This is a genomic window from Shewanella sp. KJ2020 (genome assembly GCF_024197625.1).
GTDB lineage: Bacteria > Pseudomonadota > Gammaproteobacteria > Enterobacterales > Shewanellaceae > Shewanella.
The window spans coordinates 1-57,671 of record NZ_JAKUKD010000004.1 but is presented as its reverse complement, the minus strand read 5'-3'; the positions used below and the strand labels follow the sequence as shown (position 1 = coordinate 57,671).

Sequence of the window (57,671 nt, the reverse complement as noted above, 5' to 3'; positions counted from 1 at the left end):
GTGGATGAGATGAAAGCGACGGGCTTGCCTGTGCATCTGATTGGCGGTGTGGATGTGGCAGCAGAGCTTGATGCTAAGCGTGCCATTCGCCAAGGAGCCGAACTGGCGATGCGTTTATAGTCATTTTCAAAAGCCCATATAGCATCGAAAGCCTGAATCCTAATCAGGCTTTTTTATTGCATTTTCAACATAGTTGTCGCAAATACGCTAAGGTTTAAATGCTTAAATTAAGCAACATAACTCACCCATAACCCACGTAGAGGGAGCCGCTATGCAGCTTAACACTGTCTTTAACGCTAAGATCACCATCAGCCTTATCACTTGCCTATTATGTGTATTAATGGTGAGTTTTTCGGCCCACAGTACTCCACAGTTTGACGAGCAGCGTGCTAAAAATGCCGGTGCCGATGAATACGGTATGAAGCACTATGTCATGGCCTTTTTAAAGCGGGGCCCTAATCGGGATAGAACACAGGCACAGGCCGAGCAATTGCAAAGGGCGCATTTGGACAATATCACCCGCCTTGCCAATGAGGGCAAATTAGTGCTGGCGGGGCCCTTTTTACACGATGGCGAATTGCGCGGTATTTATGTCTTTGACGTTACTACGGTTGAAGAGGCAAAGGCCTTAACGGAAACCGATCCTGCAATTCAAGCGGGCAGCCTAGTATTGGAATTATTACCTTGGTATGGCAGTGCGGCGCTGACAGAGGTCAATGAGCTGCATAGGGTGATGGCGAAAAAAGACATTTAAACCGCTAGGCTCAATTAGCCCCTATCAGGCTCAGAGGTTATTCTTCGCACACTTCGACGAATGTTGGCGAGACTTGCGGCTTTGAACCGTGGGATATAGTGCTCTGTGTTGGTGAATGGCCATTGCGGCCCATGTGTTGTGACCCTTTGGCTGCATAGGTGACGACTGCGGCCCCTTCGGGGGATAAATCGAGTTCTAAATCTTCGGTGGGGATACAGCAGCAGGGCAGACATTCGTCTGCCTTAAGTTCGGCCAGTGGTTCGGTTAAATAAGTCACGCGGCCGCTGAGGACGCGGGTTTTGCAGGCGCCACAAAAACCACTGCGACACTCTGAGAAAATCCTGACTTTTTTGGCTTCGAGGGCTTGCAATAAAGAACCGTGCTGCTCGGTAAAGAGCAGCACAGGTTGCCCTTGCAGGCGCACAATGGGCGCCTTGGTAAAGGGGCTGTTCAAGGGATGGTGCGCGAGCAGGTTCGACTTAGCCATTAGCAATCAAAAGCCATTAGAGATCGAAGTCGAGGAATTCATCACCATCGACCGCCGAGTCAATTTGCCCAACCAGATAGGAAGATACCTCCACTTCCTGGGGCGCCACTTGCACCGCATCACTCTCTAACCAGTTTTTCATCCAAGGTAATGGATTAGTGAGTTCTGGATAAGGTTGTGGCAGATTCACTGACTTCATGCGCTGATTGGTAATGTATTCAACGTATTGACATAGAATTTGCTCATTCAAACCAATCATAGAGCCATCTTTGAATAGGTATTTTGCCCATTCTTTTTCTTGCTCTGCGGCCTTAAGGAACAGATCGTAGGCTTCCTGTTGGCACTGGGCGGCAATTTCGCCCATTTCTGGATCGTCTTTACCGCCCTGCATTATGTTTAAAATATGTTGGGTGCTGTTTAAGTGTAAGGCTTCATCACGGGCGATTAAGCGAATAATTTTTGCGTTACCTTCCATGAGCTTACGTTCAGCAAAGGCAAATGAGCAGGCAAAACTAACATAGAAACGAATCGCTTCTAGGGCATTGACCGACATCATGCACAGGTAAAGGGCTTTTTTCAGTGTCCGGCTATTAACGACTAATTCTTCGCCATCGATAACATGGGTGCCGGCACCGAATAGGTTGAAGACTTGCGTCAGCTTAATCAAGTGATCGTAGTATTCGGCAATGTCCGTTGCACGCCGTAAAATTTCTTTGTTTACGACGATATCGTCAAAAATGACCGAAGGGTCGTTAACGATATTGCGGATAATATGGGTATAAGAGCGCGAGTGAATGGTCTCAGAGAAAGACCAGGTTTCAATCCAAGTTTCTAACTCTGGCAGCGACACCAATGGCAAAAAGGCCACATTGGGTGAGCGACCTTGGATCGAGTCGAGCAGGGTTTGGTATTTCAGGTTAGAAATAAAAATATGTTTTTCGTGATCCGGTAGGGCGTTGTAGTCGATTTTATCGCGACTAACGTCCACTTCTTCTGGGCGCCAAAAGAAAGATAACTGCTTTTCTATCAGTTTTTCGAACACTTCATATTTTTGTTGATCGTAGCGAGCCACATTGACCGATTGACCTAAAAACATAGGTTCACGGGTGGCGTCGTTGGGTGTTTGACAGAATGTAGAGTAGGCCATGGTGCTATTTTTCCAATGGACAGGGACCCCAAAGGGATCCCTGCAAAACCGTTAACGTTAAAGACTAGATCTTACAGGCGCCGCCGGCACAACCGTCGTCTTCTTTCTCTAGGTTGGTGATGTCATCGTGTTGATCCGACGCACCATCGCGAGTGTTATGGTAGTAAAGCGTTTTTACACCTAACTTATAGGCATTAAGCAAATCTTTCAGTAGCGTCTGCATCGGAACTTTACGACCTTCGAAACGTGAAGGATCGTAGTTAGTGTTGGCCGAAATCGCTTGGTCAACAAACTTCTGCATAATACCGACTAATTGCAGGTAACCATCATTGCTTGGCATTTTCCACAGCAATTCATAGCTATCTTTTAGGGTATCAAAATCAGGTACAACTTGTTTCAGTTGACCATCTTTACTGGCTTTTACGCTGATAAGTCCGCGTGGTGGCTCAATACCGTTCGTCGCATTAGAAATTTGTGACGAGGTTTCCGACGGCATTAATGCCGACAAGGTCGAGTTACGCAAACCGTACTGCTTAATGTCGCTGCGCAGTGATTCCCAGTCTAAATGCAATGGTTCATGACAAATCTTATCTAAGTCACGCTTATAGGTATCGATAGGTAAAATACCTTGGGAGTAGGTGGTCTCGTGGAATAACGGACAGGCACCTTGCTCCTTTGCCAGATTCATTGATGCTTTGAGTAGATAATATTGAATCGCCTCAAAGGTCTTGTGGGTCAGATTGTTAGCACTGCCATCGGAATACTTCATACCATTTTTGGCTAAGTAGTTGGCAAAGTTAATGACCCCAATACCCAATGTACGGCGATTCATCGAGGCAATTTGTGCCGCCTTAATCGGATAATCTTGATAATCCAATAGGTTATCTAACGCTCGAACGGCGAGATCCGCTAATGGCTCGAGTTCTGACAGGTTTTTGATCGCACCTAAGTTTAGGGCTGACAAGGTACAAAGTGCGATTTCACCATTAGGATCATCAATATTGTTCAATGGCTTAGTCGGCAGCGCGATTTCAAGACACAGGTTAGATTGTCTGATCGGCGCGACTTTTGAATCGAACGGACTGTGGGTGTTGCAGTGATCCACGTTCTGAATGTAGATACGGCCCGTTGAGGCGCGCTCTTGCATCATCAGTGAAAACAGCTCCACCGCCTTGAGGGTTTTCTTACGAATGCTGCTGTCCTGCTCGTATTGCAGATAGAGGCGCTCGAATTCGCTTTGATCTTCGAAGAAGGCATCGTACAGGCCTGGCACATCCGATGGGCTGAATAGGCTGATATTTTCGCCTTTAATCAGGCGCTGATACATAAGTTTATTCAGCTGCACACCGTAGTCTAAATGACGGATACGGTTATCTTCCACGCCGCGGTTATTTTTCAATACCAGCAGAGATTCGACTTCTAAATGCCAAATAGGGTAGAACAGGGTCGCAGCACCGCCACGCACGCCGCCTTGGGAACAAGACTTCACCGCGGTTTGGAAATACTTATAGAAAGGTAAACAACCGGTGTGGAAGGCTTCACCACCACGGATTGGGCTACCTAGGGCGCGAATACGACCGGCGTTGATACCAATGCCCGCACGTTGGCTGACGTATTTCACGATAGATGATGCGGTTGCGTTGATGGAATCTAAGCTGTCACCGCATTCGATCAGTACGCAAGAGCTGAACTGACGTGTTGGGGTACGTACCCCCGCCATGATCGGCGTGGGTAAAGATATCTTAAAGGTCGATACCGCATCATAGAAATCTTTGACGTATTTCAGGCGCGTTTCTTTGGGATAACGGGCAAACAAACAGGCCGCCACCAGAATATAGAGGAACTGGGCGCTTTCGTAGATCTCGTGGGTCACACGGTTTTGAACTAAATACTTGCCTTCGAGCTGTTTAACGGCCGCATAGGAGAAGTCCATATCGCGCCAATGGTCGATATAGGTATCCATGATATCGAGTTCTTCACGGGTGTAATCCTGCAGAATGTGCATATCATACTTGCCCAATTCCACCAGTTTAGTCACATGATCATACAGTGCTGGCGGCGCGAACTGACCAAAGGCCTTCTTACGTAAATGAAACACGGCTAAACGCGCCGCGAGGAACTGATAGTCCGGTGATTCTGGTGAAATTAAATCCGCTGCGGCTTTGATAATGGTTTCGTGGATGGCTTCGGTGTGAATGCCATCGAAAAATTGCAGGTGCGAGCGAAGTTCAACTTCAGAAACAGAAACGTTTTTTAATCCCTTGGCTGCCCAAGTAATTACGCGGTGAATTTTGTCGAGATCGATGTTCTCACGTTCACCACAGCGTTTTGTGACTGTCATAGTGCTATTCATTGAAGAGAGGCCTTGGTTTTTTGATATCTATTGCGGTGAACGGATCACCGTACGTTTCCTTGTAAAACAATCAACAAACGTCCCTTAAATACAGCTAGCTCGTTAATACTGAGCCAATTAAGCGGGGAGTTTCTAGTGTGTCTGATTGCTACCGATACACAAGATATGGTGTTTAAAATAATCTGAGATACAAGATAGTGAGGTTTGAGCGCTTTTGCAAGTTAGAATTCAGGGGGTATCTTGTGGATATCTTGAGGATAAGCTTCAGTGTTAGTAATAGCTAACCCTGAAGCTCAATTTCGCACTAGTGTAAAAGATCTATGTGGACTTTTTGTGCGATCTCACCAAAGATCGCGATCGCTAAAATAAACAGCAGTCTCCATAGGCACAGATTCGCACCATGCAATCATCGCGCGGCAATCAAGGCATCGAGTACGGCCAGCGGTGAAGCAAATTGCGCTAAGGCGGGCCAGTTCTGCGGATTATCCTCTTCATGCAGATAACCCCATAATGCGACCCCACCCAGCATGGCGGCGGCTTGGGCGGCGAGTAAATCCCGCTCGGCATCCCCTAAATACAAAATATGTTCAGGGGCACAGTTAAGCTGCTGCGCGCCAAGGAGCATAGGCGCACTATGGGGCTTAGCATAACGGGTGGAATCGCCGCTGATCATCACCGCCATTCGTCGGTGCAAATTCAGTTTTTGCAATAAAGGCCGAGTAAAGCGGGCGGGTTTATTGGTGATCACACCAAATGGCAGCCCCTGTAAATCGAGCCAATCGAGTAGAGCAGCAATGCCAGTGAATAACTGGCATTGATCACCATTAATGCGTTGATAGTGGGCGAGTAGGCCCTGCTGCAGTTGCTGACGCAGGGCATCACTGGCATGGGGAATCGCTGCATCCACAAGGGCAAAGCTGCCGTGGGATGCGGCGCTGCGAAGTGACTCAAAGGGTTTGGCTTCAATCCCCGCGTCCAGCAGACTTAAGTTAAGTGCCTGCACAAGATCCGGCGCGGTATCGGCAAGCGTGCCATCAAGGTCAAATAATACGCCTTTTACCTGTGCAAGACTCATCTTAATCAGCCCTTTGGGTGGCGATCATATAATTCACATCCACATTAGGAGTGTACTTAAAGATCCCCGTCAGTGGGTTATAGCTGATACCTAGGGCATCTTTGCAGATCAAATCGGTATTATCCACCAGGGCAATCAACTCCGATGGTTTAATGAATTTATTGTGATTATGGGTGCCAATCGGCAGCATTTTCAGCAAATATTCGGCGCCGATAATGGTTTCAACGAAGGATTTGAGGTTGCGATTAATGGTTGAGAAAAACACAAACCCGCCGGGTTTCACCATATCACAGCAGGCTTGGATCACTGATTGCGGATCGGGTACATGCTCTAGCATTTCCATGCAGGTCACCACATCGTAATAACCTTGATGGTCCTGACGATGGGCTTCGGCGGTGTTTTTCACATAATTAATGTTCACGCCGGTTTCTAGTGCATGTAAGCGTGCAACTTCTAAGGGATCATCACCCATATCGAGGCCATCGACCACGGCACCGATACGCGCCATGCTTTCGGATAAAATGCCACCGCCACAACCCACATCGAGCACTTTTTTACCAAAAATACCGCCAGCGGTTTGGTCGATATAATTTAAACGCAGCGGATTTAAAAGATGCAGTGGCTTAAACTCGCCATTGAGATCCCACCAAGTTTCGGCCATACGTTCAAACTTTGCGATTTCCTGCGGGTCAACATTGGTATTGTGTTGCATGGGATTACCTAAAGCGGACTGGATTGTGCGGCTATTATAACGACTAAGTTTGATAAACAAAGTATTGGGCGGATCTAAGTCTTTGTGGTTGAGTGAAATTTCAGCGATTTTCGTCTTTAAATGCCATTATTGTGCGCTACGTTGGCGTATCCGCTTACAGTTTAATCAAGGCTTTGGGGTAAATAACCCCTAAAGGGCACTTTTTAGCATACACAATCCCTCAAATTGACAGTGTTTTCATCTATTAACTTGCTTCCCTCTCAATTCAAGCAGGATAGGTCTGGCGACATTAAATAACTGTGATAGAATGCCAAATCACGTTTTTGGGCCGCTCAATGATACGGATTATGCGTTGTCGGCTATTTTTCAGGGGAACGAGCAGTTTATGACTGATCTGGCATCATCTATTTCGCCAATTAATATCGAAGACGAACTAAAGAATTCGTACCTTGATTACGCCATGAGCGTCATCGTGGGACGTGCATTACCAGACGTGCGCGACGGCTTAAAGCCTGTACATCGCCGCGTTTTGTTTGCCATGAGTGAATTGAAGAACGATTGGAACAAGCCGTACAAAAAATCTGCCCGTGTGGTCGGTGACGTAATCGGTAAATATCACCCCCACGGTGACTCTGCTGTTTATGACACTATCGTCCGTATGGCACAGCCATTCTCACTGCGTTACACCTTAGTTGACGGTCAAGGAAACTTCGGTTCGGTTGACGGTGACTCCGCAGCGGCAATGCGTTATACCGAAATCCGCATGGATAAGTTAGCGCACCAGCTACTGGCCGATCTTGAAAAAGAAACTGTCGATTTCGTCCCTAACTACGACGGCACCGAACAAATTCCCGCCGTATTACCTACACGCGTTCCTAACCTGTTAATTAACGGTTCATCGGGCATTGCCGTGGGTATGGCGACTAACATTCCACCCCACAACTTAACGGAAGTGGTGAAGGGCTGTTTGGCCTTGATTGCCGATCCTGCGCTGTCGATTGAACAGTTAATGGAATACATTCCAGGCCCTGATTTCCCGACTGCGGCAATTATTAATGGTCGCAAGGGCATTATCGATGCCTACAAAACCGGCCGTGGCCGTGCTGTGATGCGCGCCCTTGCCGATGTTGAAACGGAAGATAACGGTCGCGAGCGCATTATCGTGACTGAAATTCCCTATCAAGTGAACAAAGCCAAACTTATCGAGAAAATCGCCGAGTTGGTGAAAGATAAGAAAATTGAAGGCATTAGCGGTCTGCGCGACGAGTCTGATAAAGACGGTATGCGCATCGTTATCGAAATTAAGCGCGGCGAAGTGGGCGAGGTGGTATTAAACAACCTTTATGCTCAAACGCAAATGCAGTGTTCTTTCGGGATTAACATGGTGGCACTGACCAATGGTCAGCCTAAGTTATTCAACCTTAAAGAAATGCTCGAATGCTTTATCCTTCACCGCCGTGAAGTGGTGACCCGTCGTACCGTATTTGAATTACGTAAAGCCCGCGAGCGCGCCCATATTTTGGAAGCCTTAGCAGTTGCGCTCGCCAACATCGACCCGATTATTGCACTGATCAAAGCCTCACCAACGCCAGCTGACGCCAAGGTAAAATTGGTTGAGCAAGGTTGGGAATTAGGCCACGTTCAAGGCATGTTGGAAAAAGCCGGTGATGATGCTGCGCGCCCTGAGTGGTTAGAGCCACAATACGGTATTCGTGACGGTCAATATTTCCTGACTGAGCAACAGGCTCAGGCTATTTTGGAGCTGCGTTTACACCGTTTGACGGGTCTTGAACACGATAAGATCATCGCCGAATACGAAGAGCTACTCGAATTTATCGCAGGCTTGTTGTTCATTCTGCGTAGCCCTGAGCGTTTGATGGAAGTGATCAAAGAAGAGTTAGAAGAAATTCTGACCGAATACGGTGATGCCCGCCGCACTGTGATCAATGCCAACGAAATTGATATGAGTCTTGAAGACTTAATCAACGAAGAAGATGTAGTAGTGACACTGTCACACTTAGGTTATGCCAAGTATCAACCTTTAAGTGACTACCAAGCCCAGCGCCGTGGTGGTAAGGGTAAAGCGGCGACTAAAGTTAAAGACGAAGATTTCGTTGAAAAACTGCTGGTTGCCAATACCCACGATACCATTTTGTGCTTCTCTGACTTTGGTAAGATGTACTGGCTCAAAGTGTATCAATTGCCATTGGCGAGCCGCACGGCCCGCGGTCGTCCAATTGTTAACTTGCTGCCGTTATCCGATGGTGAGCGCATTACTGCGATTCTGCCGGTACGTGAATATGCCGCAGATAAATACATCATCATGGCGACCTCACACGGTACTGTGAAGAAAACCGCATTAACCGCCTACAGTAACCCACGTGCAAACGGCATTATTGCCGTTAACCTCAAGGACGGAGATCAACTGATTGGCGTCGATATCACCAATGGTGACGACGAAATCATGCTGTTCTCCAACGAAGGTAAAGTGGTTCGCTTTGGCGAGAAGGTACGTGATTCTGAAACTGGCGAAGTAAAACTCGATCCAGAAACCGGTGAAGAAGTGTTGTCACTGCGTCCTATGGGCCGCACAGCCACTGGTGTTCGCGGTATTAAGCTCGAAGAAGGTCAAAAGGTTGTTTCGCTCATCGTGCCTAAGGGCGATGGCGCTATCTTGACTGTGACTGAAAACGGCTATGGTAAACGCACGCAACTTTCTGAATATCCAGCGAAGAGCCGCGCGACTAAGGGCGTGGTATCAATCAAGGTGAGCGAACGTAATGGCGCCGTTGTCGGTGCTGTTCAAGTGGGCGCTAACGATGAAATCATGCTGATCAGCGATAAAGGTACGCTCGTTCGTACACCAGCGAAGGGCGTGTCTATCATAGGTCGTAATACCCAAGGCGTGACCATTATTCGTACCGCAAGTGACGAGAAAGTGGTTGGCCTACAGCGTATCGATGAAATCCAAAGTGATGAGGATGAAGTCGAGCTGGATGAAAATGGGTTACCTATCATTCCCGTCGTGATGGAAGGTGAGTTAGCCGATGAGCCTCTGGATGACCAACTTGATGAAGAGTTGGACGATGAGGAAGAGCTAGACGAAGATGACGACGAGCTTGCCGATGAGCAAGACGACGAATAACTCAGTGTCATAATAACGAGCGTCCAATTGGACGCTCGTTTTTTTGATGCCATTGTTTTGTAAAACGAATACATAAATCATGGTTGGAATTAAGGAGAGTGTCAGTGAGCGCGATTTATAATTTCTGTGCAGGTCCTGCAATGTTACCGACGGCGGTAATGAAAAAAGCACAACAGGAATTACTCGATTGGAATGGGCAAGGGGTCTCCGTGATGGAGATAAGCCACCGCAGTAAAGAGTTCATCGCGCTAACCAAGCAAGCCGAGGCCGATTTACGCGAGCTAATGCATATTCCGGCAAATTATCATGTGTTATTTATGCATGGTGGTGGCCGAGGACAGTTCTCCGCTGTGGTGAATAATTTTCTAGGTGATAATGGCAGAGCCCTGTATTTGGTCAGTGGGCAATGGTCATCAGCCGCCTTAGCCGAAGCGCAAAAGCTGGTGGGTGAAGCCCAAATTGATAGCCTGAATATTGTTGAAAAACACAATGGACTCAACGCAGTTGTCTTACCTGAGCTACATAAAATCGATGCCGATTATCGCTATGTTCACTATTGTCCTAATGAGACAGTTGATGGTATCGAAATTTTTGATGAGTTAGAGTCACCTTGGCCGATTGTTGCCGATTTATCATCTACCATTATGTCTCGCGAAATCGATGTCAGCCGTTACGGCTTGATTTATGCGGGTGCACAAAAAAATATTGGTCCATCGGGATTATCAATTGTCATTGTCCGGGATGACATGCTTAAACTGCCGAGTTTAGTGCAATCGTCCATTATGGATTACCGTTTAGCCGTAGAACATGATTCTATGTTCAACACACCGCCAACCTTTGCTTGGTATCTCGCCGCTGAAGTCTTTGCTTGGCTTAAGTCCATTGGTGGCATTGCGAGTATTGCAAAAATTAATCAACAGAAAGCACATATGCTGTACCAGTGTATCGACAATAACCGTTTTTATCGCAATGGTGTTGTCGCTTCAAATCGTTCGCAAATGAACGTTACCTTCCAACTTGCCGATGAAGCGCTCGATAGCGAATTCTTAAAGCAAGCACAGGCTGCCGGGCTAGTGGCCTTAAAAGGTCACCGCATTGTCGGTGGTATGCGCGCCAGTCTCTACAATGCCATGCCACTCGAAGGGGTAAAGGCATTAGTTAAGTTTATGAATGAGTTTGCCGCCCAGCATAGCTAGGTTGAGGCATTTATGCTTGTTAAGGTGACTTACTGGTAACAGGTTCGGATAAGAAACCTGCGGCTAGAGCACGGCTAGTAGATTGTTAGCCGCAAACGGCTGATCAATAGCAAGAGGACGCGAATGCTGTAATGGCATTCGCTTTTTTAATGGCCGTTGCATAGCTAATGGCTGCTACATAGTTAAAATAGTTAATAACAGCCCAATAAAAAACGCGCCGAAGCGCGTTTTAGAGACTTAACTGCCATTAAAGCAGCATTATCAATATCAATTAGAAGTTTGCCGTGCGTGGTGCACGTGGGAATGGGATCACATCACGGATATTCGATACGCCAGTCACATAGGACACTAAACGCTCAAAACCTAGACCGAAACCTGCGTGTGGCACTGTGCCGTAACGGCGCAGATCACGGTACCACCAGTAATCTTCTTGGTTCAGATCCATTTCGGCTAAACGCATATCCAACACATCTAAACGCTCTTCACGCTGCGAACCCCCGATGATTTCACCGATACCGGGCGCTAATACGTCCATGGCGGCAACGGTCTTACCGTCATCGTTTAAGCGCATGTAGAAGGCTTTAATGTCTTTTGGATAGTTCTTCACCACCACTGGGGCTTTAAAGTGTTCTTCGGCCAGATAACGCTCGTGTTCAGAGGATAAGTCGATACCCCAAGACACGGGGAACTCGAACTCACGGCCACATTTTTGCAGGATTTCAACCGCATCTGTGTAATCTACTTGGGCAAAATCGCTAGAAACGAAGGATTGCAGACGCTCGATTACCGTTTTATCCACGTGTTGGGCGAAGAACTGTAAATCGTCCATACGCTCAGTCAATACGGCATTGAAGGCGTATTTCAACATGGCTTCCGCAAGACCTGCGATATCGCTTAAGCTCGCGAAGGCTACTTCGGGCTCAACCATCCAGAATTCCGCTAAGTGACGGCTGGTGTTTGAGTTTTCGGCACGGAAAGTCGGGCCAAAGGTATACACTTTTGACAGTGCACAGGCATAGGTTTCGGCGTTTAACTGGCCAGATACGGTTAAGAAAGCCTCTTTACCGAAGAAATCCTTATCGTAATCGACTTTGCCAACATCAGTACGTGGCAGGTTTTCCATATCTAAGGTCGATACGCGGAACATTTCGCCAGCACCTTCGCAATCAGATGCGGTGATGAGTGGCGTCGATACCCAAATAAAGCCTTCTTCGTGGTAGAAGCGGTGAATGGCTTGGGATAAACAGTTACGTATACGGGCAACGGCACCAATGATGTTAGTGCGTGGGCGTAAGTGGGCTAATTCGCGTAAATGTTCAATTGAATGACGCTTAGCGGCCATTGGGTAAGTGTCTGGATCATCGACCCAACCAGCGACTTCAAGTTCAGTGACTTGCAGTTCAAATGCTTGGCCAGCTCCAGGGGATTCAACCACATCGCCCGTCATCACGACGGAGCAACCCGCAGTCAGCTTTAACACTTCGTTGTCGTAATTTTCTAAGCTATTTGGCACGACACCTTGAATAGGATTAAAGCAGGAACCGTCATAGACAGCCAAAAAAGAGATGCCGGCTTTAGAATCACGACGGGTTCTTACCCAGCCACGCACTGTGACCTTAGAACCGACCGCGTGCTCACCTTTAAATACAGAAGCGACAGATGCAATGCTCATTGTTGCTTAGTTCTCCAACGAAACGTTTTATATGAAAATTTTGGAGGTTTATATTACCTTGCTGGTAGCTTTTCTCAAGCTGAAAAAGGTATCCTGAGGTCAATATTGCTAATATTTAACGATATAGCGTGTGAAACGTAGGGAGGCGATATGAGTAAAGTCAGAACATTTCAAATTATCCTCGCAACTTTATCCATTTTGGGTTGGGCCTTGGCCGTTTATGCGTTGTTAGTCTTTGGTGAGGCAAGGCCCGATCGCGAGGTTGGCGCCTATTTGAGCCGTGGCGCGACCTTCAGGATTTATTGGGATCCGCATCGAACCCAATTATTGCAATATTTAATTTGGGTCTGTGGGGGGATTAGCTTGGTCAGTTTGGCGTTTAATTACTATGTTGCCCACCACAGCAAACTCGGTTACTGGTTTAATATTCCCTTGCTATTCTTAACATCACTGGTTGCGGGTTTATATGTACACTTTGTGATTTAGCGAGCATCACGGCGTTACACTGCAGTAAAACTAGGCTAAATAAACGCTTCGGGAATGCTTAAGTGCCGACAGAGGTAATCGATAATTGCAGCCGTTGCGCCCCAGATAAAGCGCTGTTGGTAGGGGATAAAATGCACTCGGTAGTAGCGGCCCTGGCGTAAAAAGCGCTTCTGATGGCGATTGCCCGGCGCAATAAAGAAACTTAAGGGCACAGTAAAACAATCGGCCACCTCACCGGGATCGAGTTTAAGTTCAAATGCCTGCTTAATAATGCCAACCACGGGGGTAATTTCAAATCCAGTAAAAGTATTGTGGGCCGGAAAAGTGCCAATCACCTCCACATTCTGCCTTAATAAGCCAATTTCCTCTTCTGCCTCCCGCAGGGCCGCCGCGATAGCATCTGGATCACTGGGCTCAATTTTACCGCCGGGAAAACTGATTTGCCCCGGATGGGCCCTGAGATGCAGGGGTCTTTGGGTCAAAATTAAATGCAGCTCACCGTTAATGTCCTGCAGGGGGAGCAGCACTGCAGCCTTACGCAAACCAAGGTGAGGTAAGGCCGCCGGATCCTGCGCGGCTAAAGGATGCAGATTAAATCTGAGTCTAAATTCAGCTTGATCCATTGGTGTTCCGCTGTGTGATTGCCTCTAATACTGGACGGGGGACTCGGCGCCAAGTAAAGGTAGAATTCGGCTGACTTTATCGAAGCTTTCCTGATACTCGGCATTCACCTCGGAATCCGCCACTATGCCACCGCCAGCCCAGCAATAGAGTTTACCCCGTTCGGCAACGATAGTGCGAATGGTAATGCTGGTGTCCATCTGGCCGTCTTGGCTGATATAGCCCATGGAACCACAGTACAAACTTCTGCGGGACGGTTCCAATTCTTCAATAATTTCCATGGCACTAATTTTGGGCGCCCCCGTAATCGAGCCACCGGGAAAGGCGGCGCGCAATAGATCGCAGGCGCTGTATTTGGGATCGAGCGTTGCCGTCACTGTGCTGACTAAATGGTGAACCGCGGGAAAACTTTCAATCTCAAACAGATGTGGCACCTGTACAGAGCCTGCAGTGGCGACCTTGCCGATATCGTTTCGCAGTAAATCGACAATCATGACATTTTCGGCGCGATCCTTTGGCGAATTTGCCAAGCTATTGGCGGCCTGAGCATCGAGCAGGGGATCGGCATGGCGCGGCAATGTGCCCTTAATGGGTTTGGTTTGAATCTTATCCCCGCGAAGCTGGATAAAGCGCTCGGGTGAAATGGACAATATCGCGTTATCTGGCAGACGCATAAAAGCCGAGAAGGGGGCTTTATTGGCGTTGCGAAGTTTGCAATAGGCACTCCATTCATCGCCCTGATAATTCGCTTCGAATCTTTGCGTTAAGTTTATTTGATAGCAATCGCCGCTGTGTAAATAAGCTTGGACTTTGTTGAATTTGTCTATGTATTGGGCTTTGTTGATTTGCGCAGTCCATTGGCTTGTGAGATTAAATGGGCTGGCAATAGACGTGTGATTGATTTTTGAGTGAATTTTTTTCAATTCAACATCGAGTGCTTCTTCCCCTCGATAATGCACTAAATACCAATGCTGGCTCTGGTAATCAAAGATCAGTGCCCAGTCATAGAAGCCGATATTCATCTCTGGCAATTGAATATCCTGTTTGGCGCTTGCGGCTATGGCTTCGATACGGCGACCTAAATCGTAGCTAAAACTGCCCATGGCACCGCCACTAAAAGGGAATTCGCTGGCAAAAGATTGTGGATACCAATGGGTTAATAGGGCATTGACTAAGGCAAAAGGATCATCGGTCGCATCTATCCCCACAGGTAAATCCAGATGGGGTAGCACTCGCTGGATATCAGTTCGTTCACCTTGGGTCACTAAGGTTGCGATGGGATTGGCGCAAATAATATCGAATCTAGCGTCTTGATGCGGTGCATTTGCCGAGTCTAATAGGATGGCCCAATTGTCAGCAGCGAAGTGTTGAAAGACTGCCGCTGTGCTTAATGTCCAGTCAAGTTGGCGTGATGCAAGCTGTTTTGACGCCCTAATTGCCATCGATTAACCCTATCTAAAATGTGATGTAGCCCAAAAAGATGGGAAAGAGTATCATATTGGCCCAGAAAGAATTAACAAAAAAACAAGTAAGGCCACATAGGCTGCTGGAGCGCTCCTACTATGTCATCTCACGATAAAACCTCTGAAAACACTGTGATTAAACAAGCCGACTTTATTGAAAGTGTGGCCGATGCCCTGCAATACATCTCCTATTACCACCCTAAGGATTTTGTTGATGCCATGAGCCAAGCTTATGAGCGTGAGCAAAGTGCGGCGGCGAAGGATGCGATTGCACAAATTCTGATTAACTCGCGCATGTCTGCCGAAGGTAAACGTCCACTGTGCCAAGATACTGGTATCGTGACCACTTTCGTGAAAGTGGGTATGGGGGTTCAGTGGGACAAAACCGATATGACCATTCAGCAAATGGTCGATGAGGGTGTGCGTCGCGCTTATACCAATCCATATAACCCGCTGCGCGCATCGATTGTTGCCGATCCAGCGGGCAGTCGTAAAAATACCAAAGATAACACCCCGTCTGTGGTGCATATCGACATGGTGCCAGGTAACCACGTTGAAGTCGCCATTGCCGCCAAGGGCGGCGGCAGTGAAAACAAAGCCAAGATGGTGATGTTAAACCCATCGGATGATATCGCCGCTTGGGTAGAAAAAACGCTGCCAACCATGGGGGCGGGCTGGTGCCCTCCAGGTATGTTAGGCATTGGCATTGGCGGCACGGCAGAAAAAGCGGCAGTGCTTGCTAAAGAAGCCCTGATGGAAAGCGTGGATATCCATGAATTAATGGCGCGCGGCGCAGAAACCACCGAAGAAAAGCTGCGTTTAGATATTTTTGAACGTGCTAATAACCTAGGGATAGGCGCACAAGGTCTTGGCGGTTTAACCACAGTATTAGATGTGAAAATCAAAACAGCACCAACCCACGCAGCATCAAAGCCCGTGGTGATGATCCCGAACTGCGCGGCCACTCGCCACGTACACTTCCATTTAGATGGCACAGGTCCTGCTGATCTTACTCCTCCATCACTCAGCGACTGGCCAGAAATTACCCGCGAAGTGGGCGATGATGTGCGCCGCGTCAACTTAGATACTGTGACGCAAGCGGATATTGAACAGTGGAAGAGCGGTGAAACCATTCTGCTGAGCGGTAAAATGCTCACCGGCCGTGATGCGGCCCATAAGCGTATTCAAAGCCTGATTGAAAGCGGTGAAGGCTTGCCAGAAGGTGTGGACTTTACTGGTAAGTTTATCTATTACGTTGGCCCAGTTGACCCAGTGGGTAACGAAGTTGTCGGTCCTGCGGGTCCAACCACTGCAACTCGTATGGATAAGTTCACTGACTTGATGCTCGATAAAACTGGCCTGATGGGCATGATAGGTAAAGCCGAGCGCGGCCCTGCGACGGTTGAGTCCATCAAGAAGCACAAAGCTGTGTATCTGATGGCAGTGGGCGGCGCGGCTTACTTAGTGTCGAAAGCCATTAAGAAATCCCGCGTGGTGGCCTTTGCCGATTTAGGCATGGAAGCGATTTACGAGTTTGACGTACAGGATATGCCCGTCACTGTGGCGGTGGATTCAAACGGCGTAAATGCCCATGAAACTGGCCCCGCAATTTGGAAAGTGAATATCGCTAACGCCAAAGCCTAATGGATTTAGGCGATGTTGTTAGATTGAACCAGAGGCTTGGTCGTCTCTACATTGTCTTTGGTTCACGTGACAATTGGTTGGTAAAGGGTTAGGCAGCGAGCCACAGACAATTTGTCACAAAAAAATACGCTCAGGTGTGCCTTTTGGCTTGCTTGAGCGTTTTTGTTTCGCTAGTGTGGCAACCTTATCTTCGAAGATACGACCGTGTTTAACAATTCGTTCGGTGGTAAGTACCGAATGTTTTTAACAAAAGATGGACATAACAATGAAAATAGCTCCTCTCCTATTGGCGCTTAGCGCCGCAGGTTTGGCGTATTCAGCCCATGGGGCCGAACCCACGCCTTTTACTGTGCAACAGCTGGTTAAACTCAACAAATTGCATTCAACAACCGTGTCCCACGATGGCACTAAGCTGGTCTACGGCCTGAAAACCGTTAACGATAAGGGAGAGGCGAGTTCCGATTTATATTTATTAGATCTGACTCAAGCGGACGCTAAACCAATGCAGCTCACATTGGCTGCGGGCACTGAGCATGATGTTAGCTTTGCCAGCGACGATAAATCGATTTACTTCCTTGCCAGTCGCACTGGCTCAAGCCAACTTTTCCAACTGCCATTAACGGGCGGTGAAGCGCAGCAAGTTTCTGAGCTGCCACTCGATATTGATGGTTACAAACTCTCAAACGATGGTCAGCAAATCGTGCTCAGTATGCGCGTCTTCCCTGAGTGCAAGGATTTAGCCTGCTCAAAGGATAAATTTGCCGCCGAGTCTGAGCGTAAATCGACGGGCCGTGAATACAAACAGTTGATGGTGCGCCACTGGGATACCTGGGAAGATCACGCCCGTAACCACTTATTTGTGGGCACTTTAAACGGTGAGAAACTGACCAAAGTCGTGGATATCACCCAAGGACTCGACACCGAAACGCCGCCAAAACCTTTCTCTGGTATGGAAGAAGTCACCTTCACCCCAGATGGCAAATTTGTGGTTTATAGCGCAAAGGCGCCAAGCAAAGACCAAGCTTGGACCACAAACTACGATTTGTGGCAAGTGCCTGTCACGGGCGGCACTGCGACTAACTTAACCGCCGACAATATCGCCTGGGATGCGCAGCCAACATTCTCGAGTGATGGCCGTTATCTAGCCTATTTGGCGATGACTAAACCCGGTTTTGAGGCCGACCGTTATCGCATCATGCTGCGCGATACTAGCACAGGTCAGTCAAAGGAAGTGGCGCCGCTGTGGGATAGAAGCCCAAGCTCGCTGATGTTTGCACCTGACAACCGTACTCTGTACGTGACGGCGCAGGACATTGGCCAAGTATCTATTTTCAAAGTAAATACCCAATTTGGTGATGTGCAATCGGTTTACAGCGACGGCAGCAATAGCCTGATCGCCATTGCCGACGATCAACTGATCTTCGACAATAAAACCTTAGTTGAGCCGGGCGATCTGTATCGCATCAACACCGACGGTCAAGGCCTTAAACGCTTGACAGAAGTGAACAAAGACAAACTCGCAAAAATCAAATTCGGTGAATTCCAACAATTTAGCTTTAAAGGCTGGAACAACGAAGACGTTTACGGTTACTGGATCAAACCTGCCAACTACCAAGAAGGCAAAAAGTATCCTATTGCCTACTTAGTCCACGGTGGTCCGCAAGGTTCATTTGGAAACGGTTTCAGTGGTCGTTGGAATGCCCAGTTATGGGCGGGCGCGGGTTATGGCGTTGTTATGGTCGACTTCCACGGTTCTACCGGTTACGGCCAAGCCTTTACCGACTCTATCAGCCAAGATTGGGGTGGTAAGCCATTAGAAGACTTACAAAAAGGTCTTGCGGCTGTGAGTCAGCAACAAAAATGGCTCGATCCACAGAAAGCCTGTGCACTCGGTGGTTCCTACGGCGGCTATATGATGAACTGGATCCAAGGCAACTGGAACGATGGCTTTAAGTGCCTAGTCAACCACGCGGGTCTGTTCGATATGCGCTCTATGTACTATGTGACCGAAGAAGTGTGGTTCCCTGAGCATGAATTTGGTGGCACTTACTCAGATAACAAAGCCTTATATGAGAAGTTTAACCCAGTGAACTATGTAGAAAACTGGAAGACGCCTATGCTGGTTATCCACGGCGAGAAGGACTTCCGTGTGCCTTATGGCCAAGGTTTAGCCTCATTCAGTTATATGCAGCGCAAGGGTATTCCATCAGAACTGCTGATTTTCCCCGATGAAAACCACTGGATCTTAAAACCAGAAAATCTAGAACAATGGTACGCAAATGTGTTCCGTTGGATGGACAGCTGGACCAAAAAGTAATCGAGGATGATGGACTTAAATCCACTGTGTATTAAGTCCCTTTAACTTGTTGCCAAAGCCAGAACCCTGTTCTGGCTTTTTAATAATAGGATTGTTAATAGTAGCCAGTTAAACACTGGTGGCTATAGCAGTTAACAAGGAGTGAAGATGCTTATTAGGGCGGCGAGTACAGCAGAGGGAAACCCTGGTACTTTTACCGTCAACTCGGCGGTGAATGCGCTGCCTGTCTATCAGCGCTTTGGCTTTATTGCGCAAAGTGATATTCGCGAGCGCGGTGGGATCCGCGATATTCCAATGCAACTCGTGCTTTGAGCTATAACAATCTTTAACCATAAGACCAAAACATAAAATCAGAAGAAGAGAATATATGGCGAATGTGAGTTTTTACCCAATCGGGACAGTCGGTGAAAAATGGGGCGATGCAGAAAAGGCCGCATGGTTTGCTAGCACCCAAATTAAGCGTTCTTACCAAGACAATGTTGTGACACCCCTTAAGACGATGGAGCCTAAATTAACTGCATTAGGGCTGAACTTAGTGCAATATGGCGCTTTATCGATTGATCCTGCGCGTTACCCTTTATTTGCGGTCAAATCTGCGGCTTTCGATCCACAAAAGATCACCGTATTAGTCACAGGTGGCGTACACGGCTATGAAACCAGTGGCGTGCATGGCGCCTTGGCGTTTTTAGCGGATAAGGCGGCCGATTATGTTGATCGCGTCAATCTGGTGGTCGCCGTATGTGTGAGCCCTTGGGGCTATGAGACCATCAATCGCTGGAACCCAAAGGCTATCGATCCAAACCGTTCTTTTTATGCCAATAGTCCCGCAGAAGAGTCGGCAGCCCTGATGGCACTGGTGGCAAGCGTCCCGCAAGGTTTTGATGTGCATGTCGATTTGCACGAAACCACCGACTCGGATGAAGATGAATTTCGTCCAGCCTTGGCTGCGCGCGATGGCAAAGACTTTATCCCTGGCACTATCCCAGATGGTTTTTATGCCGTAGGTGATACCGAAAATCTGCAGGATGCGTTCCAAAAGGCGATTATTGATGGCGTCAGTAAAGTCACTCACATTGCGCCTGCCGATGACAAAGGCGAGATTATCGGCTCAACGGTAGTGCAACACGGGGTGATTAACTATCCACTGAAGTCATTAGGGCTTTGCAGCAGTGTGACGGGTTGTATTTATAACACCACCACTGAAGTGTATCCCGATAGCCCGTCGGCCACGCCAGCGGAATGTAATTTAGCGCAGGTAGCGGCGATCACCAGCGCCATAGATTATGTGCTTGCACTGCGCTAGTCGTTGTGTGGGCTGCTATATTAATCGCAGTTAATCACTCAGTAAGTTATGGTTCACGCCAGAAAAAGCCCTCATTCGAGGGCTTTTTAATTTAGGTCGCGCGAGTCGCTTTGTTAGGCGATAGCTTAGTTGTTGTCACTATAGGCTCTGCCATAGTAGCTATCGAGCAGCAGTTGTTTTAACTCGTTAATCAAGGGGTAACGTGGATTTGCCCCAGTGCATTGATCATCGAAGGCATCTTCTGCTACTTCATCTAACTTGGCGAGGAAGTCGGCTTCGTTGACGCCGGCTTCTTGGATAGAAGCAGGAATGCCCAACGTCTTCTTGAGTTGCTCGATTTTTTCCAGCAATTTTTCGACTTTTTCCTCATCGGATGTTCCGCCTAACTGTAAATGATCTGCGATAGCAGCGTAGCGGCACAGGGCTTTTGGCCTGTCATATTGGCTAAAGGCCGCTTGTTTTGTGGGTAGATCCGTTGCATTAAAACGGATCACATTACTGATCAGTAGTGCATTTGCTAACCCATGGGCAAGGTGGAACTCGGCCCCCAGTTTATGGGCCATAGAGTGGCAGATCCCGAGGAAAGCGTTGGCAAAGGCGATACCCGCAATGGTGGCGCCATTGTGGACTTTCTCGCGGGCGATGGGGGACTGTGAGCCCAGATTATAGGCATCGGGCAAATACTTGCACAGTAAATCGAGGGCCTGCAGTGCTTGACCATCGCTGTATTCATTCGCCATCACGCTGACATAGGCTTCCAATGCATGGGTTACTGCATCAATGCCGCCAAAAGCGGTTAAGGATTTGGGCATATGCATCACCAGATTTGGGTCAACAATCGCCATATTGGGCGTGAGTTGATAATCGGCAATGGGGTATTTCTTGCCCGTTTGTTCATCGGTCACTACGGCAAAAGGAGTGACTTCAGAGCCCGTGCCCGAGGTTGTCGGAATCGCCACCATCATGGCTTTAGCACCCATTTTAGGGAACTTATAGATACGTTTACGGATATCCATAAAACGCAGTGCCAAATCGGCAAAATCGACATCGGGATGCTCGTACATCACCCAAATAATCTTAGCCGCATCCATGGGGGAGCCACCGCCGAGGGCAATGATCACGTCGGGTTTGAAGCTTTGGGCGACTTTAGCGCCTTGACGAACAATGGCTAAGGTGGGGTCGGCTTCAACGTCATAGAAAATTTCGGTTTCAAGGCCTTGGGCCTTCAAAATGCGAATGGTTTCATCGCAATAACCTTGGTTGAATAAAAATCTATCTGTGACAATAAGCGCTCGTTTTTTATCGCTTAATTCCTCTAGTGCTATGGGGAGGCTGCCGCGGCGGAAGTAAATGGATGATGGAAGTTTATGCCACAGCATATTTTCAGCCCTCTTAGCGACGGTTTTTTTGTTGATCAAATGACTCGGCCCGACGTTTTCTGAAATCGAGTTTCCGCCCCAAGAACCGCAACCTAAGGTGAGCGAGGGTGCCAATTTAAAGTTATAGAGATCGCCAATCCCCCCTTGGGAAGCGGGAGTGTTAATTAAAATCCGCGCAGTTTTCATTCTAAAACCGAAGGTCTTCACCCGCTCGGTTTGGGTATCTTGGTCGGTATATAAGCCTGATGTGTGGCCAATCCCGCCTAAGGCGACCAAGGCTTCAGCCTTATCGACAGCCTCATTAAAATCTGCGGCTCGGTACATGCCAAGTAACGGTGAGAGTTTTTCGTGGGCAAAGGCTTCTGCTTCGGTGATTTCTGTGACTTCACCAATCAATACTTTGGTCCAATGGGGGACCTCAAATCCCGCCATTTGGGCGATCGTTGCCGCGCTTTGGCCAACGATATCGGCATTTAAGCCACCATTTTTTAAGATCACTTGCTGCATTGCTGCCGTTTGATCGGCTGACAGTATATAGCCGCCGTGGCTGGCAAAACGCTCTTTGACTTGCTCATAGATACTGTCGACCACGATTACCGCTTGTTCAGAGGCACACACCACGCCGTTATCAAAGGTCTTTGACATCAATATTGAGCTGACTGCGCGCTTAATATCGGCGGTTTCATCAATCACAATGGGGGTATTTCCCGCGCCCACACCAATGGCTGGTTTACCCGAAGAATAAGCGGCTTTCACCATACCAGGGCCACCGGTGGCGAGGATAAGATTCACTTTAGGGTGAGTCATTAACTGGTTCGACAGTGCAACACTGGGCTCATCAATCCAGCCGATAATATCCTTTGGCGCCCCCGCAGCAACGGCGGCATCGAGCACTAATTTAGCTGCCGTTGTGGTAGAGGTTTTTGCCCTTGGGTGGGGTGAGAAAATAATCGCATTGCGGGTTTTTAGGCTGATCAGCGCCTTAAAAATGGCGGTCGATGTGGGATTTGTGGTGGGGACTATGCCACAAATAATGCCTACGGGTTCGGCGATAGTGATAGTGCCGAAGGTGAGATCCTCCGATAAAATACCGCAGGTTTTCTCATCTTTATATTTGTTATAAATATATTCCGAGGCAAAGTGGTTTTTGATGACCTTGTCTTCGATAATTCCCATGCGGGTTTCACTGGCAGCCATTTTGGCTAGCGAGATCCGCGCATCGGCAGCGGCGAGGGCGGCCGCACGGAATATGGCATCGACTTGTGCCTGGCTAAAGGTTGCATATTCGGCCTGTGCTTTGGCGACACGCTCGACCATCAGGTCCAGTTCTTGTGCATTGGTCACTAACATGGTTAACACTCCTAAAAAGATTTAGAGAATGATTCGATTCGCTAAATATTCTTTATGGTAGAAAATTACACTTAATGCCGGGATTAAAGTGTGATAATCCCATCAAATTTGGGCTTTTATGTAATAAAACTACAGCAAAAAGGATCTGTTTTTATTGCTTAGACTCAAGAGCGGACTCGTTGCGGGATGGAAATATTATTTAAACTTGTGATAAAACCTTAAAAATCTCATTTTTCAGTCATCTGTGCTTGAGATACTATACTTGCCCTTAAGCTTACTTTGATGAAATTGGCGTGACACGCACATAAGGATCGCAACTTGGAGTTAACACTTTACGTTAAATTTTTTCTCGGCCTCGTTGCCATTATCAATCCCATTGGGTTATTGCCCGTTTTTGTGAGCTTAACGAGTCATCAAACCGAGGCTGAGCGGAACCATACCGGGAAAGTGGCTAACTTTGCGGTGGTCGTGATCTTGTTGGTGACCATAGTGGCGGGGCAACATATTTTGAATATGTTTAGCATTTCCCTGTCTGCTTTTAGGATCGCCGGTGGTAGTTTGATTGCGATTATTGCCATGTCGATGTTGCAGGGTAAATTGGGCGAAGTGAAACGCAACCAAGAGGAAGACCGCGAGTCATCGGCGATGGAATCCGTTGCCGTGGTACCGCTTGCGCTGCCTTTAATGGCGGGCCCTGGTGCAATCAGTTCGGTGATAGTGTTTGCCGCAGAACACAATACCTTGTCTAACATCATCGCGATGTTTATCACTGTGATCGTGTTTGGTTTAGTGAGTTTTGGCCTCTTTAGAATGGCCTCCATAATTTATAAAATCCTCGGTAAAACAGGGATTAACGTCATTACCCGTCTGATGGGGCTACTGATGTTATCCATAGGTATTGAAGTCATAGCCGCGGGTGTGAAGGGATTATTTCCGCAACTTTTTGGCTAACCGAAACACAGTTTAAGAAGCGCATTGGATTGACTCTAATGCGCTTTTTTCTTTTTTATTGGCGGATTTTTGATGAGAAACAATATCTGTACTGCTTTTTACTTCCGATGAAGAATGAATGGCAGAACTCTCGCCTCAGCAAAAGATTAAAATGCTGTTTTTGAAATAGATTTAAATTTTATATCTCTAAAGTAGCAACATCGTCCTTAGGTGGATCTTATGCTATATATAGAGCATCTTAATTTTTGTGTAGAAGGATATCTCTATGAAATGGCAATGGATTGGCAATCTTAGTTTGAAGCAGAAGTTACTTATGGTCGTGCTGCCTCCGCTATTTGCGTGTTTCTTATATGGAGCACTCTTCCTGATTGAAAAGTATGAATACCGTCAAGATTTACAGCTGGTCGTACAGCTAAGTGAACTGGCTGTCACAAACAGTAACTTAGTCCATGAATTGCAAAAAGAACGCGGTATGAGTGCTGGTTTTATTAGCTCAGCGGGCAAAGCCTTTGCGGGTAAAATACCCAGCCAAAGACAATTGACGGACACACAGCTAAAACTTTATCAATCCTTCATCGATAACAGTAGCTTACCCGAAACGTTTGCGCCCAAACTACGGGATATTAGCACTCAACTTGCGCAACTCCAGCAGATCCGCGCTAAGGTCGATAGTCTATCCATCAGCGCGGTTGATGAGGTGGCCTACTATACCGGGCTTAACAAGTCACTATTAGCCGTAGTCGATGAAACCGCCAAAACGGGGGCCAATCAAGAAATTGCGATTAAAGCCGCGGCCTTTAGTGCCTACTTGCAGATGAAGGAACGGGCGGGGCTTGAGCGGGCGGTACTCAGCTCCACCTTTGGCCAAGCGGGATTCAAACCCAAAATTTACGCCAAATTTATTACCTTAGTCTCTGAGCAAAACAGCTACTTAGAGCGCTTTCATGCCTTAGCAGCCCCAGCATTAGTCGAAGCGAACGAACGCATCCAAAACTCTAACGAAGTCAGGGATGTAGAAGCACTTCGCGAAATTGCCCTCGATCAGGACGTTCAAAAAATTCTGCAGCAAAACCCCGAAGATTGGTTTGCTAAGTCAACGGCCCGAATTGATCGCTTAAGGGATTTTGAGCAGCAAATATCCACGGATTTACTGAATGTGACCCACGAGCGGCTGACCGTAGCTAATGAACATATGTTCTTTGTCCTGGTGACACTCTGCGTTGTACTCGCCGTGGTATTGATGCTCAGCCTATCGGTGATCCGCTATTTACATGACAGTGTTCACCATATTTATTCGACAGTGATTCAGGCTCGCAAGCACTATGATCTGAGTGTTCGCCTAAGCCAAACCAGTTCCGATGAATTTGGTGAACTTGCCAATGCTTTTAATGGCATGATGACTGATTTTGAAAACGTTATCCTACAGGTTCGGGCCAGTGGCGCTAAATTGCAGCAGGCGGTCGAGCAAATGGACCTCTGTACCCATGCCATGGAGCAGGACGTGATGGAAGGGCACAGCGAAGCGGAGCAGGTTGCCTCGGCGATGACCGAAATGAGCGCAACCGTCGCCGAAATCGCCGCTAACGCGGTCCAAGCTTCAGAAGCCTCAAATACCGCAAACAACGAGGCTAAGGCGGGTAATCTGGAGGTTGGCCGCACCAGCAAAGCGATTAAGGAATTGGCCGATGATATTAACGGCGCATCCCAGGCGATAAATGAACTGGATAAAGAAATACACGGCATTGTGGTGGTGCTCGATGTGATCAGCAGTATTGCCGAACAAACCAATCTACTGGCGCTCAATGCCGCTATTGAAGCGGCTCGCGCCGGGGAAATGGGGCGGGGGTTTGCCGTTGTCGCAGATGAAGTTAGGAGTTTGGCCCAGCGTTCACAAACCTCAACTGCCGATATTAAAAGCATGACCGACAGATTAAAATTGGGGGCGAGCATAGCCGTAAAAGCGATGGAGCGCGGATTGGCACAAGCCAAGATCAGCGTGCAAGAAGCCGAACAAGCTGGGGTAGAACTGCAGCGTGTTGTTGAACAGGTTGATATTATTGACCGCATGAATGAACAAATTGCTACGGCAACCCATGAGCAATCCGCCGTTTCCGAAGATGTTAACCGTAATGCGTTGAAGATCAGTGAAATTTATCTGAATACCCAAAGGATTTCCGATGAATTACGCGAGCTTACTAAAGCGCTAACATTTGATGCTGAGCTTATGTCTAAAGAGGTGCATAAATTTACGGTGAATTAAGGCAAAGGTGATATGCCTTGTCTATTTTATCCGCGGATAAGGCCTATCGAGAGGGCGGTTTGATTAGCAATTGCGCAACCGCCTGAAATCGATTCTTTTTTACTTGACCACCTAAATGCTTTTGCGTACAGTACCGCTCCGTTAACGACAAAAGCCTCTCGGCAAGGCGATTATTTGACGTTAATGGATTAAAGGTAAAATTCACGTGAAAGATTAACCACGTAAACATAAATCAACAATCTGGTGAGATGTCCGAGTGGCCGAAGGAGCACGCCTGGAAAGTGTGTATACGGAAACGTATCGAGGGTTCGACTCCCTCTCTCACCGCCAAATTCAAGTTTAAAGACGTCCTAGGACGTCTTTTTTTTATCTGTATTTTATAAAAATCAATCACTTATAATCCTATATTGTTTGATGACATCCTACAGCATCCTAAATTTTTAGTAATGCCAAAAGTAATGCCAAGGAAATTTGATAAATTTTGGCATTACTTTCGGCTTCAAAAATATCCTTTTTTTATGCCGATTTTTTACTTGATTTTCTCGATTTTATGGCCCAGATTTAACTTGGCAATATCCTGATTTATCTGAATTTATTCAGTGATAAGTAATGCTTGATTTTCGAGTGAAAAATGATGCCAAAATCAAGCATTACTTTTGGGTTTAATTTTAGGGGGTAGAAATGGGAAGGAGTACAAATAAGCTGACTGCAAAAGCGGTGCTCAATGCTAAAGCGGAAGCAAAGCCCTATCGATTGTCAGATGGTGGCAATCTCTATCTCTATGTGCGCACTGCAGGGAAAACGTGGGAATTTAGATATATACGTCCCTCCACCAGCAAACCCACCTATTTTGGTTTAGGCTCATATCCTGACGTATCCTTAGCTGAGGCGCGAGATAAAGCGCTAGAAGCGCGGAAAAACTTGGCCGAAGGCATCGACCCTCAATTACTTAAAGTTGAAAACAAATTAAAAGCGGCAACAGAGAACGCTCAAACTCTCAAGCATATTGCGCAAATGTGGATGGACTCTAAGCAGGGAAGCATTAAGCCTAAAACCATCGAAGGCAATTGGCGTAAGCTTGAGCTGTATGCCTTCCCTAAACTGGGGAGTATTGCGATTAGCAGACTCACGGCTCCCATAGCCATTGCCGCGCTAAAGCCCCTAGAGCAGAAGGGGCATCTTGAAACGGTTAAGCGTACCGCTCAATTGCTGAATGAAATCATGAACTTTTCAGTTAACTCTGGTTACATTCATGCTAATCCGTTGTCAGGTATTCGAGAAGTATTTAGAAAGAGCAAAGTAGAACATCTGAAAGCATTAAAACCAGCAGAGCTAGCTGAGTTGCTGCAGACTATTGCAAACGCCAATTTATTGTTAACGACCCGGTGTTTGATTGAATGGCAATTGCACACAATGTCCAGGCCAAATGAAGCGGCCGGAGCCCGTTGGGAAGAAATAGATATTGATGCCAAACTTTGGACTATTCCTGAATCACGCATGAAAATGAATCGTGAGCATATTATCCCGCTTACAGCGCATACTCTCGCGATACTCGAAACTGTTAAGCCAATTAGTGAGCAGAGCCAATTTGTCTTTCCATCATCTAAAGATCCAAAAAAACACACAGATCCTGAAACCATCAACAAAGCATTAGGGCGAATGGGATTAAAGGGAAGAACAACGGGGCATGGTTTACGCTCACTGGCGAGCACAACCTTAAATGAACAAGGCTTTGATGGTGATGTTATTGAGGCAGCGTTAGCCCATGTTGATAAAAACCAAATCCGCAGTGCCTATAATCGCACTACCTACCTAGAGCGACGGACCAAGTTAATGGAGTGGTGGAGCAACCATATTGCCGCTGCAGCAGTGGGCTCTTTGTCAGTAACAGCGGGTTCAAGAAAATTAGGGGCATGACCTGTAAGGCCGAATAGAGATTATCTCCCTGAGTCAAAAGGTTAGGGGACGTGACACACGAATCTAACCTGTTAACTCCGACTCAGGGTTGTTACTCTTACATCATGACCAACTTAAAGCCAAGCCAATGACTATTGTCCAGAGCCAGCATTTGCACCGACTAAACGCTTTAGCTGCAAGCCATTCTGAGGTAGCAGTATTATGGCTTTATGGTTCGCAGGCGAAAGGAAATGCTAGCGAGCATAGCGATTGGGATTTAGCCGTCGCATTCGACCCGGTAAAGGCGGACAGTGTGCTTGATACTCGTATTAGAGCTGAACTGCTTGCTATGGATTGGCAACGAGCATTGGGGCTAGCCGAAGGAAAGCTATCCATTGTCGATATCAATCTAGCATCTATCCCTCTGGCTTTCGGAATCATTAATGCCAACAAACTTATCTTTAGTCGAGATGAAGGTCGAGGAATGCAAGAAGAGTCTCGCATTATGTCGCAATTGGAACTCGATTATTCCGCCCAAAACCACTTTATTATTTTGGATAATGCCTATATCACGTCATTGCGCTTAAGCCTTAGCCGGTATCAAGCCGAGCTTGGAGAATTGCGCCAATTACTCAGTCAGCGTCCCCTATCTAATCTTGAAGATCGCGCAGCAGAGCGAACACTACAGGTCTCTATTGAAGCTTGCATTGGTATTGCCAAACATTGGGCTAAAGCACAGGCAGGGCATAGTCCGCAGGATGCCTACCAAGCATTTGAGATCCTGTGTCAACGAGGTACACAACCAGCCGATGAATTAAATGACTGGCGTAAAGTGATAGGCCTGCGTAATGCATTGGTGCATGATCATTTGAATATTGACCCTGAGATCATCCGTAGTGTGATCTCTCAAGGTTATAGCGATAGATTATTTGCCTTTGCAGAGCAGGGATTGGAATGGTTATCTTTGAAGAATAACTAAAGTCTGATTGACTTTCACTGGCTCTCCTAAAGATTGAATTGATGAGTCGACTAGAGTCAACCTGTTCATTCTAAGAAAACAGCTAATTGCCAAATGTTAACTTCGATAAAGAAAAGTATTTAGTGGTCCATATCGAGGTCGTTTAATAGATCTTGCTAACTGTCATTTCTTGGCTATAATTTACTGTATATATTAACAGTGGTTTATTGCTATGCGTGTTATCCCTATTCCTGCCCGTGCTGGCATTACAGGTTTTGAGTCACCTGCGGCTGAATACACTCAGCTAGGTCTAAGCTTGGATGAGCTATTGGTCGACCACCCAAGCTCAACTTTTATGGCTTATGCCCTAGGGGACTCGATGCAAGATGTCGGAATCTTTGATGGTGATATTCTCATTGTTGACCGCCACGAGATGGTGCGAAATGGCGATGTCATTGTAGCCAATTTAAATAGGGAGTTTGTTTGCAAAATCATTGATATCCCCCGCCGTTTACTGCTTTCTTCTAATCAACAACACCAGCCTGTCATTATTCACGAATACGATGAGTTCAGTATTTAAGGCGTTATCACTCGTTCTATTCGTTGCCACCGTAAAAGTCCTGTATTGAGTAAAAAATTGAGTAAAAAGTAGATGTTTGCGCTAGTCGATGCCAACAGCTTTTACTGTAGCGCGGAACAAGTATTCCGGCCTGATTGGCGTGGTAAGCCTGTTATTGTGCTCAGTAACAACGATGGGATGATTGTTGCAGCCAACAGACAGGCTAAAGAAGCGGGTATTCAGAAATTTGTGCCCTACTTTCAAGTCAAAACTCTCTGTGCGGAGCGTGGTGTTATTGCCTGTTCGTCTAACTATGAGCTGTATGCTGACTTGTCTGGCAAAATGATGAATATCATTGGCCGCTTTGCGCCCGAGCAACATGTCTACAGCATCGATGAAACGTTCCTGTCGTTTAAGAACTGCTATCCAGCAATAAAATGCCTTCATACTCAAGGTCAATTAATAAGACGGGCAGTATGGAAAGAAGCTCGCTTACCTGTTTGTGTGGGGATAGCGGAAACCCTGACCCTAGCAAAACTGGCTAACCATGCTGCTAAGAAGATTGAGGGTTATAAAGGCGTTTGTGTTATCGACAATGACCAAGACCGAACTGCTATTCTAAAGCAGCTAGCGGTAGGTGATGTTTGGGGAATAGGACGCAGGATTAGTGCCAAGCTCGAACTGATGAATATCCGTACAGCGTTTGACCTTGCTAACATGCCAGCAGGATTAGCCCGTAAACAGTTCAGTATCGAAGTCGAGCGCATAGTTCGAGAGCTTAACGGCCAAGTATGCAAGGTGTGGGATGAAGCGAGGGCAGATAAAAAGCAGATATTCTCGACAAGAAGCATGGGTGAGCGCATCACCGATTTTGAATCATTACTGCAAGCACTGAGTAAGCATGTGGGAATTGCGGCTGCTAAAGCGCGTAAGCAAGGCTCCTGCTGCAAGACGATGCTGCTATTTGCGAGTAACTCGCCCCATGATGAGCGCCCTGTAAGCTACAAAACCGTGGTGCATTTCCCTTGCCCGATGAACTGTACGATAGAGTTGACGAAAGCAGTGTGTGAAGCCACACCCAAGCTATTTCGTGAAGGTGTACGCTATTACAAGATAGGCGTAGGTTTGATTGATTTAACGAGCGAGAAACATAGCCAACTAGATTTGTTTAATCCGTCGACCGCAAAGCCAGCGCTAATGCTTACGCTCGATCACATAAACCAACGCTATGGCAGTGATACTCTATTTGTTGCAGCCCAAGGCATAGAGCAAAAATGGGTAATGCGGAGGGATTTGCTGACGCCGCAATATACGACTAAGTGGCGAAGTGTGCCGTGTATTAAGTGCTAACGAGGATATGCCCCATTCCTTGATTCGCATGACTTAACTAGCTCTGCTTAGTACTGGCCTGTTGGCTTAATTTTAGTAATGCAAAAAGTGTCTACGATATCAGTGGCGATTCAGTTTTGGCATAGTAGTTGATTAATTAGATTGTGAGTGATTTCGATCTGATCACTAGCTACAGATTTAGTTCCCGAATTCAGGAAAAAAGATGTTGACAATTTTAATTTCATCTCTTAATTTCTTATCGATGGATTTAATAATAAATGGATTTTAAAATGAAAAAACTACCTCTTGCTATATTAGGCACTGCAGCCTTATCTATTCCAGTAAAAGCCATTTCACATGATTCAGATGGCTTATATGGCACACCAGATAGCTTGTCTGAACAGCCTCCAAAAATTGAAGAAAGTAGCCTTATCAGGCTACCTGTAAATACAGAGCAAAACTTAGCAATCAGTAATCATATTCAGCGTATGTATTCAGATCCAGAATATGCTCAAGATTACATTTATAATAAAGAGGAAATTCTTAAGGAGATGGGGATATCTTTATCAGAAATAGATACTAACCCAAGTGTTAAATTTCTAGAAGTGGTGAGTGACCCAAGATTTAGAGAGGCAAGCAGTACTAGAGATTATGACAATTTTGTCCAATTGTTGGTTGATTATAATCTCGTTAATGCAGATGACTTTTCAAAGCTGGTGCCTCAATATCAATTCTATATTGAACAAAATAAAAGTGAATATGAGAAACTATTCCTGACGAATAACTTATCTTCAGTCAGATTAGGCAAAGAAGGTGACTATACTCAGGCTTGTGTTACGTGCATTTCTTTTGCTGCAGTTGCAGTTAATGCCGTTGCTGCTACTAACGTTGCTGTTGCTGTGATCTTGGTAGTTTATGCAGGGACTTATGTTTGGGGTTATCAAGATCCTTATTCACTACCAAATAATCCAGATGTTAGAGATAGTGAGTTTGGAAAAGTAGCATTGTCAAACACAACCATTGCTAACAACAAAGGGGTAGCATTTTCCGTAGCACAAGCATCAGGTGTTCCTAATTTAAGTGATTATATTTATAAAGACATTGCTAAGAGTGAATTGCGAGCTTTTTATACTGCGGCGTACAATCTTGGTTTAATCGATAATGAAGATAATCTTGATTATATAATTCAATCTGCCATTAATGAGCTGGATACTATTAAGTTGCCAAATTTAAAGTAAAGGCATAACGACAAGTTTTCTTACCCTTAAATTATTGGTGAATAATATGTATCAACAATCTCCAAATACAATTACCATTCTTCCTACTTATAGATGTACAGCAGCATGTAAAGAGTGTTGTTTTGAGTCAAATCCAAATTTGAAATCTAGATTATCTAAAGTTGAAATTTTGGAGATAATTGATTCAGGCTGCACCTCATTCCCTGATCTTAAGGTAATAGTGTTCAGTGGGGGCGAATGCTTCACTCTTAAAAGTGACCTTTATGCTGGCATTCAAGCTGCAACATTAAATGGAAAGAAATCGCGTTGCGTAACAAATGGTTACTGGGGTAATACATTTTCGAATGCAAGAAAAATTGTTGCACAGTTAAATGCCGCTGGATTAAGTGAAATTAACTTCAGTACGGGGGTTGACCATCAAGAGTACGTACCTCTTAGTTCGGTTATTAACGCTGCCCAAGCATGTACAGAGTTAGGTATTGGGACCATGATAACAGTTGAGAAAGATACTGAAACCTCATCTTGTAGGGAAACCATCGCGGCAAATCCAGTGATATCGGAATTAGTATCTACTAAAAAGCTGAAGATTCAAAATAACACTTGGATGCCTTTCAAAAAAGATTATGTAGATAGAGGTGTGCAAATTCATCAAGAAGATTTGATGCAGGGTTGCGAACAAATATTCACTAATTTAGTTGTCACTCCTCATGGCAGGATATCTGGGTGTTGTGGTTTAACTTTTGAGCACATTCCTGAGATGAAAATCGGTAATATCGGTGATAAAGACGCTCTGAGAAAAGCCTATGATGAGCAATTGAATGATTTTTTGAAAATTTGGATTAAAGTTGACGGCCCAACTTCAATAATTGAACAATTAATGGGTAGTGGATACATAGGAAACTCCATTGGTACAGTTTCTCACAACTGTCAATCTTGTGTTTATTTGCACAAAGATCCTAAAATTGTGTCGGCACTAAAGGAAAACTATGAGAAGTATATGCCAAACGTGCTTATGAAATACCATGCTAATGAGTTCATGTCTAAACGTATATCCTAGAAAAACTTGTTATAAAGGAGAATTGTTCATGCGTTACTTAAATAATCAAATAGGGTATCCTTTTTTTATAATTTATTTCGTTACTTTGGCATCAGTTTTTGCGTTTAACAAGTTCGGTATGCAAGAATTTAAAGGCGAAAACGACTTTATAATTTTAATAGTTATATTAAGTATTGTACTTTTAATGACCTTCAAGTTAAGAGTGAGTGTTGAAGATAAACAACTAACGCTAAGTTACGGAGTTGGTCTATTTAAAAAGAGGTTTGATCTTTCAAATGTTAACAAAGTGACTATGGTAAAAAATAAGTGGTACTGTGGTTGGGGAGTACGAATTTCATCTGAAGGAACTATATACAATATATCAGGCTTCCAAGGAGTTAAAATTGACTTTCGCTCAGGTGTTTCAATCGTAGTTGGAACTAATAAGCCGCTGGAATTATATCAAACGCTTAAAGAGTTAACCTCCTAATGTCAGGGCTGGATTGGCTTTGTTGCTTAAATCGATGAAACTAAATCAAGAAGCTACGATCTGATCGGCTACACCCATTAATCGTCGTCAAAGCAGGGACAGCCAGATCTTTTTGTGTTTTTCAACACCTTCTACTAGGCTTTAAATCACTCTGATTTTGTCTGTGTGGAGCTTGTGATGACCTCGGCCAGAAGACAGTTAATTGATGCCAATGCGACGCCTTTCTATCATGTGATAAATCGCTGTGTTCGTAGGGCTTTTTTATGTGGCGAGGATAAACTCACAGGTCGCAGTTATGGACATAGACGTGGCTGGATTGTGGATAAAATCAACGCATTATCTGCGATTTTCTGTATTGATATCTGTGCCTATGCCGTGATGAACAATCACTATCATTTAGTGCTTAAAATTGATGTCGATAAGGCCAAATCCTTAAGTCAAAAAGATATTATCAGCCGCTGGTGTCAAATCACTAAGGGCCATGCTGTCGCGACTAAGTATATGAATGGTGATGCGTTAATCGACGGTGAAGTGATGTTGCTTGATGGCTTACTTACTGAGTGGCATGAGCGCTTATCCAGCATATCTTGGTTTATGCGCTGTTTAAATGAAGAAATTGCCCGTAAGGCCAATCGTGAAGACGAGTGTAAAGGGGCGTTTTGGGAAGGCCGGTTTAAGTCGCAAGCGCTGCTAGATGAGCAAGCACTACTGGCCTGCATGATGTATGTGGATTTAAATCCAATCAGGGCGGGCATTACCGACTCTTTGCAATCCTCTGATTTTACATCGATTCAGGAGCGGATTAACTCGCTAGCCCCGCAAGATAACGCTTTACCCTCAGTTAACACATTGGCTCAATCCGCAAATAAACGACCGCAAACAACACACCAATCCCTCGTCAAATTTGATGGTTCAACACATCTAAGGCAGCAATCTGGCATTCCGTTTCATTTTGCTGATTATCTTGAGTTGATAGATTGGACAGGCCGCGCGATTCGCCTTGATAAGAAAGGTTATATCGATAATCAGCGACCAAAACTGCTCAATGAATTAGGTATTGCGCCCGATACTTGGCTTACTTCTGCTAAAGAGTTTCGCCGTCAATACAGTGGCATAAGTGGCCGATGGGATAGCATGTGCGAGTTTAAAAAGCAGCATAACAGCGGGAAATGGTGTAAAGGCAAAGCATCAAGCCAAGCGTTACATCCTTAAGTTCATCGCGACTCAGCGTTTAGGATTATTTTTGTTTATCCGAAATGCAGATAATTTCGCGCAAAACATAACACACTTCTGTCCCAAAGTCAGCTCGTGAATCTGTCTGTGAGAGATAGATTCACGCATAAAGCTCAGAGATCTCGTGTTCGTTGTGTGTTGACATGCTTCTGTTCGCCTAAGCAAGTAAGAAGTCAGAGATGAGTCAAAATCTGAATGTTTATGCAGTTTCAAGTGCATAAGTGAATACTATCGACATTCTCTAGCAATTCGCTTCGAAAACAGCTAAAAAATGCGCGTAAACACGCGGTTTTTGCATGTTTACATATTAAAATGTATTAGTTAAGACTAGATCTGACACTGTTGTTGCATTTCAGTTGTGTTGTTATGGGGCTAGAAGTCGTCTGGTAAAGTAGCGGAGGGTTACTAAGCATCGTTTCTATTCAACTAGTTAATTTTTTGTTCGCATCGTTGTGGCTTTTGCAGTACAACATTTTTAGAATCGTACAAGATGTTTTAGATGTAGAAGGAGAGTTTAATGATTGTAACAATTACCCACCCGGCGAAGGCTGAGGCGTAAGTTAGACTTTTACCTTTATTAATTTAACCTGCCTTTGCCCGGTGTTAGCTTACCGGGATCTCTGAATACCAAATTTTTTGGTTTACCTCGATCTTTTCCAGAGTTCCTAACCATTTTTATGGTGCGCATAAGTTTTAACTGTGCGCAGAAGGAAATGATATGAATTTACCCTTAACCTTGCGCCAATTAGGGTGGCAAGCCTTTTTTCAGCAACAACTAAATCTTCAGGAATTTGAAAATACAATAATCGCTCGCGTAACAGCACACCACCGTAGCGGCTATGATCTGATTTCAGTAAATGGACCTTTCCATTTGGCCGCGAATCAGTCTTTGCCGCAAGTAACTATTGGTGATTGGCTGCTTTTAGATGCTGAGTTCGGCTTTATTCGTTTGTTAGCAAGAAAATCATTGTTCAAACGTAAAGCCGCCGGTAGTCAACTTACTGAGCAATTAATTGCTGCCAACGTAGATACGGTCATCATTGTCAGCTCGTTAAATCATGACTTTAATTTAAGCCGTATAGAACGTTATTTGACGTTGATTCATGAGGCTGGCGCAGAGCCATTACTAGTATTGACAAAGATGGATCAATGCTCTGATATTGAACCTTTTCTACAACAGGTAAAGCAACTGGATTCAATGCTAATGGTTGAAGTGGTTAATGCGCTTGACAATCGTTGCTGTATCTTACTGAAACAGTGGTGTAAAGCAGGTAATACTTTGGCCGTAGTCGGTTCTTCAGGTGTAGGTAAGTCTACGTTAGTCAATACGTTGGCTGGCAATTTAGTACAGAAAACAGCAGCGATACGAATTGATGATAGCAAAGGTAGACACACAACAACATCACGTTCAATGCATTTTATTCCCGATGGTGCGGTAGTGATTGATACTCCTGGGATGCGTGAACTGCAAATGATAGATTGTGATGAGGGTATACGCCGTACTTTTGCTGATATAGATTTGCTTGCTACACAATGTCGTTTCAATAATTGCCAACATACTACTGAACCGGACTGTGCGGTGCAGAAGGCTATTTTGCAAGGAGTGCTAGAGGAAAGACGTTTAACTAACTACCAAAAGTTGAATGATGAAAAGGTTCGAAACACTGCGTCACTTCATGAGAGACGGGTACAAGAGCGACAATTTACCAAGATGGTTAAGTCAGTTAAATCTCTAAAAGCCAGAAAATGCTTTGATTAATGATTTATATGCAGCCCCTTTTGGGGGCTGCTTATATTGATATGATTAAATGCTCACTCATTTTGAATTGTTTAAGTTATGAATTTGACTATTTCCGCAGCTTTGCGTAAATAAGGGAAGTTTATCGACATAATCAAGTAATCTGATTCGAAAATACTCAAATATGCACGTAAACTCGTGATTTCTGCACTTTAATACATATTAAAATGCATAAGCTTTTCTGGGGCTACATACTAGCGTCGTTGATTAATTCTGTGACATTGTAAGTCAATGCAACATTAAGCACACTGATGTCTAGTGAAGTAGTGGCGAACTGCACGTAAACAAGCGATTTCTGCATGTTAATGACTAAACATGCAGGTCTGAACTCGTGACTTAGTGGTTGCTAACAATCTCTTTCATGGGATCATCAGTGCAGTGGTCATGATTAAGTCGTAAACTCTCGAGGGCGACCTTTATTGGGCGGCTCGACCTTGGCTTTCCACTTAGTAATTGTATCCTCATCTTCATTAACCCATAAGGTAAGCGAACTTTGGTTGATTAAAGCTTGATTGAATTATATTTCCAGTCATTTATAGCGAAGAAGTGGCGATTCAGCAGAAGTTGATTTGGGAAACCTATCAGAGCCGCTGCTACAGTTTTAGTTTACCGATTTAGAAAAAAGCCTTTATTTGTTAAAAATCATTACCATATTGCATGCTATTTCTGCTACTAATAGCAGAAATAGCATGCAATGTTGAAGGTGAGCTCTATGAGGGTTGTAGTCAAATTATCGTCTCTAAAATTACGCGAAGGCAGAGAATCGGTCATTAGACATTTAGTTGATAATGATAAGCCAATATTTTTTATTGTTCCTGCTAATAAGAATGTATGGCATGTATTACTTTATAGAGATGAAATTTTTAAAAGCTTTTCTAAACGTCTTAAACAACCGGAAATTTATCATGGATACGATAAGATAATAGAAAAAAGAAATGAAGAGAGAAATGCAATATCTACTTTAGAACTAGTGAAATGTGTATGCTATGGTTTTTTAAAAAGAAGTCAAATTATTACATTGGTAAAATCTAAATCGATACCAATTAATGAAGTGAATGTTGTAATGGCTTATGACGAAAATGGTAAATTTAATTTCGCAACAAAAATGCTTCTGACGTCAGAGGTCAATAATTTTAAAATATTTAGCTTACCTTATCTAGAATCGATTAAACATGGTAAAATGCTATTTACTGACAAGTCAGTTAATTCCTACAATAAATACAGTGATATAGAAAACAATAGCGTTCACATTGACGTCGACTTTGATTCACTATATGTATTTGAGTCAGATATTGAAAGTTATATAGTTAATGATTTAAACGCTATCCCTGATGATAGCCCCTATTTCATACCTATAGAACTGCGTCAATTGACGGAACTTGATCAACTTGCCGTGTTGGGTTACCAATTGTTTGCGAATAATTGTAAATCAACGATGAAATCTAAAGATTTAGCTGCAAAAATTGAGCGTACATTAGGTTACTCGGGCAAAAAAGCCGATGTTGCGGCATACTTTCTAAGCCCTAGTCCTAAAGGGAAAAAGATTACTGCAGAGCCACTTAATAATATTAATCCAAATTGTAAATTCCCCTTTTTAGTCAAAGCGTTAAATACATATGGTGTTAATAGTGACACTGGTGCTATCGCCAAGGTGAATCAATCGATTCAAGCTTTTTTTAGTGATCTAGGTTTCTCTGAGGACAATGTAAAATATGCAGAAATTATGATAAGAATAAAAAAGCAGGGTGATTAAAAATTATTTAAAATCAAATTTTTAAACTTGTTTGGGGAGTGATTTCTATCCCCATCCTCCCTTTTCCTCTATCTTTAAAAAACCTATAGTCACCTTCGAAACTTACATGCTAAGGAGGCGATTATGCTTGACAGTAATCCGAGTTATTCAATCGTTAGGCTTGCTAATGTTATTAAGTTAACTGGACTATCACGGTCTACTATATACGACAAACAAAACCCGAAATCTCCTCGATATGACCATACGTTTCCCAAAAAAGTATCACTTGGGCCTAGGGCTGTTGGTTGGTATTTTGGCGAGATAGAATCATGGCTTAAATCAGTCAGAACTCAAAAGTAATGTATAAGGAGACTTTATATGAAACGCATTGTCCCACGGATGAAAAATTTAGAGTTTGACGCGCCAATTAACCAAGATTATTTCAAGGGTAAGTTTCCTATACCTGATGGTATTTGTCCTGATGTAGGAGTGGAAAGTATTTTGGGAAGAGCGATAAAAGAATGCTCGTTAATTACTCAGGCATCAAATTATTTAATCATTAGTGCTTGTCTAGCTGCTGTGGCAACAGCTCTACAGGGGCATATTAATGTTGAATTACCCACAGGTAACATTTGTCCTGTCTCTCTTAACTTATTAACCTGCGCGGATTCAGGTGAACGCAAATCTACTGTGGAAAAATTATTAAATAAAGGTGTTAAAAATTTCCAGCTAAAAAAAGAGAAATTTTATCTTGAAAATTTAAAAAGATATGAGTTTTACAAAAAAAGTCATGATATTAAAACTGAAAAAATTAAAAGAAAGTTGTTTAGAGGACCAGAGAGCGGAGTTGAAGAAGGATTACATGAGTTACTCGAGCACGAAAAGCAAAAACCTGAAATACCAAAATCATTCATAATTATTTATGAGGATAGTACTGTAGAGGCACTTATGTCTGGACTCAAATATGACTCGCCCAATGCATATCTTGGATCAAGTGAGGGAGGTGTGTTAATCAACATGTTTTCAGAGTCAACTACGCCCTATCTTAATTCTATCTGGAGCGGTGATGATGTCAATGTAGCAAGAAAAACCACTAATTCCTATACACTTTCAGATGTTAGATTGACGACTCATATCATGATTCAGACTCACACTTTTATGCGATTCATGCAGAAATCTCAGGGTGCAGTAAGAGACAATGGCTATTTAAGTCGATTTTTAGTCTGTTTTCCTCCGCCAGTAAGTGGTTACCGGCAGGCGACTGGAATTAAGTTTGCAGAGGAATTTATAACAATCTTTCATAAAAAAATTGAGGATTTTCTAAACAATATACCTCTAAGTCGTCATTTGGTTGAATTTTCTGATGAAGCAAAGGATATTTGGTTAAAAATATATAATGATATTGAAGTTAAAATGGCTCCTGGTGGGATTTATGAAAATGCTAAAGATCATGCCTCTAAATTGGCAGAAAATGTAGCAAGAGTTGCAGCATTGATTCATTATTTTGAACATTCTTTAGATTCTAAAATCTCAGTCGATGCATTATATTTGGCAATTAAATTAATGAGTTATTATTCATTTAATTTTATGCTACATTTTTGTCCGCCACCTTTAAATGTTGTATTAAGTAATGATTTGCTATTTTGGCTGGATATATTTAAGAAAAAAGGTGGTAGGTATGTAAAGAAGAATACTGTTCTACAGTATGGACCAATTAGGTTAAGAAAAAGCGCTTCTTTAAATATGGCTGTGGATGAATTGGTTTCAAAGGGGATAATTTCAGTGTTTGATTGTGATAAAACAAAAATTATAGACTTATGGCCTTTGATTGATTTTAATCAGGATATGTTATCAAGTGATCTCGCATCTCAAAATATAAAAAGTATTTCATTGTTTTAATTGATTGTGTTGAATATAAATTCAGAGTTAACTTTTAAATTACTATTGTGTTTTATGTTGATTTTTTTGACTTGGTTTAGCTTTTTTAAGTACAAATCTAGGTGTTTGGTGGTGAGTTTTTTCTAGGTTTATTCTAGGGTATTAATTATATTACAATTATCTAAACTGTTTATTTAGTTGGTTTGCAACTTGATAAGATGTATCAAATTTGTGAATAACTGTTTTAGGTTTGGGCTGATATCTTGTCGAGTATAAACTAATTTTTTGTTGATTGTCTTTTACTTTACATTTTACTGAGACAGTGTTTTTAATTAATATTTTATATGGTTGTATTTGGGGTTTTATGTTTAAAAACAGAAATTTAAATATATTGCTTTGTAATGAGTATTGTGGACTATCTATCTTAAGATTTAAAGATGGAGTGTATGAGGAATATCTGATTAAAAATTATAGAGTTATCAATCAGGCATTAATCATGTACTCAAAGGTTTTCGCTGTAAGGGTTGACTTGAGACTTTCCGATGAATATGAGTCATATGATAATAGTGTAATTACTCGATTTATCGAATCATTGAAAGCACAAGTTAAGGCAGATTATATTGCAAAAACTAAACATTCAGACGGGTTTGTACATAAAAGCGATGTACTGTATATATGGGTGCATGAAACTGGAGAACATAATAAACCACACTACCATCTTTGTTTGTTTTTTAATGGAAACGCCTACAGAAGTTTAGGTAAGTTTGAACTTGGTAGATCTAATATGTATAATCGAATCGTTAAAGCTTGGGCGAGTGCATTAGCGATAAAATCAATTAATGCGCAAGGTTTAGTTCATATTCCAAAGCATTCCTGTTATTTTTTGGATAAAATTTTGCCTTTTACTAAAGCTTTTGAATTACGAGTCTTATTTATACGCTTAAGTTATTTTGCTAAAGTGGATAGTAAACACTATGGTGATAGACGACATCATTATGGTTGTAGTCGGACGCCAGACATCAAATAGAGGCCATTCATAATTCTGAATTAGTTTTGTTAGCAATATACGAGTGAATTGTTTTCCATTTTGTAAATGATATTAGTAATGGGGGCGTTGACCAGTTATGCCATTGTGATAATTTTACTGCGAACAAATTCATCTAAGCGCTCTAAATCAGCTAATGCAGTGGCAGTGAAGACTATTTGTGGCATGTAGGGGCTGCCTTTTCATTTTCACTTCCCCAGGACTCCAGCCAATTAACCACTTCGTCACCGGTGACATGCAAGCCTGATGTCTGGTGTTCTTCCCATGCGCGTAACGCTTCTTGCTGCAACGCCTCGCGTTTCTCTTCTCTTTCTACGTATACACGGACTGCTTCACGCATCACCCAGTGTGGTGAACGTTTACGATTTTTGGCTAAATGCTCGACTCTGGCTTTCATATCAGCATCTAATTTAACCGACACGGGGTTGGTTGTGCTCATCTGTGACTCCAAAAGTAATGCTTAGTACTACTAGGTAATACCTAAGCATAACGTGGTACAAAAAATAATGATTACATGGTTTGCTCGTCTGCGCGAGTAACACCATAAGCTCAAAGATATTAGAATGGTAATTTGTATCGCTTAACAGGGACACATATTACCTAGGTATCAGGTGAATCATCAGCGTAGGTAAGAGGAATAAAAACGATAGCGGCGAGTTGTGCCGCTTCGTTTATAGGGTTTGGGTAATGGGTGACTGAGTACTCTCAATATTGCAGGTGAAACATCATGATCTTAACCAATGCCATGCATCGGCTATCAGCTCAGCACCGGCTTTTACGCCATTGATGCCCACTTCTGCTGTCGTCAACACGGTGTTTAAGCCAGTTTCTACACTGCCGGTGACGAGTTTGATCCCCGCATCAGTTATCTCACCTTGGCGTAAGCAAGCATAACTTTCACCTAGAGTTTGGCTGGTGCCTTTTAATAGGGATTCTGCAGGTTTAGCCACAAGATCTCCAGGTGTACCTAGCAGCGTGTTGACGTTATCGGGTAGCCCAAGGTATTCACCGGTCATTTTGATGGCGGTAGAGGCTAATACGACGTTTGCGACAGTCCCCGTGGCAAGCTTTGACGCGCTCCTCCCCAGTAAGCCTGCTCTGGCAGAGCCTTGCAGCGCAATGTGGGTAAGATTACTGACTTGGTTGGAGGTACTGGTTCCCGCTAAGCATTCATTAACGAAGTGCTCGCAATTGTTGGTGGCAACGCCGTATGGGCTGTGACCCAGTTGACTGCGTGCAAGCTCAATGGCCTGATGGGGAAACAGCGTGGACTTCTTTACTCTAACCCTATGGCCACCAGCAAATTGCTGCAGATCAATTTCTTCGATGATGCCCTGTTTAGATAAGTGGATCACATGGCCATGACCCACATACAGGCCATGGTGTTCGGTTAAGCCAAGCGGATCGATATTGGTGACCAGATGATCACCGGGTTGAAATGTATACATGGTATGGACTCCAAGAAAAACAACGCAGATACCCCTAGGTCGCATCTGCTAATGGGTTGAATAGGGCGTGCTGATTGACTCAGATTTCCAGCTCGACAAAGTCCTTATCGATTTGCTGCTGAGTAATGCCGATATAACGCAGGGTGACCGCTTCCGATTGATGCCGCAGCATGCGCATCACCCGGCCAATGTCTTTGCAGGCTTGATACAGGTGATAGCCGCGGGTTTTTCGCATCGAGTGCGTCCCCAGGGCTAACTTGATATCGTCACCGACAAAGGCAAATGCTTTGGCGACCGCGCGCCGTGTCAGTGGTTTCGCGGGGGCCTGCCGGTCCTTGGCTTGGCTCGAGCGGTGGGATTGGAATAGGTAGATATGCTCAGGGTGACGCTGGTGGATCGCCTCAATCAACGCCAGCGTCTTCGGGTTGAGCTTGATGCTGGCGCGTTTACCGGTCTTTTGCTCAATGATATTTAAGCGGTCGCCGTCGATATCGCTGAACTTGATGGCTAGTAAGTCAGAGATCCTAAGGGCCAGGTTAAGGCCGATATTCCAGACATCCGCCATCTGCTGACCAAAGTGACGTTCGAGCAGGTAACTGATAAGCTTGATGGTGTCGCGGTTCTTGACCGCTTCGACTTCGTTCATGCTGGGTTCCCTCAATTAGCTATGTGATGAATGTGGGCACCAGCACATCGCCAACCCGCATCGGGTATGCATTGCTTGGTTCCCAAAATACCTTTGTGGGCACCAAGTTCAGTCGGCGCTGACTTGAACTTGGTAGATTTCCATCTCGACGTAGTTACAGAAGTTCTCCAGCAGCAACTTCACTAAGCTGTCGGCTTGCTCGAGGTAACAGCGACCAAAGAAGCTGTTGTAGACCTGCTTCTCCTGAAACAGCACTTCCATTTCTTTCTCAAGCTCAGAGAAGGGGCCGCCGCAGTAAGCAAAGTCGGTGAAGTAATTGAGATACCAGCAATCCCCCTGGCGGTAGAGGTTGATCTCCACTGGGTGATAACCACCTCTCTCAGCACTGTAGTCGGGATCGCGGTAGTTTAGGGTGACGATGTTGAGACTCGGGTTATTGAGTGCGGCCAGTTGCCGTTCTAACAACTCATAAAAAGGCTCTGGCAGTGGCAGGATGGTTTCGCGGTAGATGTTCATGGTGGACTCCAAAACAAAAAGCCCGCTAACGACGGGCGTTGCGGGCGAGGTTGGTTGTTGTTAACGACAGGGGCTTGTCGTAATGATTTAGGTTACAAGGGCGCGGGTGTGATGGGCTTAGCTCTTTGATTAGGGTAGAACTGAAACCGGTAGATATGGTTAGGATGTTCGCACAAAATGAGGGCGAGGCGAGTTAATCCAAGCTCACCTGCACTTGATAGGCTTCCATCTGGTAGTAACTGATAAAGTTATCGCTAAACAACTTAATCAGTCCCTGTGATTCCCGCTCAGTAATCCAGCCACTAAATAGGCTATAGACCTGCTTGCTGTTAAAGCAGATATCGATGTCTTTAACCAGTTCAGGGAAGGGATGGCCACGAAAAGCAAAGTCGGTAACGTAGACTAAACGCCAGTGATCTTGTTGTTTCTCAAGCCGCACTTCGACGGGATGAAAGCCACCCGCTTCGGCGCTGTAGTCGGGATCGCGAAAATTAAGGGTGATGGCGTTGGTATCTTTTGGATCGACGTTGGCCAGTTCCTTTTCAATCACTTGGTAAAAACGATCGGGCATCGCTGGCAGTTGATTACGCTTGATAGTTAATGTCATGGGATATTCCTTGTTTGATATACGTGCATATGCAAGAGTCAAGGCGCAGTAACGCCTTGGCTCTTGTTGTCTATGCGGTTTGGTTAATAGAACGAGTGTTGGCTAAGCGGTTTAATGTGAGTCGCTAAGGGCTACTTGCTAAAGCTTTTGAGCTGGGAGACTAAAGCTTGGTGGTTATGTTTAACGGATTAGTACTGGCTTACGATAATGAACGGGTTATCGAGTGAGGGCGAGGTTGCTGGTGGTCAGTGGCTTAGCTTTGGTTTAGTTTCGGTTTGATAAATCGCAATATACAAATAGCCATGGCTGCCTAAGGTATCGGCCTCACAGGTAAAGCCTGCGTGTTCAATGCTCACTCAGTGCTGCTCAGTAGCATCAATCTCGCCGGTGGCCACCAGCCGCTCAAGCTGTTTAACCATCGCGGGAAAGGCATCGACAAATTGTTGTTTAATTGCTGGTGGAAATTCACCAACAAAGCTTGCACGGTCATGGAGATAATCCAAGTGCAGACCACGTAAAATCAGCCTTGCACCAAAGCGGGGAGATACTTTACGGGGTAAGCCCCAGGCGTGCTCAATATCGAAAAGTTTTAGGGTTGTCATAGTGACCTCAATGGTTGAAAAGAACTTTAGGGAGTAGGGTGCTCGTTAGCTGACTAGCGAGAGCAGTGATAAATACCAGTGCTAGTTAGAGCGGTTAATACAGCCGACTAGTGGAGTGGGTGATGACAGGTAACGGTCTTTAGGTATGTACACTCCAATTAGGCTGTTCATTACTGCCATGGTTAAAGTACACGCCATTGATCACCCGTTGCCATTCTCCTATAGGCACACCATAACTGTCACAGGGGCAAGCATAGCGGCAAAAGGCAATTTCCTTGGGTAAGTGTTCAACCACATCACGGTGAAACACACTCAATACGGTTTTATGTAGCTTTGGATTCGGTGCCACAATCGGCTTGCCAATCACTTGGCCCATGGCATTAAGTGGCCGCACAAACATCGGCAAAATCAGCTCAACCGCTAAACGGTTACGCAGTTCAGGAAACGCGGCGCAGGCTTCGGCAACACAGGCCTGTGAAAAGCTATCAGTAAATTCAATCATGATGGACTCCTTAAAAAGGCGTAGCAGGTTTAAACGTTGGCTAGAGTAAGCCGCACTCAGCAAAGGACACTGGCGTGCGGCCAACCACGATATGATCAAGCACACGTACATCGATAAGCGCTAACGCATCGGTTAACCGTTGAGTGATGTGCTTATCTGCCATTGAAGGTTCAGACTCACCGGAGGGATGGTTATGGGCAAAAATCACCGCAGCGGCATTGACAGCCAACACCGCCTTAACCACTTCTCGTGGATAAACACTGGCCGCATCTAACGTGCCAAAGAACAACTCTTTAAATTCGAGTAATTGATGTTGATTATCGAGTAGCATCACCGCAAACACCTCCCGCTCATAACCACCGAGTTTGTAAGTTAAAAAATCCTTAGTGGCCTGTGGATTGGTATAGGCGTCCTTCTTCACATAGCGCTCGGCAATGATATTGGCGGCAGAGGCTAGGATCGCTTCGGCAGTCTGCGGCCACTGGTTGATCGGCTGGTCTATCGAGTGGTTTGGTTCAGTTTTGGTGTGCGTCGCTTTTGTTGACATATCAGGCTCCTTTAAAGCGTTTATGGGCTTATGCACAGGAGTGATATATATCTGAAAGTATTTGGAAAAAGTGTAATAGATAAGCATTAATGAAGTGGTCAATGTCATGATGCTATATCAAAAAAGCTTTAAATAAGGTGGGTTTAGATATTACATAGAAAAATTTTAATACCAGAAAGAACATAGGTCACCGTAGAGTTTGAAGCTAACCAACCAACCTATCCTAATTGGTAATTTTTTCTCTATTGATTCAAACGTCATAAAAAATATTATTCATTACACTTGATCTATACATCATTGGTGTATACATTTATATGAAGTTTAAATGGAGGTACAGGATGCAAGAAAAATATGGCATCAGCGATCTGGCAAGATTGCTCGACTTTCCAGTTAGAACGATCAGGTTTTATCTGCAAAAGGGGCTGATTAAAGGGCCTCATGGCGCTGGTCGTGGAGCCTGGTACGACACAGAACATGTTGAGCAATTGCTAAAAATTAAACGTTGGCAAAGTGCGGGGCTGTCTTTAGAGCGAATTCAAGAATTACTGAATTATGCAAATGAACCTGAGTTGCCTGATATGCAACCCAAAGCAGGGGACATGCGTGTAATTAGTCATTTGTATCTGGGCCAAGGGCTGACACTAATGATTGACCCAGTTGCGGCAGGTGTGAGTAGTGAGCAGTTAAGGATGTTAGTTCCTGCAATGGTAAGTAGCTATCAGCAGGTTATGCAGTGCTCTTTGCCTAAAAATAATGGTGGGGTGGAAAATGAACAACAATGTGATGAATAACATAGCGCTAGGTAATTCTGAAGGATTTGGGTTTAATCATGACATTGTTTTAAAGCACAGTTTAGTTAATGCGCAACTGAATGGAGCTATCAGTGAAGTCGAATTGGTTCACGAATTTGTAAATCGTGAAACTTGCCCTATTGAAGCCATATTCTCATTTACGTTACCACTAGATGCGGTCATTTTAGGGTTATCTATGGCGATTGGTGAGCGTCAGTTCACAGGTGAAGTGACGCCAAAAGCTATCGGAACTGATAAATACGAAGGTGCCATAGCAGAAGGTGACAGTGCAGTATTACTGGAGCGGTTGAATGATGGGTTATATTGTCTCAATGTTGGTAATTTGCTACCTAATGATGACGTTACCATTTCTATTCAATATGCCCAAGTCCTGAACTGGCAAGACCGTAAACTGCGGTTTTATTTTCCGTGTACAATTGGTGACCGTTACGGACATCAGCGATCAGCAAATTTACAAGATTATCAACAGATTGAGCACACACTAGATAATGGCGCACGCTTAACATTTAATCTGACGGTTAATGGTGAATTATCTTCCTCATTAGTTACCAGTCCAAGTCATTCATTAACAGTAAAACGAGAAGAGAATTCTTTAATTTTATCAGGGGATAGGGTTATTCCTGATAGGGACATCATAATTACACTAGAAGCATTACCTTCATTTACTGGCGAAATTCTAGTTGAAAAGAGTGCTTTTGGGTTGCAGTACTGCGCCAACCTGCTATTACCATCCTCAGATAACCACAATGAGTCAGCTCAGTGCTTCCAGTTTATTGTTGACCGTTCAGGTTCAATGTGCGGAGATGCCATTGAACAGGTGCGTAAGGCCTTTGTCGCAATTAAAACACTTCTCAAGCCATCAGACTGGTTCAACATCATCTCCTTTGGGTCTCAAGCACAAAGTTTGTTTCCATCCCCTGTTCCTGCCGATAGTGAGCATCTTGCAAAACTTCATGCATACATCAACCAGCTAGATGCAAACATGGGGGGAACTGAAATTGCAGCAGCATTAAACTTGGCTCGCAAAACTGGACGGCATGCAGAATTTGCGACGCAAATGTTGCTGATCACTGATGGTGAAGTGTGGGATACCGCGGCAATAATCGCGGATGCAACAAAAGCAAATATACGATTATTCAGTGTGGGCGTGGGTTCTGCAGTAAACGAAGCTTTTCTGAATAAATTGTCGCGCAGTACTGGCGCTTCAGCCATCTATGTATCCCCAAACGAGTCGATGGCAGATGCGATTGTGGGACAATTTAAACGATGCCGTCAGCCAGAGATAACAGATCTTAAAATACATTGGCCGATACCAATTAATAAGCAAGTTGATAAACAGTTACTGTTTACGGGTGATGGATATCAATGCTATGCCACATCTGAGACCGAAATATCACCAAAAACCAACGTGAATATTGAAATTATGCAGCAAAATCAGGTAATCCCGGTAAGACATTTTCGAGGGATTGGTACTGGAACTCTGTCACGTCTGGCTGCTTACCAAAGATTGTCGAGCAGCAAGGATCCTGAGGAAATTGCCGTTAAGTATAGTTTGCTTTGTGAGCAAACCTGCTGTGTGTTGGTCGCCGTGCGTGACCAAAAAGCTGACGGTTTACCGGAGTTGCGAACTATAAGGCACACTCGTGCAGCGGGTGAAGCGGGGTTTGGCTCAGTGGCAGGGGTTGTATCTCCTTGTTTTGCAGCGCCAGTGTATAGCAGTTCAGTGCTTGATTGCCTTGATATCCCAGCATTTCTACGCAAACAGGACGTAACGTTTGTAGATGATATTGCTGAACCAGTTGATAGTGATATGACTGCAATCGCCAATTGGCTAAAGATTTTCAACAAAGCTGCGTCCAATGGTTCGTTGGAATTGAGTTTTGCTTGTATTAAATCATTAGGCATTGATTTGCAGAAAATCTTGATGATTGATATGAATTTTTATCCTGACATACCGGAAAAACTTCTAGTGTTTGAAATCTTACTAGCATTTCTTGAAGTTTCTAATGCTGGAAGAACTGGTCGAAAGTTAAGGCATTGGTTACAGCAACAACATGTTATTGATCAAGTTGATCCCGACATTGCGATAGATATTCGCGCTAATCTAGCCTTGCATCTCACTGGTAGTTGAAAGGTAAAAAGCCTTTTCGCCCGGCATATACTAAATAGTCATTACAATCAATCTGTTGGGAGAAAACCTTTTCTATGATTTCCCCAAAGCAGTGAAGCTGAGCAGTAGATCTGTTGCATGGGTTGAAAGCGAAGTGCAGGAGTGGATTTTGGAAAGGATCGCGCAGAGGGATGGAGCGACCTCAAATCGTTCCCCATCTTGTTAAATTTGCTGTAAAAGTAACATTAATTTTCTCTCAAAATTTTATCTTTAGACTGATATTGACGACACCATTTGACGTTAAAGCTAGCATCATATTGCTCAGGATGTTGCTTTAGTTGCAGCATCATTTGGCATTTAGGGGTAAACGCTATGATGAGTCAGTATTGGGATGAGCTGTTCAATTATGTTTTTAATGATTTTGTTAAGGGGTGGGATGGTTTGGAGTTAACCTCTCATAATCCGATAATTTTTCTCCAAGAAAGTGATGATTTTTCGGCTATTTATGACTGGAGATCGCAAGAGTTTGAAAACGAGTACTTTGACAGCCTTCTGTTAATGCGGCTGTTTGTAATCTCGTGGTCAAAACCCTTACAGGGTTTAGCGACATGGTTGAAAAAAGACATAATCTATTCGGCCTCATACTTCAAATTTTCCCAGCCGCTACTACAGCGACTGTACACTTTATTTTTGGAAGATAATATCTCGCTAAAGCGTCATATACAGAGTGGTAGCTTTGCTGGAAATGATGCCACCCCTGCAGCATTGATCACTGCCGCTGAAACCGTGTTGGATCAATACCTCTGTCGATGTGAAAGGCTTAACCGCCGTTTTCGAGGTGACAAGCGTCGTTGGCAGGAGGCAGATTGGTTCGCTTCTGCGGCACTAGAAAATGGTCTAGCGCAAGGTAAAGTTCGGTTCAGAACGAAAAGAGACCGAAAGTTTGATTGCTACTTTGCAGAATTATTTATGGCGGCGACAGTGGTAAATGAGTACTACCCCAAAAGTCCTCTTATCCGTGCTTTGGCAACAGTGCCATTATATTTCCCGGCATCATATGACTACTTTGAGCCCTATTTTCAACGTTATGTGCAAGAGTTATACCTGCGTAATGCTGACCCTTGGTTTCTATTCGAACTGATGCGTCATATTGTGCCCGAAGCGTTTTTATTTCTCTGTAGTAGAACTCTCTTCAGCATGCGTGAGGGAGAAGCTTTAGTGCGTTATTTTGACGAGTTGTATCCGAGTGATGGCTTGATAGGTTGTTCACATACTAAAGCTGAATACTTGCAATGTTTTGGGAAATTGCCTTTGATAAACCCAATATAAGAAAGTTTGGACACAGAGAACGATAGATGACAAACAAGGATGGTTTAAAGTGCCCAAGTAAAACGGTGAATACAGTTCATCGTCAATGGATGATCTTGAAATATCTCTCAAGAACTGCAGAGCGTAAGACAACCGAAGAGCTTCGCAATTATTTGACGTCTGAAGGGGTAGACCAGACGCAGCGGACTATTCAACGTGATCTTGCATTTTTGGCAGATCTTTTCCCACTGCAATGCGATAGAGACGGCCACCAGGTGCGCTGGTATTGGCAACGTGATAGTCGTACTGAGCTGATGACTGGGCTCTCATTTTCAGACAGTATTTCACTGCTGTTGGTGCAAAGCTCGCTGACGTCGTTGCTACCTAAGTTGTTATTTAAGGGACTAGAGTCGCAATTTACACTAGCAGCAAGTACGCTATCGAAATCAAAAACATTGGCTAATTGGTCCCAAAAATTTGCCAGTATTGAGCCAGACCTTTCCTGCTCGCCGCCCGCTATTGATGAACAGGTGTTGGAACGAGTACAAAATGCTGTGTTACGCGAACAGCAGCTTGAGGTGAGTTATCAACCTATTCACCAGTCTGAGCCTAAATCTTACCAACTAGCTCCTTTAGCATTAGTGCTGCGAGGCCAAGTGCTGTATCTACTGGCAATAGTTGGGAAGCATACAGATGTGCGCCGGTTTGCCATGCATCGTATGCTAGCTGCAGAGCTTTATGGCGAAGCGAATCTAAAACGAGATTTTAACCTACAAACCTATCTCGATACTGGTGGCATGCAATTCACCAGTGAAGGTTCTGTGGGTTTAATAACCTTTAAAGCAAAAGTGAAGGTGCAGCAAGCCGATCACCTTGAAGAACAACCGTTAAGCGACGATATGCAGCTTAGCAAAATTGATGATGAATGGTGTTTATTAACCGCCACCGTTATTGATAGCTGGCAACTGCGCTGGTGGATTATGTCGCACGCTGCCAATGTTGAAGTGATGGAACCAGAAAGTTTGAGAGCAAGCATAATTAAGCAATTAGACAGCGCACTAGCGTTATATTCAAAAAAGGATGAAGAATGAACCATATTGTAGAAGTTACTCAGGATGCTTTGACCCAAATGTTACTCAATGGCTTCGAAGCCTTTGTTATTAAGCATGGAGGCAAAAAGCGCAGTGGCATTGAATTTCATGCTTCGCTGTACGGTGACGTTGAAATCAATGAGGATAAGGGGGAATATCATAACTTAATCCAGTTTGTCTCTGTTGATACTTCCGCCAAAATGGCAAGTGGTTCTGTTGAAAACCTTAGTGAAGTTGAAGACTTAAAAGAGCAGCTTGCAGAGCAGTTGGGCTACTACCGCCTGGGTAATATGCATAGCCATCCCTACCTGATGGAAGAAATGCCATTAGATGAGGTTCGTAAGCGTGGATGTTTATTTTCAGAGGGGGATGAAGCGTACTTTTTGCAGGAATTAGAACGCTATGAGTCAAAAGATGCGTACCTATTGGAGCTGGTTTTAACAATCAAGCAGTTAGATAAACAGAATACGGCCAAAGATGGTCGTATTGATGATTCAGTTATTGAGTTTTCTGTTGGTAACTGTAAATGTTTTCTCCGTGCCCAAGCATTCTCAAAAAATGATGAAGGAGAATTGGTAGAGGAGCCAACAAGACTGAATTGTGAGTACTTAGAAAAATTCACATACATTAATGCTGATTTCGGGAGAGTAAAAGCTAAGCCGAACCGTAAGAGAGTACTCGAATATAAACCGCGCTAATCTTTTACCAAGAGGCGCTTATAGTCCGGAAATGCCTCGTAGTTGTGTATATTGTTCCAACGAATAAAAGATTGAGCTGAATAAATTTATAATGATTTAGTATGAGAGTTACCTTTTTACTGTGTAAAGCTCCGACATTTTCGTCGAAATGGGTAACTCTCATCTTCTCTAGAAAATGTGTCAGATCTAGTCTGAACTAACACATATAACATAAGTCATTCACGTATTCTTACGAAAGAATTACTTGTAACAAGTAACACAAGCACCGCCTCCTTCTAAATCATCGTAAATTTCGTCCATATATAAAGTATCAATTATTTGGCTTTCATCGACCATTGCATGTAAACCTAAGCGACGATTTCGCTCTCTAGCTTTTTTCTTCTCAAACCTAGCAATATTTTTCTCATGGTTTTCTTTAATTTGTGCGATCCGTTCAGGATCCTCTAGAGAGGTCAAAGGTTCGTTAGGACCCATCCAATAGAAAGTTTCACCATTAGCACTGGTTTCAGCCTGTTTTTCATAGGCTTTAGCTTCTTCAAAAGCTTCGGGATAGCGCTCCATAAGGCGTACCCATTCGATTTTTCGTTGGAAAAAACAAAAGGTACAGCCGGAGCGAGAGCGCCATTCGTAGTATTTGGGTAAACCTATGCCCGCACTTTCGAGTATAGATATAACACCTGCTCGTTTAATACCATCATCGGCAAATGGCATTTTGATTTGAAGATTTTTTTGCGCTTCATTTGGAATAAATCCATCACGCCATGGCTCATCGGCGCGAATTCCTACGTAGGAGAAGACTTCATAACCATCTTTCAAAAGTGGATTAATCCACTTCTCGAAGGGTTCTAACTTCATCTTGATAGTACACCAGCGCTGACGGCCCGATGGTAAGAAGTTATTATGTTCTGCCAGTAACTTATCAAAGACTCTTACTTCATTATTAACCGAACGCTCTTTATGATTCAGCCTCAATATTGGTTTACCTAATAGACTTTCTAGTTCATCAATAAATTCATAGACTTCAGGAAGCTCGTATCCTGTGTCAGTAAAAAAGTAGTCAATATCAATCTCTGGATACTCTCTAGCCATGTAGATTGCTAAAGCAGCACTATCTTTACCACCAGAAAGCCCTAGGACGTGTTTAACTTTTCTTTGATTATTCATAACTTAAACCAATTACCCTTAGTTACGCTTCTAGCGCTTCCTGAAGCATGTCTTTAAGGAACTCAATTTTTTCAAATTCATTTAATTGAGCAAGCTTTTGATTGATTTCAACTTTAAGTGATTGCTTAACGTCAATGTTACTTAATATTATTTCCTTAGAAAGAGTTACCATCTCGCCATTCTCATTTTCCCATATAAGGGAAATATTTCTTGAGTTAGCTAACGGCATTTTTTGTTCAGAATTTTGATAGCTCTTAATTACTCGTAAAAAGTTTTGGGAAAACTCACTTATCTTTTGTTCCGCTGATTGTAGCGCAATTTCTGTCCAATTTTGTAGGCCTCGACCTATTACGACTGAAATTAAAGCTTCCAACCATTTAACACCAAACTCTTGGCTCTGCGATAAATCTCTAGCAAAAGATTTTAGTCGAATATCACTTGATTTATTTTCTACTAATTGACACATGGTCACAAGCTCTTCACCTTTTATAGGGAAGTATTGTTTGACTTTAGCATTAATTTTTTCGAGCATCTTTTCATGTGAAGATGTCAAAACGTTAATATAACGTTCAAGTGAATCAATTCTTTGGCTAAAGGATAATGATTGGGTTGGATCTATGATATCAACAATTTGGGTGATTAATAGTTCATGTGGATCATTAGCTTGCAGTAGCGTATCACGTAATCTAAGTACAATTTTATTAGTATGCTCATCATTAGAGATGAGATTGTTCGCACTTTTAACCCAATTAGGCAGATTATGAATAGTTGTCACCAATGGTGTAGCTACTGCGAGCACATTTGTCTTAATAACCTGGGAAGATATTGATGAAGCAAAACTTGCTAAGTGTTGCACCCATTCCTTATCCTTATCCTCTAACACTACAAATTTAACAGCGAGCTCTTTAGGGGATTTTTGAAGCTTTTGTACGTAATCGATGTCTGGTTCAGCTATAAACTCAAAATCACCTGATATGGCTTTTTCATAGAATGCGATATCTTGACCTAATGATTTTAAGTAGGCAAAAAGTAGAATTGGATATACACCACTACTAATACCGTATGGCTTAGAGAACCAATGCATCTCAATTTCACCAAGATTAACTTTTTTACCTACGCGTTCCTTAAGTAATTTAGTGGTAAAATCGAAAAGCTTTTTTAGCTCATAAGAAGCGTGCGCTGTTGTCCACTCCCAATGCCTACCATTATACCAATGTAAATTGGTATTTTTTAAACAGCTGATATACATTGATTTTTCAGGTGGGAAACCTGGAATTCCTAAGTTTTCTTTATCAGAGCAGTCAAGCATTGCTTCTAATAATTTCTTGCGAGCAGCTACGGCCGTACCTGATATTTTGTTTCGGTTAACTAATTCATTAAGGATTTTGGGGCAAGAAGAATATAGTTCATCCGCTAACATACTAGCATGCTCACTCAGTGCTGTTGAGCTAGCGTGTGTTTTTCCGCGAACACTCCAAGAAGATTTGTAAAATCCTTCTTCAATAGCAGCTGTGAGTAATTTATTACAATCAGCTAAACGACTTTCATACTCTTTCAAAGCTACTCGATCATGCTGTATTTCTGGACCGATTTCTTTGTCTGCTTTTAATAACTGTAATGCATACAACTCTTTAGCATATGTCGCAATATCATCGGAGTTCTTAGCTACAGCAAGTGCGATGTTATGGTATTTAGTTGTAATACTATCCAAAGTCGTACTAAGTGGAGGTTGTAAGAGCAGTATAAAATTACCAAACTCACCGCCCTTAGGCGACTTTAGGTTAGGGAAATCTAATAAATCTATACTCGATGAAATTCGCTGTTCACACCAACGCATTGAGCCTTTTAGATGATAATGTGCTTTTGCCATAATTTGGTGAGAGAATTGAATATTCTCAATAGCAGCAACATCATTATCTTTTAATTGCAACAACTTTTTCTCTAAAAGAACTGCAATGTTGAGATCACTACCTTCAAATATAACCCATGCAGATTGATGTTTTCTGAAGATAATCGCCGAGGCATTTTTTAAAATATCTAAGTGAGCTTCAACTTCTTGCTTGCTCTTCATGCAGGAAGCAGCCTGAATTAACTCATTTGTAGCATATAATTTTGCAGTTTTTCCAAATAAATTAATAAGTGCTATGGATTTTAATATATTTAACGTTTCTTCACTTACATCAACTCGATTAATAACCTCAGATGCTTCAGCCCAAGCATGACCATCAGGAGACCCTAATATCGCAAATTCTAAGTTTGCTTCAAGATAGTCCCAAAGATGGTGAAGTGAATAGCGTGCATTGTGTTCAACGTTATTTCGCAAAAACAATTGAAAGCTGTTTTGCTCATAAGAATTCAAAAAACCAAAGGTGCTGCGTTCGTTTTGGCTGAAACGTCGTTTAGAAATTGGACCAAGTAAAAGAGCAACTAATGGATGCAATGGTACTGTTTTTTTTAGTCGTTCTTTTAATTGTGCTTTCCTGCCATCTGTGTCATCCAGTGCATTTAAGACTAAATCAACATACGGAGTATCATCAGGAACCGATGATTTAGTCGGAATAATTGATTGAGCGATTAATGCAACAGTTTCATCTGTCGAAACACTATATAAGATATCTGTATAGCGACCTTGAATTTTTCCCCATTCTTCTTGGAGTTTAGTTCCTCGCTCTTTAGCGTATTCGCTGAACGATTGATGTAATAGTCCTAAAAAAATCACTGGTGTTTCTATTCGAGATAACACCTCTGCAAGATCTTGAAATAGATGTAATTCGCCTTTGTTCTTATTAATGAACTCAAGCGTTTTGCCCATCTCATCTGCAATAACTAAAACACCGTCTACGAATACTCTTGCATCACTGAACACCACTTCTAAATATTGAATTAGTTCTGATTCGTTTTCAGGTTTTTTGGTTTGATATTTTTTATATAGCGATGCAGTATTTGGGTGCTCTTGTAAAGCTATTAGCGTTGCATTCCAAAAGGTTTCAACTGGTGAGCTAGTGCCGCCTACTGAGCGAATCTGCAACCATCCTTTAACAACAGAAATGGATTTTTGGAGTAATGAGTTGGATCCGCTGTTTAGAACACTTATGGCTGCTTTGCGAATAGTATTATCTGAATGCAAAAGCCCTGTAAGTAGCAAGGCTATCGTTGACTTACCAGAACCATAGGGGCCAGTTAAAGTGAATGCTTTTTGATTTGCCTGCGAGTATTGTCTAATAAGTGCCTCTAGGGCTGTTTGAGCTGTACCGTGATACACTAAACCAGAGAAAAATTCAGCACTGAGATCGCTATCTACGCGTGTGGAGCGTTGGTGCCGTACTGCGATGGAGTATTGTTCTGCTAAGGTCATAATCATCTCTGGTAATACTTATCTAGGTAATCAATTGGATCTAACGCGTGAATATCATTGAAATTTTGCTGAAGTTGTCTTAACCCTTGAGTGTCGGTCCATGTGAGCTCTCCATTAGTGATACGCTCTGCTGCATCTAATTTGTCACTTAATCCTGAAGAGGTAAGACGAAAAATGCGTCCTGGTGAACCAATACCATTAAGTAGGTTCTCAAAAGAGAAAGTGACTTCATTAGCTACTTTGATTTTATTACTATCTAATTGTTTTCTCTGTATATAATCAATCAATGCGTAGACGAATACTTCATCGGGTAAAGATTTTCTATCTGACAGTTCTGATAGATAATGTTTCGAGTCTACTTGAACAATCAAACCTAACTCACTGAAAGGAGATGTAAAGCTGTCCTCATTTGACTTACCAGTTGTAGTCTGACGAGACGTGTAAGTTTGATAGAAACAATCAATATCCTTATTCAATGTTGCATCATTTATTGTTTTATCATGATTAGACAAAGACAACTTTATGTCTCTTGCTAACTGTAGTTTATCTGTTTTCACACCATTGAAATAGTTGAAAAACCACCTAGCAGTATTAAGTTCTGCACCACTCACCGGAATACTTTGAGCCAGCCAATGTAGTAACCAAACGGTTCCAATTTTTTCAATAAATTCATCAAACGGATCTACACCCGCTTCGCCGACAAACAAGGCCTTCGCTAAGGGAGTTAGTTCTACATCATGAGTGTTTTTTGTACTATC

Annotated in this window: 48 protein-coding genes, 1 tRNA gene and 3 pseudogenes (1 of these 52 running past the window's edge); 31 read left to right on the top strand and 21 right to left on the bottom strand. The window is 43.8% G+C overall.

The features are described 5' to 3' along the window. Both MJO46_RS02390 and MJO46_RS02385 read left to right on the top strand, forming a co-directional pair. Positions 1-120, top strand: partial view of an NADPH-dependent 2,4-dienoyl-CoA reductase gene (locus MJO46_RS02390; RefSeq protein WP_253987954.1) — the end only. Its footprint begins 1,899 nt before the window's first position; the window shows 120 of its 2,019 coding nt (coding positions 1,900-2,019); its start codon lies beyond the left edge, outside the window; it ends in the stop codon at positions 118-120. A 151-nt stretch (positions 121-271) separates the two neighbouring features. Continuing rightward, positions 272-754, top strand: coding sequence for a YciI family protein (locus MJO46_RS02385; RefSeq protein WP_253987953.1), 483 nt, complete (start codon positions 272-274; stop codon positions 752-754). Positions 755-791: 37 nt separating this feature from the next. Here MJO46_RS02385 and yfaE read toward each other — a convergent pair whose 3' ends face one another. The 5 genes from yfaE to ubiG form a co-directional block, all read right to left on the bottom strand. Continuing rightward, positions 792-1,241, bottom strand: a complete 450-nt coding sequence (yfaE, locus tag MJO46_RS02380) for a class I ribonucleotide reductase maintenance protein YfaE (RefSeq protein ID WP_253987952.1) — start codon at positions 1,239-1,241, stop codon at positions 792-794. 16 nt (positions 1,242-1,257) lie between these two features. After that, complete coding sequence (gene nrdB, locus MJO46_RS02375) at positions 1,258-2,388, bottom strand: class Ia ribonucleoside-diphosphate reductase subunit beta (protein WP_198780058.1); 1,131 nt, start codon at positions 2,386-2,388, stop codon at positions 1,258-1,260. A gap of 64 nt (positions 2,389-2,452) precedes the next feature. Then, positions 2,453-4,741, bottom strand: coding sequence for a class 1a ribonucleoside-diphosphate reductase subunit alpha (gene nrdA, locus MJO46_RS02370; RefSeq protein ID WP_253987951.1), 2,289 nt, complete (start codon positions 4,739-4,741; stop codon positions 2,453-2,455). A 406-nt stretch (positions 4,742-5,147) separates the two neighbouring features. Further along, positions 5,148-5,816, bottom strand: a complete 669-nt coding sequence (locus tag MJO46_RS02365) for an HAD family hydrolase (RefSeq protein ID WP_253987950.1) — start codon at positions 5,814-5,816, stop codon at positions 5,148-5,150. Between the two features lies 1 nt (position 5,817). Next, on the bottom strand, positions 5,818-6,528 hold the full coding sequence (gene ubiG, locus MJO46_RS02360) for a bifunctional 2-polyprenyl-6-hydroxyphenol methylase/3-demethylubiquinol 3-O-methyltransferase UbiG (protein WP_253987949.1): 711 nt from the start codon (positions 6,526-6,528) through the stop codon (positions 5,818-5,820). A gap of 385 nt (positions 6,529-6,913) precedes the next feature. On the opposite strand from ubiG, the gene gyrA reads away from it, so the two are divergent. Together gyrA and serC are read left to right on the top strand one after the other, a co-directional pair. Then, entirely contained in the window at positions 6,914-9,673 is a 2,760-nt protein-coding gene (gene gyrA, locus MJO46_RS02355) for a DNA gyrase subunit A (protein WP_253988033.1), read from the top strand. 104 nt (positions 9,674-9,777) lie between these two features. Then, positions 9,778-10,869, top strand: a complete 1,092-nt coding sequence (serC, locus tag MJO46_RS02350) for a 3-phosphoserine/phosphohydroxythreonine transaminase (RefSeq protein WP_253987948.1) — start codon at positions 9,778-9,780, stop codon at positions 10,867-10,869. Positions 10,870-11,140: 271 nt separating this feature from the next. Here serC and asnS read toward each other — a convergent pair whose 3' ends face one another. After that, positions 11,141-12,541 (bottom strand): asparagine--tRNA ligase, encoded by a 1,401-nt coding sequence (gene asnS / locus MJO46_RS02345; RefSeq protein ID WP_253987947.1) that lies wholly within the window; start codon positions 12,539-12,541, stop codon positions 11,141-11,143. Between the two features lie 150 nt (positions 12,542-12,691). Here asnS and MJO46_RS02340 point away from each other — a divergent pair, with 150 nt between their 5' ends. Next, the gene (locus MJO46_RS02340; RefSeq protein ID WP_253987946.1) at positions 12,692-13,027 is read left to right on the top strand and encodes a hypothetical protein; all 336 of its coding nucleotides are present in this window, start codon (positions 12,692-12,694) and stop codon (positions 13,025-13,027) included. A 35-nt stretch (positions 13,028-13,062) separates the two neighbouring features. Here MJO46_RS02340 and MJO46_RS02335 read toward each other — a convergent pair whose 3' ends face one another. Both MJO46_RS02335 and pabB read right to left on the bottom strand, forming a co-directional pair. Further along, on the bottom strand, positions 13,063-13,650 hold the full coding sequence (locus tag MJO46_RS02335; protein ID WP_253987945.1) for a CoA pyrophosphatase: 588 nt from the start codon (positions 13,648-13,650) through the stop codon (positions 13,063-13,065). A 24-nt stretch (positions 13,651-13,674) separates the two neighbouring features. After that, positions 13,675-15,090 carry an aminodeoxychorismate synthase component I gene (pabB, locus tag MJO46_RS02330; protein ID WP_253987944.1) on the bottom strand — a complete coding sequence of 472 codons (1,416 nt, stop codon included), beginning with the start codon at positions 15,088-15,090 and terminating at the stop codon, positions 13,675-13,677. Positions 15,091-15,210: 120 nt separating this feature from the next. Here pabB and MJO46_RS02325 point away from each other — a divergent pair, with 120 nt between their 5' ends. The 4 genes from MJO46_RS02325 to MJO46_RS02310 all read left to right on the top strand — a co-directional run bounded on the left by MJO46_RS02325 (position 15,211) and on the right by MJO46_RS02310 (position 20,375). Next, on the top strand, positions 15,211-16,755 hold the full coding sequence (locus MJO46_RS02325; protein ID WP_253987943.1) for a fumarate hydratase: 1,545 nt from the start codon (positions 15,211-15,213) through the stop codon (positions 16,753-16,755). Between the two features lie 265 nt (positions 16,756-17,020). Then, positions 17,021-19,072: a S9 family peptidase gene (locus MJO46_RS02320; RefSeq protein WP_253987942.1), complete on the top strand. Its 2,052-nt coding sequence runs from the start codon at positions 17,021-17,023 to the stop codon at positions 19,070-19,072. A 147-nt stretch (positions 19,073-19,219) separates the two neighbouring features. Further along, positions 19,220-19,384 carry a GNAT family N-acetyltransferase gene (locus tag MJO46_RS02315; protein WP_253987941.1) on the top strand — a complete coding sequence of 55 codons (165 nt, stop codon included), beginning with the start codon at positions 19,220-19,222 and terminating at the stop codon, positions 19,382-19,384. A gap of 55 nt (positions 19,385-19,439) precedes the next feature. Beyond that, a complete protein-coding gene (locus tag MJO46_RS02310) occupies positions 19,440-20,375 on the top strand; it encodes a M14 family metallocarboxypeptidase (RefSeq protein WP_253987940.1) in 936 nt (311 codons plus the stop codon). Positions 20,376-20,500: 125 nt separating this feature from the next. Here the strand turns inward: MJO46_RS02310 and adhE are convergent, their stop codons facing one another. Continuing rightward, positions 20,501-23,104 carry a bifunctional acetaldehyde-CoA/alcohol dehydrogenase gene (gene adhE, locus MJO46_RS02305; protein WP_253987939.1) on the bottom strand — a complete coding sequence of 868 codons (2,604 nt, stop codon included), beginning with the start codon at positions 23,102-23,104 and terminating at the stop codon, positions 20,501-20,503. A gap of 318 nt (positions 23,105-23,422) precedes the next feature. Here adhE and MJO46_RS02300 point away from each other — a divergent pair, with 318 nt between their 5' ends. The 12 genes from MJO46_RS02300 to rsgA all read left to right on the top strand — a co-directional run bounded on the left by MJO46_RS02300 (position 23,423) and on the right by rsgA (position 36,813). Continuing rightward, a complete protein-coding gene (locus MJO46_RS02300; RefSeq protein WP_253987938.1) occupies positions 23,423-24,055 on the top strand; it encodes a YchE family NAAT transporter in 633 nt (210 codons plus the stop codon). A gap of 265 nt (positions 24,056-24,320) precedes the next feature. Continuing rightward, positions 24,321-26,315: a methyl-accepting chemotaxis protein gene (locus MJO46_RS02295; RefSeq protein WP_253987937.1), complete on the top strand. Its 1,995-nt coding sequence runs from the start codon at positions 24,321-24,323 to the stop codon at positions 26,313-26,315. 242 nt (positions 26,316-26,557) lie between these two features. Then, positions 26,558-26,645 (top strand) — tRNA-Ser (locus MJO46_RS02290). 351 nt (positions 26,646-26,996) lie between these two features. Beyond that, positions 26,997-28,232 (top strand): tyrosine-type recombinase/integrase, encoded by a 1,236-nt coding sequence (locus MJO46_RS02285; RefSeq protein ID WP_253987936.1) that lies wholly within the window; start codon positions 26,997-26,999, stop codon positions 28,230-28,232. A 127-nt stretch (positions 28,233-28,359) separates the two neighbouring features. Further along, positions 28,360-29,190: a HepT-like ribonuclease domain-containing protein gene (locus MJO46_RS02280; RefSeq protein WP_253987935.1), complete on the top strand. Its 831-nt coding sequence runs from the start codon at positions 28,360-28,362 to the stop codon at positions 29,188-29,190. A gap of 211 nt (positions 29,191-29,401) precedes the next feature. Next, positions 29,402-29,749, top strand: coding sequence for a LexA family transcriptional regulator (locus tag MJO46_RS02275; RefSeq protein ID WP_253987934.1), 348 nt, complete (start codon positions 29,402-29,404; stop codon positions 29,747-29,749). 72 nt (positions 29,750-29,821) lie between these two features. Then, positions 29,822-31,078 carry a Y-family DNA polymerase gene (locus tag MJO46_RS02270; RefSeq protein ID WP_253987933.1) on the top strand — a complete coding sequence of 419 codons (1,257 nt, stop codon included), beginning with the start codon at positions 29,822-29,824 and terminating at the stop codon, positions 31,076-31,078. Between the two features lie 269 nt (positions 31,079-31,347). Continuing rightward, on the top strand, positions 31,348-32,295 hold the full coding sequence (locus MJO46_RS02265; RefSeq protein WP_253987932.1) for a hypothetical protein: 948 nt from the start codon (positions 31,348-31,350) through the stop codon (positions 32,293-32,295). A 46-nt stretch (positions 32,296-32,341) separates the two neighbouring features. Then, a complete protein-coding gene (locus MJO46_RS02260) occupies positions 32,342-33,352 on the top strand; it encodes a radical SAM/SPASM domain-containing protein (protein WP_253987931.1) in 1,011 nt (336 codons plus the stop codon). A gap of 28 nt (positions 33,353-33,380) precedes the next feature. Continuing rightward, the gene (locus tag MJO46_RS02255; RefSeq protein WP_253987930.1) at positions 33,381-33,821 is read left to right on the top strand and encodes a hypothetical protein; all 441 of its coding nucleotides are present in this window, start codon (positions 33,381-33,383) and stop codon (positions 33,819-33,821) included. Between the two features lie 177 nt (positions 33,822-33,998). After that, positions 33,999-35,033 (top strand): transposase, encoded by a 1,035-nt coding sequence (locus MJO46_RS02250; RefSeq protein ID WP_253987929.1) that lies wholly within the window; start codon positions 33,999-34,001, stop codon positions 35,031-35,033. 739 nt (positions 35,034-35,772) lie between these two features. Then, positions 35,773-36,813 (top strand): ribosome small subunit-dependent GTPase A, encoded by a 1,041-nt coding sequence (gene rsgA / locus MJO46_RS02245; RefSeq protein WP_253987928.1) that lies wholly within the window; start codon positions 35,773-35,775, stop codon positions 36,811-36,813. Between the two features lie 404 nt (positions 36,814-37,217). Here rsgA and MJO46_RS02240 read toward each other — a convergent pair. Next, positions 37,218-37,354 (bottom strand): annotated as a pseudogene (locus MJO46_RS02240) (IS5/IS1182 family transposase); the annotation flags it as partial. A gap of 210 nt (positions 37,355-37,564) precedes the next feature. On the opposite strand from MJO46_RS02240, the gene MJO46_RS02235 reads away from it, so the two are divergent. The 4 genes from MJO46_RS02235 to MJO46_RS02220 all read left to right on the top strand — a co-directional run bounded on the left by MJO46_RS02235 (position 37,565) and on the right by MJO46_RS02220 (position 41,489). Beyond that, positions 37,565-38,605: a hypothetical protein gene (locus MJO46_RS02235; RefSeq protein ID WP_253987927.1), complete on the top strand. Its 1,041-nt coding sequence runs from the start codon at positions 37,565-37,567 to the stop codon at positions 38,603-38,605. 123 nt (positions 38,606-38,728) lie between these two features. Beyond that, the gene (locus MJO46_RS02230) at positions 38,729-38,944 is read left to right on the top strand and encodes an AlpA family phage regulatory protein (protein ID WP_253987926.1); all 216 of its coding nucleotides are present in this window, start codon (positions 38,729-38,731) and stop codon (positions 38,942-38,944) included. Between the two features lie 18 nt (positions 38,945-38,962). Next, positions 38,963-40,483 carry a YfjI family protein gene (locus tag MJO46_RS02225; RefSeq protein WP_253987925.1) on the top strand — a complete coding sequence of 507 codons (1,521 nt, stop codon included), beginning with the start codon at positions 38,963-38,965 and terminating at the stop codon, positions 40,481-40,483. Between the two features lie 343 nt (positions 40,484-40,826). Next, positions 40,827-41,489, top strand: a complete 663-nt coding sequence (locus MJO46_RS02220) for an inovirus Gp2 family protein (RefSeq protein ID WP_253987924.1) — start codon at positions 40,827-40,829, stop codon at positions 41,487-41,489. Positions 41,490-41,661: 172 nt separating this feature from the next. Here MJO46_RS02220 and MJO46_RS02215 read toward each other — a convergent pair whose 3' ends face one another. From MJO46_RS02215 to radC, 8 genes and pseudogenes are all read right to left on the bottom strand, one after another. Then, on the bottom strand, positions 41,662-41,946 hold the full coding sequence (locus MJO46_RS02215; protein ID WP_253987923.1) for a CopG family ribbon-helix-helix protein: 285 nt from the start codon (positions 41,944-41,946) through the stop codon (positions 41,662-41,664). Between the two features lie 286 nt (positions 41,947-42,232). Beyond that, positions 42,233-42,955 carry a lecithin retinol acyltransferase family protein gene (locus MJO46_RS02210; RefSeq protein WP_253987922.1) on the bottom strand — a complete coding sequence of 241 codons (723 nt, stop codon included), beginning with the start codon at positions 42,953-42,955 and terminating at the stop codon, positions 42,233-42,235. Positions 42,956-43,034: 79 nt separating this feature from the next. Next, entirely contained in the window at positions 43,035-43,601 is a 567-nt protein-coding gene (locus MJO46_RS02205; protein ID WP_028760122.1) for a site-specific integrase, read from the bottom strand. Between the two features lie 108 nt (positions 43,602-43,709). Then, positions 43,710-44,117, bottom strand: a complete 408-nt coding sequence (locus tag MJO46_RS02200) for a DUF2787 domain-containing protein (protein ID WP_253987921.1) — start codon at positions 44,115-44,117, stop codon at positions 43,710-43,712. 193 nt (positions 44,118-44,310) lie between these two features. Further along, the gene (locus MJO46_RS02195; RefSeq protein WP_253987920.1) at positions 44,311-44,724 is read right to left on the bottom strand and encodes a DUF2787 domain-containing protein; all 414 of its coding nucleotides are present in this window, start codon (positions 44,722-44,724) and stop codon (positions 44,311-44,313) included. 245 nt (positions 44,725-44,969) lie between these two features. After that, positions 44,970-45,326 (bottom strand): annotated as a pseudogene (locus tag MJO46_RS02190) (type IV toxin-antitoxin system YeeU family antitoxin). A 139-nt stretch (positions 45,327-45,465) separates the two neighbouring features. Beyond that, complete coding sequence (locus tag MJO46_RS02185; protein WP_253987919.1) at positions 45,466-45,828, bottom strand: hypothetical protein; 363 nt, start codon at positions 45,826-45,828, stop codon at positions 45,466-45,468. Positions 45,829-45,868: 40 nt separating this feature from the next. After that, the gene (gene radC, locus MJO46_RS02180; protein ID WP_253987918.1) at positions 45,869-46,375 is read right to left on the bottom strand and encodes a DNA repair protein RadC; all 507 of its coding nucleotides are present in this window, start codon (positions 46,373-46,375) and stop codon (positions 45,869-45,871) included. Between the two features lie 338 nt (positions 46,376-46,713). On the opposite strand from radC, the gene MJO46_RS02175 reads away from it, so the two are divergent. From MJO46_RS02175 to MJO46_RS02150, 6 genes and pseudogenes are all read left to right on the top strand, one after another. Then, entirely contained in the window at positions 46,714-47,166 is a 453-nt protein-coding gene (locus MJO46_RS02175; RefSeq protein WP_188872169.1) for a MerR family transcriptional regulator, read from the top strand. Then, positions 47,144-49,318 carry a VIT domain-containing protein gene (locus tag MJO46_RS02170; RefSeq protein ID WP_253987917.1) on the top strand — a complete coding sequence of 725 codons (2,175 nt, stop codon included), beginning with the start codon at positions 47,144-47,146 and terminating at the stop codon, positions 49,316-49,318. The genes MJO46_RS02175 and MJO46_RS02170 overlap by 23 nt, the downstream gene beginning before the upstream one ends. A 79-nt stretch (positions 49,319-49,397) precedes the next feature. Further along, positions 49,398-49,523 (top strand): annotated as a pseudogene (locus tag MJO46_RS02165) (helix-turn-helix transcriptional regulator); the annotation flags it as partial. A gap of 146 nt (positions 49,524-49,669) precedes the next feature. Then, positions 49,670-50,626: a hypothetical protein gene (locus MJO46_RS02160; protein WP_253987916.1), complete on the top strand. Its 957-nt coding sequence runs from the start codon at positions 49,670-49,672 to the stop codon at positions 50,624-50,626. A gap of 26 nt (positions 50,627-50,652) precedes the next feature. Beyond that, positions 50,653-51,696, top strand: a complete 1,044-nt coding sequence (locus tag MJO46_RS02155) for a YafY family protein (protein WP_253987915.1) — start codon at positions 50,653-50,655, stop codon at positions 51,694-51,696. Then, positions 51,693-52,394, top strand: coding sequence for a hypothetical protein (locus tag MJO46_RS02150; RefSeq protein ID WP_253987914.1), 702 nt, complete (start codon positions 51,693-51,695; stop codon positions 52,392-52,394). The genes MJO46_RS02155 and MJO46_RS02150 overlap by 4 nt, the downstream gene beginning before the upstream one ends. A 240-nt stretch (positions 52,395-52,634) precedes the next feature. On the opposite strand, the gene MJO46_RS02145 is transcribed toward MJO46_RS02150, so the two are convergent. The 3 genes from MJO46_RS02145 to MJO46_RS02135 form a co-directional block, all read right to left on the bottom strand. Then, the gene (locus MJO46_RS02145; protein ID WP_218678034.1) at positions 52,635-53,558 is read right to left on the bottom strand and encodes a phosphoadenosine phosphosulfate reductase family protein; all 924 of its coding nucleotides are present in this window, start codon (positions 53,556-53,558) and stop codon (positions 52,635-52,637) included. A 22-nt stretch (positions 53,559-53,580) separates the two neighbouring features. After that, the gene (locus MJO46_RS02140; protein WP_253987913.1) at positions 53,581-56,913 is read right to left on the bottom strand and encodes a hypothetical protein; all 3,333 of its coding nucleotides are present in this window, start codon (positions 56,911-56,913) and stop codon (positions 53,581-53,583) included. A 2-nt stretch (positions 56,914-56,915) separates the two neighbouring features. Then, positions 56,916-57,671, bottom strand: a 756-nt coding sequence (locus MJO46_RS02135; protein WP_253987912.1) for a DUF4007 family protein, incomplete at its 5' end; no start/stop codon positions are given.

Excerpts from the sequence above, each read along its gene's own strand:
- MJO46_RS02235 (WP_253987927.1), top strand. The coding sequence starts at position 37,565 with ATGAGGGTTGTAGTCAAATTATCGTCTCTAAAATTACGCGAAGGCAGA.
- pabB (WP_253987944.1), bottom strand. The coding sequence starts at position 15,090 with ATGGCAATTAGGGCGTCAAAACAGCTTGCATCACGCCAACTTGACTGG.
- yfaE (WP_253987952.1), bottom strand. The coding sequence starts at position 1,241 with ATGGCTAAGTCGAACCTGCTCGCGCACCATCCCTTGAACAGCCCCTTT.
- MJO46_RS02275 (WP_253987934.1), top strand. The coding sequence starts at position 29,402 with ATGCGTGTTATCCCTATTCCTGCCCGTGCTGGCATTACAGGTTTTGAG.
- MJO46_RS02335 (WP_253987945.1), bottom strand. The coding sequence starts at position 13,650 with ATGGATCAAGCTGAATTTAGACTCAGATTTAATCTGCATCCTTTAGCC.
- MJO46_RS02155 (WP_253987915.1), top strand. The coding sequence starts at position 50,653 with ATGACAAACAAGGATGGTTTAAAGTGCCCAAGTAAAACGGTGAATACA.
- MJO46_RS02270 (WP_253987933.1), top strand. The coding sequence starts at position 29,822 with ATGTTTGCGCTAGTCGATGCCAACAGCTTTTACTGTAGCGCGGAACAA.
- MJO46_RS02260 (WP_253987931.1), top strand. The coding sequence starts at position 32,342 with ATGTATCAACAATCTCCAAATACAATTACCATTCTTCCTACTTATAGA.
- MJO46_RS02200 (WP_253987921.1), bottom strand. The coding sequence starts at position 44,117 with ATGAACATCTACCGCGAAACCATCCTGCCACTGCCAGAGCCTTTTTAT.
- MJO46_RS02230 (WP_253987926.1), top strand. The coding sequence starts at position 38,729 with ATGCTTGACAGTAATCCGAGTTATTCAATCGTTAGGCTTGCTAATGTT.
- ubiG (WP_253987949.1), bottom strand. The coding sequence starts at position 6,528 with ATGCAACACAATACCAATGTTGACCCGCAGGAAATCGCAAAGTTTGAA.
- MJO46_RS02170 (WP_253987917.1), top strand. The coding sequence starts at position 47,144 with ATGAACAACAATGTGATGAATAACATAGCGCTAGGTAATTCTGAAGGA.
- MJO46_RS02225 (WP_253987925.1), top strand. The coding sequence starts at position 38,963 with ATGAAACGCATTGTCCCACGGATGAAAAATTTAGAGTTTGACGCGCCA.
- radC (WP_253987918.1), bottom strand. The coding sequence starts at position 46,375 with ATGTCAACAAAAGCGACGCACACCAAAACTGAACCAAACCACTCGATA.
- MJO46_RS02150 (WP_253987914.1), top strand. The coding sequence starts at position 51,693 with ATGAACCATATTGTAGAAGTTACTCAGGATGCTTTGACCCAAATGTTA.
- MJO46_RS02215 (WP_253987923.1), bottom strand. The coding sequence starts at position 41,946 with ATGAGCACAACCAACCCCGTGTCGGTTAAATTAGATGCTGATATGAAA.
- MJO46_RS02255 (WP_253987930.1), top strand. The coding sequence starts at position 33,381 with ATGCGTTACTTAAATAATCAAATAGGGTATCCTTTTTTTATAATTTAT.
- MJO46_RS02140 (WP_253987913.1), bottom strand. The coding sequence starts at position 56,913 with ATGACCTTAGCAGAACAATACTCCATCGCAGTACGGCACCAACGCTCC.
- MJO46_RS02310 (WP_253987940.1), top strand. The coding sequence starts at position 19,440 with ATGGCGAATGTGAGTTTTTACCCAATCGGGACAGTCGGTGAAAAATGG.
- MJO46_RS02210 (WP_253987922.1), bottom strand. The coding sequence starts at position 42,955 with ATGTATACATTTCAACCCGGTGATCATCTGGTCACCAATATCGATCCG.
- asnS (WP_253987947.1), bottom strand. The coding sequence starts at position 12,541 with ATGAGCATTGCATCTGTCGCTTCTGTATTTAAAGGTGAGCACGCGGTC.
- MJO46_RS02320 (WP_253987942.1), top strand. The coding sequence starts at position 17,021 with ATGAAAATAGCTCCTCTCCTATTGGCGCTTAGCGCCGCAGGTTTGGCG.
- nrdA (WP_253987951.1), bottom strand. The coding sequence starts at position 4,741 with ATGAATAGCACTATGACAGTCACAAAACGCTGTGGTGAACGTGAGAAC.
- nrdB (WP_198780058.1), bottom strand. The coding sequence starts at position 2,388 with ATGGCCTACTCTACATTCTGTCAAACACCCAACGACGCCACCCGTGAA.
- rsgA (WP_253987928.1), top strand. The coding sequence starts at position 35,773 with ATGAATTTACCCTTAACCTTGCGCCAATTAGGGTGGCAAGCCTTTTTT.
- MJO46_RS02145 (WP_218678034.1), bottom strand. The coding sequence starts at position 53,558 with ATGAATAATCAAAGAAAAGTTAAACACGTCCTAGGGCTTTCTGGTGGT.
- MJO46_RS02340 (WP_253987946.1), top strand. The coding sequence starts at position 12,692 with ATGAGTAAAGTCAGAACATTTCAAATTATCCTCGCAACTTTATCCATT.
- MJO46_RS02280 (WP_253987935.1), top strand. The coding sequence starts at position 28,360 with ATGACTATTGTCCAGAGCCAGCATTTGCACCGACTAAACGCTTTAGCT.
- MJO46_RS02325 (WP_253987943.1), top strand. The coding sequence starts at position 15,211 with ATGTCATCTCACGATAAAACCTCTGAAAACACTGTGATTAAACAAGCC.
- MJO46_RS02195 (WP_253987920.1), bottom strand. The coding sequence starts at position 44,724 with ATGACATTAACTATCAAGCGTAATCAACTGCCAGCGATGCCCGATCGT.
- MJO46_RS02315 (WP_253987941.1), top strand. The coding sequence starts at position 19,220 with ATGCTTATTAGGGCGGCGAGTACAGCAGAGGGAAACCCTGGTACTTTT.
- MJO46_RS02160 (WP_253987916.1), top strand. The coding sequence starts at position 49,670 with ATGATGAGTCAGTATTGGGATGAGCTGTTCAATTATGTTTTTAATGAT.
- MJO46_RS02175 (WP_188872169.1), top strand. The coding sequence starts at position 46,714 with ATGCAAGAAAAATATGGCATCAGCGATCTGGCAAGATTGCTCGACTTT.
- MJO46_RS02365 (WP_253987950.1), bottom strand. The coding sequence starts at position 5,816 with ATGAGTCTTGCACAGGTAAAAGGCGTATTATTTGACCTTGATGGCACG.
- MJO46_RS02385 (WP_253987953.1), top strand. The coding sequence starts at position 272 with ATGCAGCTTAACACTGTCTTTAACGCTAAGATCACCATCAGCCTTATC.
- adhE (WP_253987939.1), bottom strand. The coding sequence starts at position 23,104 with ATGTTAGTGACCAATGCACAAGAACTGGACCTGATGGTCGAGCGTGTC.
- MJO46_RS02265 (WP_253987932.1), top strand. The coding sequence starts at position 31,348 with ATGAAAAAACTACCTCTTGCTATATTAGGCACTGCAGCCTTATCTATT.
- MJO46_RS02205 (WP_028760122.1), bottom strand. The coding sequence starts at position 43,601 with ATGAACGAAGTCGAAGCGGTCAAGAACCGCGACACCATCAAGCTTATC.
- MJO46_RS02220 (WP_253987924.1), top strand. The coding sequence starts at position 40,827 with ATGTTTAAAAACAGAAATTTAAATATATTGCTTTGTAATGAGTATTGT.
- MJO46_RS02295 (WP_253987937.1), top strand. The coding sequence starts at position 24,321 with ATGAAATGGCAATGGATTGGCAATCTTAGTTTGAAGCAGAAGTTACTT.
- MJO46_RS02285 (WP_253987936.1), top strand. The coding sequence starts at position 26,997 with ATGGGAAGGAGTACAAATAAGCTGACTGCAAAAGCGGTGCTCAATGCT.
- gyrA (WP_253988033.1), top strand. The coding sequence starts at position 6,914 with ATGACTGATCTGGCATCATCTATTTCGCCAATTAATATCGAAGACGAA.
- MJO46_RS02185 (WP_253987919.1), bottom strand. The coding sequence starts at position 45,828 with ATGATTGAATTTACTGATAGCTTTTCACAGGCCTGTGTTGCCGAAGCC.
- MJO46_RS02250 (WP_253987929.1), top strand. The coding sequence starts at position 33,999 with ATGACCTCGGCCAGAAGACAGTTAATTGATGCCAATGCGACGCCTTTC.